Origin of the sequence: Streptomyces sp. NPDC051322 (assembly GCF_040689485.1) — a bacterium.
In the GTDB taxonomy this organism is placed as follows: Bacteria; Actinomycetota; Actinomycetes; order Streptomycetales; family Streptomycetaceae; genus Streptomyces.
The window spans coordinates 1-55957 of record NZ_JBFBAK010000015.1 but is presented as its reverse complement, the minus strand read 5'-3'; the positions used below and the strand labels follow the sequence as shown (position 1 = coordinate 55957).

Genomic DNA, 55957 nt, shown 5'->3' with positions numbered 1-55957 from the left:
TGGTCGGTATGGGATCGACTGTGCTCAGCCTGCGCATAGACGGTGAGCTACTGGACCGGCTTCGCGATCATGCCGCCAAACGCGGAATGAGCGTCCAGGACTACGTGGTCCGGACGCTCATTCGCGACGACTTCGACGAACGGTTTCAAGCAGCGGTCGAGGAGACCGAGAAGTTCTACGGTCGCACCTGAACCGAGTCGGTCAGGTCAGGCCCGGTCGGCAATGATCGGGTCAGGCCAGCCGGTCAGGTCAGACCCAGGGCCGGCATCGCGTAGTAGAAGACGAAGACCAGCGAGACGACGTACATCGCGACCGGGATGTCGCGCCACCGCCCGGCCGCCGCCCGCAGCACGACGAAGGAGATGAAGCCGATACCGATGCCGTTGGTGATGGAGTAGGTGAACGGCATCATCACCATGGCCAGGAAGGCCGGGACAGCGATGGTGAAGTCGGACCAGTCGATGTCCCTGACATTGCCCGCCAGGATCAGGAAGCCGACGGCCACCAGGGCCGGGGTGGCCGCCTGTGAGGGGACCATGGTCGCCACCGGGGTGAGGAACAGCGCCACCGTGAAGAGCAGACCGCTGACGACGCTCGCCAGACCGGTACGGGCGCCTTCGCCGACACCGGCGGTGGACTCCACGAAGCAGGTGTTGGCGGACGAGGAGGTCACACCGCCCGCCGCGACCGCGATGCCGTCGACGAACAGCACCTTGTTGATGCCCGGGAACTTGCCGTCCTCGTCCATCAGCTTGGCCTCGTCGCCGACACCGAGGATGGTGCCCATGGCGTCGAAGAAGGACGAGAGCAGCACGGTGAAGACGAAGAGCACGCCGGTCAGGACACCGACCTTGTGGAACCCGCCGAACAGGCTCAGGTGACCGACCAGACCGAAGTCGGGTGAGGCGACGGGGTTGCCGGGCCACTTCGGGGTGGTCAGACCCCAGCTGGGCACCTTGGTGACGGCTTCGATGATCATGGCGGCGATGGTCATCGCCACGATGGAGATCAGGATCGCGCCGGACACCTTGCGGATGATCAGCCCGAGGGTCAGCAGCACGCCGACCGCGAAGATCAGCACCGGCCAGCCGTGCAGGTGCCCGTCGGAGCCGAGCTGGAGCGGGACCGTGGTGTGGGCGTTGTCGGTGACGCGGGAGACGAAGCCCGAGTCGACGAGGCCGATCAGCAGGATGAAGAAGCCGATGCCGATCGCGATGCCCTTGCGCAGGCCGAGCGGCACGGCGCTCATGACCCGCTCCCGGAGCCCGGTGGCGACCAGGAGCATCACCACGATGCCCGCCAGTACCACCATGCCCATCGCGTCCGGCCAGCTCATCCGCGGCGCCAGCTGGAGGGCCACCACGGTGTTCACACCGAGGCCGGCCGCCAGCGCGATCGGCACATTGCCGATGACGCCCATCAGCAGCGTGGAGAAGGCAGCGGTCAGCACCGTGGCGGTGACCAGCTGGCCGCCGTTGAGGTGGTGCCCGTACATGTCGTGCCCGCTGCCCAGGATGATCGGGTTGAGCACGATGATGTAGGCCATCGCGAAGAAGGTGGCGAATCCGCCGCGGATCTCCCGGGCGACCGACGACCCCCGCTCGGAGATCTTGAAGAAGCGGTCAAGGGCATTCTGTCCGCCGGGGGGCGGCGGCTTCGTGGCGTCGACCGGAGCGGTGGCCGAGGAAGACATGCGCTGACCTCAGTTGTCATGGGGCGATGGAAAACGGCCAGAGTTGGACGTTCGCACGTATATAACCAGTCACGAATATAACCAGTCATTCAAAAGCCGTTTCAGTATGAATACATAGGTCGAAGATCGCTATCTCCGCGCGTAGACCCTTGTGCCGTCCGGCCGGGGCACTGGCCGGGGCCGGCCGAACGGGCCCCGCATAGACTGAGGCCATGGCGAAGTGGACACCAACGCATGAGGCACCCGAGCCCCTCGAGGGCCCGGTCGTCGCCACGGTCACCGGCGGCACGATCATCTGGTTCGTCCTCTTCCTCGTCCAGCTGCCCTTCTACGGCTGGTTCGACGACCACGGGCATCTGTGGTGGCTGTGGACCTGCGCGGCCGGCGCCGGGCTGGGGCTGATCGGCGTCTGGTACGTCCGGGGGCGCGACGCCGCGCTCAAGCGGGCCGCGACGGCCGAGCCGGGGGCCGGTCCTGAGCCCGGGGCCGCGCCGCAGTAGGGCGTCGCGGCGCCCGGCATCGCGCGGCCGGTCGAACCCCAGCGGGCCAGTCGGACCAGCGGGCCAGTCGAAGCGGCGGGTCAGTCGAACCAGCGGTCCCTCGCCAGCTCGTCCGTGCGGGACGGGTCCTCGATCAGCGCCGCCACCTCGAAGCGGCGCGGCCACTGCCCGGCCGACCAGGCCAGTCCGGCCGCGACGCCCTCCAGCGTGGCGGCGTGCAGGACGCCGTCGCGGGTGCGATGCCAGTCCAGCTCGATGCCGTCCGCCAACAGCTCCTCGTGCTCGATGTACGTGTCGGGGGTGCCGGGTCCGAGCAGTACCCGGACCGCCTCCGGCACGTCGTGTTCCTCGCCCGCCGTGGTCACCTCGGGCCGCACCGTCTCGCTGAGCCGTCGGACCTGGAGCAGCTCGGCCAGGTCGGCCGCGCGGTCCGGGGCCACCGGGAGCAGGGGGGTGCCCGAGGTCAGCGGCAAGAGGTCGGGGGCGTCTGCCACCAGCGCGTCGGACGCGTCCACCACCCGTACCTCGCCGTCCACCACGGCCCGCAACTCGTCGGGCAGCGTGACCTGTTCCGGGTCGAGCCGGGCCAGCTCGCCGTACAGCGCGTGCAACTGACGCGCGGACACCTCGCGGTCCGGATCGGCCAGCCGGCCGAGCAGCTCGGCCGCGCCGCCGGGCTCGTCGAGCAGGCCGGCCACCGAGGTCCGGACGCCCAGCGCCCGCAGCACCTGCTCGTCGTCGAAGCCGGTGGCGTCCACCTCGTCGTAGAGACCGGCCAGCAGCCGGTCGCCGCCCGCCGAGCGCAGACCGGCCGGGCGGCGGCCGTCCAGCACCGGGTGGTCCCGCAGCCACCAGGCGGTGTACGAGCGGACCGAGGCGGTCGTGCCGTCGGGCAGCAGGACCCGGACCTGCTGGGTCAGCGCGTCCCGGAGCGGGGGCTGCGCCAGCAGGGCGAGGGCCTGCGGCCACTTGTCGTCGTCGACCAGGTCCAGGTCCCGGACGGCGATGATCTCGGTCGCGACCGGCGGCACGTGGGCCCGCCCGTCGCCCGACCACCACCCCTCATCGGCACCGCTTCGCGTTGGCAGCGTCAATTGCAGCTGGTCGAGCACGTCCTCGCACCAGACGTCCACCGCGTCCAGCAGGCCCGGGTCGTCGGGCTCGGCGAAGTCGCTCTCGCGCGGCTCCAGCTCGTCCGGGTCCAGCACGACGTCCGTGGCGCGCACCAGGGCGAAACCGGCCAGCACCCCGCAGGCGGTCAGCGGCTGTTCGCCCCAGCGCTCGGCCAGCTCGCTGTCACACAGCGCGAGTTCGTCCTCGTGCATGATCTGCGCGAACGGGCTGCCGGGCAGTACGAGTTCGCCGGCCGGGGCGGGTTCACCGTCCTCGTCGGGGAGGGCCAGGGCGGCGAGCCAGGGCTCGTCGCCCGGCTCGAGATTCGCCTCCTGTACGAGAGCGAGCACGATCTCGGCGAGTTCGTCGGAGTCCGGCGCGTCCTCCTCCCAGATCTCGCCCTCGTCCAACGAAGCCGCGACGGCGGCCCGGACCTGCGGGGTCGTCAGTACGGCACGGGGCGTGGCGGGCGCCGCGCCGAGCTTCTCCAGGAGGGGGTGCGCGGCGTCCGGGTGGGCCACCTTCAGGCCGAGCCGGGTCAGGTTCGCCGGGGTTTCGGCGAGCGGCAGCAGCACCTGCCGGGGACCGACCGCCGTACGGCCCGACGCGAGCGGCACCGGCAGCCCGGCCAGCTGGTCGGGGTCGACGCCGGCCAGCGTCTCGTACAGCCGCCGCCACCAGGACGGGGCACGTTCGGCGCCGCCGATACGGTCGATGGCGTCGCCGAGCGTCAGCCGCCCGACGCCCAGGGTGCGCAGCTCGGGGCGGCGTTCCAGGCCTGCGGGCAGCAGCGTCGGCAGCACCTCGGCCAGCACCCGTACGGTGTCGGCGCCGGCGCCCTCGACGACCTCGGCCTCGAAGGGCCGCAGCGCGGCCGGCCGGTCGCCCGGCTCGTCGCCGGTCTCGTCGACCGGAGCGGCGGGCTCCTCCCCGAACTCGTCGGTGTCGGCGGAGCGGGGCGCGGCGGGGGCGAGGAAGGCGACCCGGGCCAGCCGCTGCAGGATCGCCGCCCGCAGCGCGCCGTCCAGTTCGCCCTTGCCGAGCGGCCCGGGCACCAGGTCGATGGTGCCGACCGATACCGGCTGCCAGCCGCCGAGCAGCTCGGCGTAGCAGTCGGCCGCGCGCTGCACCAGGAAGTCGGTGAGCGGTCCGGGCGCCGGGTGGCGGCGGGTGGTGTCCAGCGGCAGCGAGGCGATCAGCAGGGCGGGTACGCCCAGCGGCTCGTCGGTCGGGGTGGGCGCGTGCACCACGGGCGTGGTGCGCGGGCGCACCGGGGCACCATCGGCGTCCACCGGGACGGCCCAGGTCACCGACCAGTGCGGCCGCAGCCGTTCCTCGACGGGGCGGCCTTCGAGCAGCTCCCGGTCCAGCGGGCCCTGGCCGCTCACGGTCCGCCAGCGGGTGGTGCGGGTGGTGGGTGCGGCGGGCCCCGTTGTTGTGTCGGTGATGTGGACGTACCGGCCGTGCGCCGTACGGGTCAGGGTGCGGAGACCCTGCGGGGTCTCGACGGCGACCTCGGTGAGACCCGGCAGGGTCAGCAGCAGCGCGTCGTCGATCGCGGCGATCAGCCGCTGAACCAGATCCTCGGCGCCGCCGTCGCGCAACGGCAGGATGACCACGGTGTCGTAACCGTCCGGCGCGGAGCCCTCGGCGGGCAGCGGCAGCCGTAGCAGGGGTACGTGGCCGTCGCGGCGGCGCAGTTCGTCGTCCAGGCCCGGGCCCGGGGCGGCCGGGGCCCGGTGTGCGGCGTCGGTCGCCAGCTCGCGGGCCTCGGCGAGGGACCACCGGACGCCGCCGTGCCGGCCGATGACGGCCGGCTCGTCGCTCACCGCGAGGACGGCGGCGAAGCCGACGCCGAAGCGGCCGACGGCGGCTTCCGTGTCGGCCTCGGTGCGTTTGGCGGAGGCCCGGAGGGTGCTCAGCGACTCGACGCCCGTCGCGTCCAGGTGGGCGCCGGTGTTGGCCGCGACCAGTACGGCGGGGTCGCCGCCGGTGCCCGGTCGCAGCGTCAGCCGGAACCGGCCCGGCACGCCGGCCCGGGCTGCGGCGTCCGCCGCGTTCTGGGCCAGCTCGACGACGAGGCGGTCGCGGTAGCCGCCCAGGGCGAGGTCTTCCTCGGCGTTGGCGTCCTCGCGGAAGCGGGCGGGGGTGGTGGCCCAGGCGTCCAGGACGCCGTGTCGGATGCGGGCCGTGCCGAAGGGGTCGGCTCCGTTCGTGTCTTTCACGATCACGGCTCGTGGCTCCTTCTTGCGGGGCGGGGTCTGAGGGGGAACGTACCGCGTGGGGGTGGGCGGGTGTGCCTGCGGCGCTTGTCCCCTCCCCGCCCCTCCGCACCCACCCCAGCTCACACCGCACCCGTCGGGTCTCGGTCCACCCCGATGTCACAGCGGGACGCTGACGCCCAAGCAAAATCAAGCCCGTCCGGAGCTCGAGGACCGGGGTCTGGGGCAGAGCCCCAGAAGGGGACCGGGCGTCCGGCCCCTCAGGAGTGCCCCAGATCCTCCGCCCCGGCGGACTCCACCGGCACCGACCCCCCGGCCGGATCCGGCCGCAGGGCAAAGACATCTGCGGCCGTCGAGTCGAGCACCAGCGCGGCCGGCCGCGGCGGGGCCGGCATGACGGCTGCCTCGGAGTGGCCGCCGCAGCCGTAGGAGAGGGAGACCACGTGCCCGTCCCCGGGGCTGAACTCGTTGGAGCAGACGCCGAAGGCCTGCCGCAGCGAACCGGCCAGCGGCAGCAGGAAGGCGCAGGACGCGCAGGTGGCGGGGGCCGCTTGGGCCATGGGGGTGCGGGGGCCGTACTCCTCGTCCCAGCGGTCGGCCGCGAGGTGCAGGCCGTAGCGGGAGAGGACCCGCGCGCGGCGCATGCCGAGTTCCTCGGCGACCGCGGCGAGCGTGCCGCGGGCCGGGACCGCGGTGCGGTCGGTGACCTCGGCGTCCTCCGCGTCGACCCGCTCGGCGAGTTCCTCGGAGACGACGGAGTTCGGCGGCGGCGCGTCCTCGCCGGAGTATCCGGGCTCCAGGCGAAGGTCCTCCGCCTCGGTGGGCAGCAGGTCGCCGGGGCCCAGGTCGCCGGGGCGCAGCCGCTCGCTCCACGGCACCCACTCGGGGGCCAGCAGCGAATCGGGGCCGGGCAGCAGGACCGTCTCGTCCAGCGTGACGAACTTGGCCCGCGAGGCGCGGGCGACCGTCACCGCCCAGCGCCACCCCCGGTAGCCGGCTTCCTTGCATTCGAAGTAGTGGGTGACGACCCGGTCACCCTCCGCCACCATGGAGACGTGCTCACCGACCACCCCGGGGAAGGCGGCCTCCTCGGCAGCCTCACGGGCCAGGCCCACTGCCTCGGCGCACAGGCGGTCAGGGGTACGGCTTCTTGTCGTCGCAGCACTCACAGGTCTCGCTTCTCTCCTACGCCGTCTCACGGGTGCGCCGGACGAACATCGTGTACGGGAACGGGCGGAGCGGACCTGGGGACCGCGTCAACGTCCGCGCCCGACATGCCCGGGGCGGCACCTACTCCTACCCATTCTGCGGGATAACGGAGAGGCGCACAGCCAAGGGCAACCGCCGGTGGCGCGCTGGAGGCTGCCGATCGCTCCCGGGCGGATGAGCCCGCGGCGTCCGGCGCCGCATCGCAAGCCGGGGATCGCCCGAGTAGCGGACGCTACTCGCGGTCCCCGACAGCGCAGCGAAGTGCGGTGACAGGCGTCGCGGGCCCGCCCGGGAAAGGTCGGCAGCCTCTGTGCACGCTACCCTCTCTCCGGCTCGGGTCCCACCTGCCCGTCCGAATCCCGGTTCGGGTCGTACGGGGTTGGGGCACTATGACGGGGTGACCACCGCAAGGTCGTCCCACCGAACCGGCACGGCGCGCAGAGCGGGCCGCGCGGTCGGTCATGCCCTCTACCGGCCGTTCACCGGCACCGCGAAAGGGATCAGAAGGGCCACCCACGCCCATGGGGCAGGTGAGTCGGGGCTCGGCAAACTGATCGAGCTGCACGCGGTGAACAGCATGGGCGACGTCATGATCACCGTGGCCCTCGCCTCCACCGTGTTCTTCTCCGTGCCGACGGACCAGGCCCGCGGCCGGGTCGCGCTGTATCTGGCGGTCACCATGGCGCCGTTCGCGCTGCTCGCCCCGGTGATCGGACCGCTGCTCGACCGGCTTCCGCACGGCCGCCGGGCCGCGATGGCCGGCGCGATGCTGGCCAGGGCGCTGCTCGCCATCACCATGTCGGGCGCGGTGGCCACCGGTGGCCTGGAGCTCTACCCGGCCGCGCTCGGCGTGCTGGTCGCGTCGAAGGCGTACGGCGTGGTGCGCAGCGCCGTGGTGCCGCGGCTGCTGCCGCCGCGGTTCTCGCTGGTGAAGGCCAATTCCCGGGTGACGCTGGGCGGTCTGCTGGCGACCGGGATCGGGGCGCCGATCGGCGCGGGGCTCCAGCACATCGGCTCGCCGTGGCCGCTCTACGGCGCCTGCGTGGTCTTCGGCTTCGGCACGTTCCTGGCCTTCACGCTGCCGCCGAAGGTGGACTCGTCGAGGGGTGAGCACAAGGCCCGGCTGGTGGAGCAGGAGCGGAAGCCTTCGCTCCGTACGGTCGGCCCGTCGGTCTTCAAGGGGCTGCTGGCCAACGCCACCTTGCGCTGTCTCTCCGGCTTCCTGATCTTCTTCCTGGCGTTTCTGCTGCGGGTGCACCCCCTGGCGGGGCAGAGCGCGGCGGTGTCGTTGGGCATCGTCGGGGTCGCGGCGGGCGCCGGCAACGCGCTGGGCACCGCGGTCGGCGCGCTGCTGCGCTCCCGCCGCCCGGAGATCATGATCGCCGCGGTGCTGGCGCTGGCGCTGGGCACCGCCGTGATCACCGCGGTCTTCTTCACGCCGGTCCTGCTGGCGCTGCTCGCCGCGGTCGCCGGGATCTCGCAGGCGCTCGGCAAGCTGTCGCTGGACGCGATGATCCAGCGGGATGTGCCGGAAGAGGTGCGGACGTCGGCGTTCGCCAGGTCCGAGACGCTGCTCCAGATGGCCTGGGTGGTCGGCGGCGTCATCGGAATCGCGCTGCCGCTCAACGGCGTGCTGGGCATGTCGGTGGCTTCCGCACTGGTCACCGCGGGCGTCGTCGGGACCGTACGAGGGCTGCTGCAGGCGACCAAACGCGGCGCACCGCACCCCCGCGTGGCGTGACCTGCACCGGACGATAGCCTTCGGCCATGACCGTTGCGCTTCTTTCCGCCAGGGGCCGCCGCACAGCTGCCGCCCTCGGTGCCCTGTCCGCGGGACTCCTTGTGCTGTCCGCCTGCGACAAGCCGACCCCCAACGCCACCGTGACGGTCGGCACCGACTCCGTGCACGCCCAGGCCGCCTGCTACAACGACGGCAAGCCGCTGGACGCGTCCTCGACCAGGAACTGCGCCGCGGACAAGAAGGACGTCACGACCCTCAAGGTGGACCCGGACGCCACCGTGCGCATCGGCGTGGACCCGGCGATCGCCGACAAGGGCTGGACGCTGCTGATGAACGGTCAGCCGCTGACCGCCAAGTCCACCAAGACCTTCACCAACATCCCGGGCAGCGTGTTCTTCAACGCGCAGTACGGCGCCAAGGGCGACGCGACGACCGTCGCGGTGGCCATGGGCAACGGCACCGACAAGGTCTACGGTCTCTGGTCGTTCAAGTTCAAGAAGGACGCCTGACCGCCTTGCGCGTCCTGGTCGTGACCGCGGTTCCCGCCGAGCGGGACGCGGTCACGCGCGCGTTCGGCGGTCTCCCCGGCTATGACGTGATCGCGGCCGGGGTCGGCCCGGCCGCGGCCGCCGCGGCCACCGCGACGGCGCTGGCCACCGGTTCGTACCGCCTGGTCGTCTCGGCCGGGGTCGGCGGCGGGTTCCGCGCCGCGCCCGGCTCGCTGCTCGTCGCCGACGCGATCGTCGCCGCCGATCTGGGCGCCGACACCCCCGACGGCTTCGTGCCGGTGACCGCCCTCGGCTTCGGCACGGTGGAACACCGCCCTCCCGCCACGCTGGTACGGGCGGTGGCCGCCGCCACCGCCGCGACGACCGGCACCGTGCTCACCGTCTCGACCGTCACCGGCACCGCCGACCGGGCCGCCGCCCTGCTGGCCGCGCATCCCCGGGCGGTGGCCGAGGCGATGGAGGGCTTCGGCGTCGCCGAGGCGGCGGCGCAGGCCGGTGTCCCGGTGCTGGAGATCCGGACGGTCTCCAACGCCGTCGGGCCGCGCGACCGGGCGGCCTGGCGCATCGGCGAGGCGCTGACCGCGCTGACCGATGCGTTCGGGAAGCTTCCCCCCGTACTGGAAGGCTGGACCCATGACTGACCACTCCGCCGACGCCGACCACTCCGCCGAGCAGTCGATGCGTATCGCGTTTTCGCCCTGCCCGAACGACACCTTCGTCTTCGACGCCTGGGCGCACGGCCGGGTGCCTGGGGCGCCGCCGATCGATGTCACCTTCGCGGACATCGACCTCACCAACGGCATGGCCGAGCGCGGCGAGCTGGACATCCTGAAGGTGTCGTACGCGGTGCTGCCATGGGTGCTCGAGGAGTACACGCTGCTGCCCTGCGGCGGTGCGCTCGGCCGTGGTTGCGGCCCGCTGGTGCTCACGAAGGAAGGCGGTGTGGACCTCACCGGGAAGACCGTCGCCGTGCCGAGCGAGCGCTCGACGGCGTACCTGCTCTTCCGGCTGTGGGCGGCGGAGGTCGTCCCCGGCGGGGTCGGCGAGATCGTCGTGCTGCCCTTCCACGAGATCATGCCCGCGGTGCGCGACGGCAAGGTCGATGCCGGCCTGGTCATCCACGAGGCGCGCTTCACCTACCAGGAGTACGGCCTGCACTCGCTGGCCGACATGGGCGAGCACTGGGAGACGACCACCGGCCTGCCGATCCCGCTGGGCGCGATCATCGCGAAGCGGTCGCTGGGCGAGGAGCGGCTGCGGGAACTGGCTCAGGTGATCCGGTCGTCCGTACGGCAGGCCTGGGACGCTCCCGAAGTCTCCCGGCCGTATGTGCTGGCCCACTCCCAGGAGATGGACCCGGCCGTGGCCGACCAGCACATCGGGCTCTACGTGAACGAGTTCACGGCCGACCTGGGCGAGGACGGCTATGCGGCGGTACGGGGGCTGCTCACCCGGGCCGCGGCGGAGGGGCTGGTGCCGGCGGTGGGGGCGGGGGCGCTGTCGTTCCCCTGAGGTCTGTTCCCCCGCCCACGCCGGTCCGGGACTACACGTCCAGTTGGTCGGCGACCGCTCTGAGCAGGCCCGCGATCTTCGCGCCGGCCGCCTTGTCGGGGTAGCGGCCCCGCTCCAGGCTCGGCGTGATGTTCTCCAGGAGCGTCGTCAGGTCCTGGACGATCGACGCCAGCTCGTCCGGCTTCCGCCGCTGCGCCGCCGCCACCGAAGGCGTCGGGTCCAGGATGGTCACCGACAGTGCCTGGTCACCCCGCTGTCCCGCGACGACACCGAATTCGACGCGCTGGCCGGGCTTGAGCGCCTCGACCCCGGACGGAAGCACCGACGAGTGGACGAAGACATCGTTTCCGTCGTCGCGGGAAAGAAAGCCGAAGCCCTTTTCCGAGTTGAACCATTTCACTTTGCCGGTCGGCACCGTCTGTCCTTGTCCTCGAACTCGTAGAAAAATAATCCGCGAAAACGGCTCTGGATAGCACTGCAGCGGGTCCCGGGACCCGCCAGGACCCAGGCTAATGGTCCTGGGACTGGTGACAAGACGTCGCCGGATGGTTCCTCCGCGCAAGGAACTACCCTGACTGGGTGAGCAATGAAACCCAATCGACCGAGGTCCATGCCGGTGACCGGCTGGTTCAGGTCGGCGCGATCATCTTCTTCGTCGGGGCCGTGGCCACCCTGGTCACCGTGGCCCCGCTGTTTCTGGGGACGGATCCGTTCCCGTCGGTCGCCTACGCGGTGTGCATGCTGATGGGCGTCGGATTCCTGGTCGCGGCGGCCGGTGTGCTGCGCTCCGTCGCCGCGCAGCGGCGTCAGGGGCGCGCGGCGGGTTCCGCCACGTAGTCCGCCAGCCAGCCGGGGAACTCCGTCAGGTCGGTCAGGATGACGTCTGCCCCGGCCGCACGCAGCTCGTCCGCGCCGATCGGCCCGGTCGGTACGGCGACGGAGAACGCGCCCGCCGTCCGCGCACCGCGGACGTCCCCGGTGTGGTCGCCCACGTACACCGACGCGCCGTGCTCGCGCAGTGCCTCGGCCTTGGCCTCCGCCCAGAGCCAGCCGATCACGGCGTCCGGTTCGATGCCCAGGTGGGCGAGGTGCAGCTTGGCGTTCGGCTCGTGCTTGGCCGTCACCACGATCGCCCGCCCGCCCAGCCGCTGGACCGCCGCCACCGCGTCGGCGGCGCCGGCCATCGCGGTGGACGGCTCGATCGCGTGGGCCGGGTATATCGCACGGTAACGGTCGCCCATCGCCGGAATCCGCTCGGCGGGGAACCACTCCGCCAGCTCCAGTTCGAGCGGCGGGCCGAGCCGGGTCACCGCGAGATCGGCGTCGATGTACGTGCCGGTTTCGGCGGAAAGCGCCTGGTAGGTGGCCCGGATGCCGGGCCGGGAGTCGATGAGCGTCATGTCGAGGTCGAAGCCGACCGTCAGGGGCAGGGCGGAGGTGCGGGCCGATGGGTTCGAAAGCATGCCTCCCATCCTGCCTTCCCCGCCGCGCGCAGCCGACGGCGCTATCCGACGGGCCGCCGCGCCCGCCAGATCAGGTACAGAGCGGACGCACCGGCCGCCACCCGGAGAACGACCGGCCACTCACCACTGATCGCCTCGCCCATCCCGTGCGCCGGGATCGGGGAGCCCCAGCGGCCGTTGGCGCGCCCCCACAGCCAGACCAGGCCGCCGGCCACGGCCAGTGCGGGCAGCCCGAGCACCGCCCCCTTCGCCTCCAGCCGGCTCAGCCGGCGGGAGCTGTAGGCGAGGAGCCAGCCGACGGCGAGCACGAGGAGATTGCCGAGAACCGCGCCGACGATCAGAGCGATGGCGGCGAGCAGCAGGAACGGGCTGGAGAAGCCGCGCGCCGCGACGGCCGGCTCCACCACCACCGGGACCCTTCGGCGGAGCCGGAGTCGGCGGCGCGGGCCTGATTCCCGGACGGGTTCTTCGTCGACGGACGTGTCATACCCGGACTCGTCGTCCACTGATTCGCCGTCGAAGTCGTCGAAGTCGTCATCGTCGTCGTCGCGGGGCCGGGCCTGCTGCCGGGCCGGCGGGCGCAGTATCTCGGGGATCTCCACCCCGCCGGTGAAGCCGGGCACCGCGTCGCCGGGCCCGAAGGGGTCCGCGTCGACGCGCCACCAGTCGGGCTCGCTGCCGGACGGCCCGAGTTCGTCCTCCCCGGCCAGGTGCGGCGGCAGCGCGGCGGTCGACCGGGGCAGCGGTTCGGCCTTCTCGTTCCGGCGCGGGCGCGGGACGCGGCGCGTCCGGTCCCGTACGCCGCGCTCTCGTGCAGCCCGGTCCCGCACAGCCCGGCCCCGGACGCCGCGCTCCGGTGCATCGCCGGTGACGGCCCCGGTGTCCGGTCCGGCGCTCCGAGTACCGGGCGGCCCGCCGCCCACCGCTGCCGCGACCTGATCGGCGGGGGTGCCCAGCCGGCCGAGGATCCGCAGCACGGCGGCGGTGTCCTCGCCGTCGGGCCGGGCGCGCTGCCGGTCGATCTCGCTGCGGAGCGAGGAGACGAGCCGCATCCGGTCCCCGGAGGACAGCTGCCGCTGGGCCAGGTCGCCGACCCGGCTCAGATAGTCGTAGACGAGTTGATCGCTCTCGATCCCCACGGACTCGCTCCCCTTCCCGCCGCCTGTTCCGACGGTAGCGCCCCGACCCGGCCGCAGCGTTTCTCACCCGCCGCCGGGTGCCGAAGTCGGCGGACCGGCGTGGGGCGATGCGCCATCCCCCCGCAAATCTCAGTAACGTGGGCCGGATGGGGACCGGGGTCAGCTCTATGGGAGGCGCACGTGCCGGAACGAACACACAGCACGCCACCGCGCACCCTCGCCGAGGCCTTGCGCACCCGTGACGACGCGTCACTCGAGGCCCTGCTGAGAGCGCGGCCGGATCTGCTGACGCCGGTGCCCGGCGACATCGGCGCGCTCGCCACCCGGGCGGGCACCCGCGCTTCGGTGATCCGGGCGCTGGAACACCTCGACCGGTTCACCCTGCAGACCGCGGAGGCGCTGGCCGTCGCGCCCGACCCCGCGCCGTATCCGGCGCTGCTCGCCCTGATGGGTGGTGACGACTGCGACCCGGTGGTGGCGGCCGAACTGCCCGGCGCGGTCGGGGTGCTGCGGGAACAGGCGCTGATCTGGGGCGCGGACGACCGCCTGCGGTTGGTGCGCACCGCCCGTGAACTGCTCGCCCCCTCCCCCACGCACCCGTCGCCGACCGGTCTCGGACCGACCGTGGCCGAGGCCACCGTCGGGATGTCGCCGGGCCGCGTCCAGGAGATCGTCACCGCGGTGGGTCTCGCGGGCACCCACGACTCGGTGTCCGCGGTGGCCGCGCTGACCGAGCTCTTCACCGACCGGCAGCGGATGTCCGCGCTGCTCGACGAGGCTCCGGTGGAGTCGCTGCACGTGCTGAGCAGGCTGGTCTGGGGGCCGCCGTACGGAGAGGTGACCGCCGACCCGACCCGTCCGGTGCGCTGGCTCCGTGACCACGGTCTGCTGCTGCCCGCGAGCGCCCGCACGGTCGTGCTCCCCCGGGAGGCCGCCCTGCATCTGCGCGCCGGACGCGCGCACCGGTCCACCGAGCCACGGCCGCCCGCTGTCGCGCCCGCCCGGGAGTACGGTCCACAGGCTGTGGACGCCGCGGCGGCCGGACAGGCCTTCGTCGCGCTCGACACCGTCGAGGAACTGTTCAAGGACTGGAACGAGGGCGGCCCCGCCGTGCTCCGCTCCGGCGGCCTCAGCGTCCGTGACCTCAAGCGCACCGCGACCGCACTGGACTGCACCGAGCAACTGGCCGCGTTCTGGATCGAACTCGCTTACGCCGCCGGTCTGTTGGCCACCGATGGGGAGGCCGACGAGCGGTTCGCCGCCACCCCGTACTACGACGCCTGGCTGGATTCGCCCCCCCAGGACCGCTGGGCCGACCTGGTCACCGCCTGGCTCACCGCGACCCGGACCCCCGGTCTGATCGGCGGCCTCGACGCGAAGGGCCGCGCCCTGTCGACGCTGGGCCCGGACCTGGACCGCTCGGCCGCCCCCGAGGTGCGCCGCAGGGTGCTGTCCCTGATGGCCACCCTCCCCGCGGGCACCGCGCCGGAGCCGGAATCGCTGCTGGCCCGGCTCCGCTGGGAACGTCCGGTGCGCGGTACCAGCGCGGGTCGCGGCGCCGGGCAGAGCCCGGCGGCCGACATCGCCGCCGCCCGGTACGCGCACGGCGCCACCGCGGTCGGCGACCTGCGTTCCCGTATCGCCCAGTGGACGCTGAACGAGACGGAGCTGCTCGGTATCACCGGCCGCGGCGCCCTCGCCACGCACGGCAGGGCGCTCCTGGGCGGTGTGGAACCGGGCCGGGTCACCGGGCCCGCCGCCCTCACCTCGGCCGAGCTCGCCACCGCCCGCGCCCGCGCCGCCGAGGCTCTGGCCCCGCTCATCCCGGAACCGCTGGACCACGTCCTGCTCCAGGCCGACCTCACCGCCGTGGCACCCGGTCCGCTGGAACGCCCGCTCGCCGAGCTGCTCGGCGTCGCCGCCGACATCGAGTCCAAGGGCGGCGCCACCGTCTACCGCTTCACCGCGGGATCGGTGCGCCGCGCGCTGGACGCCGGGCAGACGGCGTCCGACCTGCACGCCTTCCTGGCCACGCACAGCCGCACGCCGGTACCGCAGCCGCTGACGTACCTCATCGACGACGTGGCGAGGCGCCACGGTCATCTGCGAGTCGGCGCCGCGTCCTCGTACGTACGCTGCGACGACGACGCGGTGCTCAGCGAGATCCTGGCCGACACCCGTTCCCAGCCGCTGCGGCTGCGGCGGCTCGCGCCCACCGTGCTGGCTGCCCAGGCCGATCCGGGCGAACTGCTCGAAGGGCTCCGCTCGATGGGCTTCGCGCCCGCCGCCGAGTCGGCCGAGGGCGACGTCGTGATCACCCGGGCCGACGCCTACCGCTCCCCGCCGCGCAGCGCCCCCGCTCCCGTCCCGGAGGGCCCGCCGGCCCCCGACGACACGCTGCTCGGCGCGGCGCTGCGGGCGATCAGGGCCGGTGACACGGCCGCCACCGTGGTCCACAAACCGGTGCCCGAGCAGGGCGACCTGCCCCGCACCCCGGCGGCCGAGACGCTCGCCACCGTCCAGGCCGCGGCGATGACCGGGGCGGCGCTCTGGATCGGCTACGTCAACGCCGACGGTGCGGCCAGCCGGCGGGTGATCGCCCCGGTCCGTGTCGAGGGTGGTTTCGTCACCGCCTACGACCACACCGCCGACGACGTCCGTACGTATCCGCTGCACCGCATCACGGGCGTGGCCGAGCTCACCGACGACCCGGCCTGAGCGAGCGCCACCAGGCGGCGGGCGCGGACTTCTTCGGTGCGGGCCCGCGCTTCTTCGGGGTGGACGGGCGTTTTTTCAGGGCGAGCCGGCGCTTTTCAGGTGCGGGTCGCTGCTTCTTCGGGGTGGGTCGTTGCTTCTTGGGGGCGGGCCGCTCCGAAGCCGCTACCGCCGGCCCGCCGGATCGCTGCCACCAGTGGTGTCGGCGTGGGTGCAGGGCCCGCCCGAGCCGCCGCCCCAGCAGCAGGTAGCCGACCAGGGCGCCGGTGGTATTGAGGATCACATCGTCGATGTCGAAGGCGCGTCCCTCGACCAGGGCGCCCTGCGCCGCCTCGACCAGCAGCATCACCACGGCGGTCACCAGCACCACCCGCAGCGAACCGCGCGCCTTGGGGATCAGGACCGGCAGCAGCACCCCGAAGGGCACGCCGAGCAGCAGATTGCCGCCGATCTGCTTGACCGTGTCGCGGAAGGCCGGCTGGTCCAGGTACATCCGGATCGAATCGCCGGGACGCAGATTCGTGTGGGTGAGGTCCACCGACGCGGCCGAGGGCTGCAGGGTGACCTTGGCCAGCGCCACCGCGAACCCCACCATGCACACGAATCCCACCAACAGCACGAGCATGCGCAGTACTGCCGATGGCCAGGTGCGGCGCTGCAGCCGCGGTTCGGATTCCATGCGACCGCGTCTACCCCCGCCCCGGCGCGGCAGTCGGCCGCACGCAGCGGCCGCGGACCTTCCGCACCGCGCCGTCCGCCGCCGTCATGCGGCACACTGGAGGTTTGGCTGTCACGGGAAGGACTCCACGCGTGAACGGACCACTCATCGTCCAGAGCGACAAAACGCTCCTCCTGGAGGTGGATCACGACCAGGCGGACGCCTGCCGTCGTGCCATCGCGCCGTTCGCCGAGCTGGAGCGTGCGCCCGAGCACATCCACACCTACCGGCTGACCCCGCTCGGCCTGTGGAACGCCCGTGCGGCGGGCCATGACGCCGAGCAGGTCGTCGACGCGCTGGTCGAGTTCTCCCGGTATCCGGTCCCGCACGCCCTTCTGGTGGACGTCGCCGAGACGATGGCCCGCTACGGGCGGCTCACGCTCTCCAAGCACCCGGTGCACGGTCTCGTCCTCACCTCGACCGACCGCCCGGTGCTGGAGGAGATCCTCCGCTCCAAGAAGATCGCCCCGCTGGTCGGCGCCCGTCTCGACCCGGACACCGTCTCGGTGCACCCCTCGGAGCGCGGCCAGATCAAGCAGACCCTGCTGAAGCTGGGCTGGCCCGCCGAGGACCTGGCCGGTTACGTCGACGGGGAGGCCCACCAGATCGACCTGGCGGAGGACGGCTGGACGCTGCGCCCGTACCAGAAGCAGGCCGTCGAGAACTTCTGGCACGGCGGATCGGGTGTCGTCGTCCTGCCCTGCGGTGCGGGAAAGACACTGGTCGGCGCCGCCGCGATGGCGGAGGCCAAGGCGACCACGCTGATCCTGGTCACCAACACGGTCTCCGCCCGGCAGTGGAAGCACGAGCTGGTGAACCGGACGTCCCTCACCGAGGACGAGATCGGTGAGTACAGCGGTACCAAGAAGGAGATCCGTCCGGTCACCATCGCCACCTACCAGGTGCTGACGACCCGCAGGAAGGGCATCTACCCGCATCTGGAGCTCTTCGACTCCCGCGACTGGGGCCTGGTCGTCTACGACGAGGTCCACCTGCTGCCCGCGCCGGTCTTCAAGTTCACCGCCGACCTGCAGGCCAGGCGCCGGCTCGGTCTGACCGCGACGCTGGTCCGGGAGGACGGCCGCGAGTCGGACGTCTTCTCGCTGATCGGGCCCAAGCGGTTCGACGCGCCGTGGAAGGAGATCGAGGCGCAGGGTTACATCGCGCCCGCCGACTGCGTCGAGGTCCGGGTCAACCTCACCGACACCGAGCGGCTGGCCTACGCGACGGCCGAGGCCGACGAGAAGTACCGCTTCTGCGCGACGACCGCGACGAAGCGGAAGGTCACCGAGGCACTGGTCCGCAAGCACCGGGGTGAGCAGACCCTCGTCATCGGCCAGTACATCGACCAGCTCGACGAGCTGGGCGAGCATCTGGACGCTCCGGTGATCAAGGGCGAGACGTCGAACGTGCAGCGCGAGAAGCTGTTCGGGGCGTTCCGGGAGGGCGAGATCAGTGTGCTCGTCGTCTCGAAGGTCGCGAACTTCTCGATCGACCTGCCGGAGGCGACGGTCGCCATCCAGGTCTCCGGCACGTTCGGATCGCGCCAGGAGGAGGCGCAGCGGCTGGGCCGGGTGCTGCGGCCCAAGGCGGACGGACACGAGGCCCGCTTCTACTCGGTGGTCGCCCGGGACACCATCGACCAGGACTTCGCGGCGCACCGCCAGCGGTTCCTGGCGGAGCAGGGTTACGCGTACCGGATCGTGGACGCGGACGATCTGCTGACGGGGTCGGGCGACGAGACGGCGGCGTAAGCGCGGAACTTCCGGCCTCGGTCGCCGTACTCGCCGTACTCGGCCGCGGGGCGACCGGGAGCGCCGCCCCGGGGTGATCAGTCATCCCGGGGCGGCGCCTCAGATCATGCGCTGGTCGTGGTCACCGGCCGGCGCTTACGGGAAGACCAGCTTCCAGTCGTTGATGTAGCCGGTGTCTCCGGTGTAGACGTCCTGCACGCGCAGTTTCCAGGTGCCGGCAGCGGCCACCGATGAGGCGTCGACCGTCCACGTCCCGGTGACGTTGTCCGCCGAGTCGGTGGGGCTCGAGTCCTTCAGCCTGGCGTACGCGCCGTTCGGTGCCACCAGGTCCACGACGAGGTCGCCGCGGTAGGTGTGCCGGATGTCGACCGACACCTGCAGGTTGCTCGGGGCCGCGCCGCTGATACCGGTCACGCTGATGTTCGATGCGGCTGAGCCGTACCCGTCCGGGATGTTCACGTTGTTGCTGTTCTCGAAGGTGCCGTTACCGGGGTCTCCGGGGTCGCCCGGGTCGCCGCCGCCGTCCCTCGAACCGACGTTGACGCCGGCCCAGGCGTTCTCGACGCCCTTGTACTCGGCCGAGCTGGAGCCGTAGAGCGCGGCCGCGGCGGCGAGGGTGCCGGTGCGGGCGGACGCGTAGTTCGTGGTCGACGTGAACTGCTCGGTCAGCGCCTTGTACCAGATCTGCAGCGCCTTGTCCCGGCCTATGCCGGTGACCGGGAGCCCGTCGGAGGTCGGCGAGTTGTAGGAGACGCCGTTGATGACCTTGGAGCCGCTGCCCTCGGAGAGCAGGTAGAAGAAGTGGTTGGCGACACCCGAGGAGTAGTGGACGTCCTCGTTGCCGACGCCGGAGGACCAGTAATCGGCCGAGCCGCCGTCCTTGCTGGGCTGGTCCATGTAGCGCAGCGGGGTGCCGTCGCCGTTGATGTCGATCTTCTCGCCGATGAGGTAGTCGCCCTTGTCGGACGAGTTGTTGGCGTACCACTCCACACCGGTGCCGAAGATGTCCGACGTGGCCTCGTTGAGGCCGCCGGACTCGCCGCTGTAGTTGAGCCCCGCGGTGGCGGCGGTGACGCCGTGCGACATCTCGTGGCCGGCCACGTCCAGGGCGGTCAGCGGGTCGTTGTTGCCGGAGCCGTCGCCGTAGGTCATGCAGAAGCAGCTGTCGTCCCAGAAGGCGTTGACGTAGCTGTTGCCGTAGTGCACCCGGGAGTAGGCGGCGACACCGTCACCGCGGATGCCGTTGCGGCCGAAGGTGTTCTTGTAGAAGTCCCACGTCTCGGCGGCGCCGTAGTGGGCGTCGGCGGCCGCGGTCTGGGTGTTGCTGTTGGTGCCGTCGCCCCAGACGTTGTCGGAGTCCGTGAAGAGGCTGCCGGTGCCGGACGTCCCGTGGTTGAGGTTGTACGTCTTGTGGCCGCCGCGGACCGTGTCGTTGAGCGAGTACGACGAGCCGGAACCGGAGGTGCTCAGCGAGACCGTGCCGCTGTACCGGGTGTTGCCGGTGCCGGTGGCGTTCTCGATGGCCTGCCACTGGTAGATCTTCTTGCCGGTGGCGGCGTCGGTGACGACGTGCAGCTGGTTCGGGGTGCCGTCGTCCTGGAGGCCGCCGACCACGGTCTCGTAGGCGAGGGTGGGCTTGCCCTGGGCCATCCAGACCACCTTGCGGGGGGCCCGGTCGGCGGTGGTCTTCTTCGAACCGGCGTCGGCGGCCAGGCTCAGCGCCTTCTTCTCGGCCGCCGCCGGCTTCACCGTGGCCGTGGTGTCGACGTTCCGCAGCTTGGTGCTGACCGCGCGGGTGACCCCGTTGGTCTTTCCGGACTTGGCGGTGTCCACCACCAGGTCGCCGCCGAGGACCGGAAGGCCGTCGTAGGTGCGCTCATACCGGGTGTGCGCGGTGCCGTCGCGGTCCTGGACGACATCCTTGACGACCAGCTTCTCCTTGGCGCCCAGGCCGAGGTCCTTGGCCGTGTCCGCCTTGGTGGCGTTGGCGTCACGTATCAGCTCGGCGCGCTGGGAGGGGGTGAGCTTCGCGGGCAGAGCACCCGTGTCGACCTTGCCGACCAGCGGTATGGGCCTCTGGTGTGCGGCGGCCGCGTTCGAGTCCGCGGAGGCCGCTCCCGTCTGCACCGCTACGGAGAGCATCGCGGCAACGGCCACGAGGGCTCCGGTAGCAGCAGCGCGCCTGCGGCCGCCGGTGGGGACGTGGAAGGGGTGTCTGTGAGACGTACTCAACACTTGGCTCCTTCTGCCTGACCATGGGTCACACGGTCATCGACAACCGGGCGGCGGGGTGGCCGTCCGGTCAGAACGGTGCGGGAGCCCGGACCGGCGGCCCGGCGTCCCGCTGCGTGCTGCGTCTGGCGGCCACGGACAGCAGACGAACAGTCGTTCGCGACGTGAAGCGACTGTGCGAGTTGTGTGACGGCCGGGGGAAGACTGACATTCCGAGACACGAATTGACAGGGTCACATCAGAGATTTGGCTGAAAATCCTCCCCCCGCCCGGATCCGGCCGCCCCTGTCCGGGGGGACAAGACCCCCGCGGCCGGAGGCTACGGGAGGAGCGGGGACAAAACCGTTCGCCCGAGCACACACCACCGCACTACAATCACCGCTCCCCACCGCGCCATGACCACCCGCACCCCCGCCGGAGGCAACACCGTGCCCACGCACGCGCAGAACCCGCAGGACATGGCCACCCAGGACAACCCGCTCACCCGGGAGCGCGCCCATCTCACCGCGTCCCGTGCCGCGCTGCGCGCCATGCGGGAGGACGCGGAAGGACTCGACATCCGCGACGTCACCGCGAACTGGGTCAACGCGGCCGTGCTGCAGGGCCAGATCAACGACCGGATCAAGGCCCTCGCCGACCTCTCGCACACCCCCCTCTTCTTCGGCCGGCTCGACTACCTGCACGCCCCGGGCGCCGACCTGGCGGAGGGCGCCGAGGGGGAGAGGTTCTACATCGGGCGGCGGCATGTGCACGACGGGGACGGCGACCCGATGGTCATCGACTGGCGGGCCCCCGTCTCCCAGCCCTTCTACCGGGCGTCCTCGAAGAACCCGCTGGACGTCGGGTTGCGGCGCCGGTTCGGTTACACCGGCGGCGAGCTCACCGCGTACGAGGACGAGCACCTCACCGACCCCGGCGAAACCGCCCGGACCAGCAAGCTGCTGCAGACGGAGATCGAGCGGCCGCGTGTCGGGCCGATGCGGGACATCGTGGCGACGATCCAGCCCGAGCAGGACGAGATCGTACGGTCGGAACTCGGCGGGACGGTCTGCGTGCAGGGCGGCCCCGGCACCGGGAAGACCGCCGTGGGGCTGCACCGGGTGGCGTACCTCCTCTACGCCCACCGCGACCGGCTGGCCCGTACCGGAACCCTGGTCATCGGGCCGAACAAATCCTTCCTGCACTACATCGAGCAGGTGCTGCCCGCGCTCGGCGAGCTGGAGGTCAAGCAGGCGACGGTCGACGACCTCGTGGCGGGTGTGGAGGTCCGGGGCACGGACGAGGCCGCCGCCGCGATCATCAAGGGCGACGCGCGGATGGCCGAAGTGCTGCGCCGGGCGCTGCGGTCGCATGTGAGCATGCCGACCGAACCGGCCGTGGTGGTCCGCGGTTCGCGCCGCTGGCGCGTCCCGGCGTACGAACTGCAGGAGATCGCCGAGGAGTTGCTGAACCGGGACATCCGCTACGGAGCCGCCCACGACGCCCTCCCCCAGCGCATCGCGCACGCCGTGCTGGTCCGGATGGAGCAGGCCGGCGAGGCGCCCGACGACCGGGTGCAGGACGCGGTGGCCCGTAATCCCGCGGTGAAGGCCGTGGTCAAGGCGGTCTGGCCAGTGGTCGATCCGGCGAAACTGGTGCTGCGGCTGCTGTCCGACGCGGAGTTCCTCGCCACCCACGCGGCGGGGATCCTCAGCGAGGACGAGCAGAAGACCATCCTGTGGGTGAAACCGGCCCGGTCCGTGAAGTCCGCCAAGTGGTCGGCGGCGGACGCGGTACTGATCGACGAGGCCGGTGACCTGGTGGCCCGCACCCACTCGCTCGGCCATGTGGTGCTCGACGAGGCGCAGGACCTGTCGCCGATGCAGTACCGCGCGGTGGGCCGCCGCTGCACCACCGGATCGGCCACCGTGCTCGGCGACCTGGCGCAGGGCACCACGCCCTGGGCCACCGCGAGTTGGGACGAGGCACTGCGGCACCTCGGCAAGGGCGACGCACTGGTGGAGGAGCTGACGGCCGGCTTCCGGGTGCCGCGCGAGGTCATCGCCTACGCCTCACGGCTGCTGCCGCACATGTCGCCCGGGCTCGCCCCGGTCTCGTCGGTGCGGGAGAACCCGGGCTCGCTGGACGTCCGGGCCACCGACGATCTGGACGCCGCGGCCGTCACCGCCTGCCGGGACTCGCTGCGCCACGAGGGCTCGACCGGGCTGATCGCGGCCGACGCGAGGATTCCCGCGCTGGCCGCCGCGCTCGAAGCGGCGGGGCTCGCGTACCTGGACCCGGGCCAGGAGACCAGCGCGGAGGCCCGGCTGACCCTGGTCCCGGCCTCGCTGGCCAAGGGCCTGGAGTACGACTACGTGGTACTGGACGAGCCGGCCGCGGTGGTCGACGGCGAGCCCGACGAGCGGACCGGGCTGCGCCGGCTGTACGTCGCGCTCACCCGGGCCGTTTCCGGGCTGATCGTCACGCACCGGGCGCCGTTGCCGGAGCAACTCGGCTGACGACCGGGACCGGCTGGAGCCGCACTCGAGTCCCGCTGGTGCGACGGTCGAGCGGCGGTCGGGTGCCGATCGGCAACTCCGCGCAGGCCAGGGCCGGTTTTGTACGCTCGGAACATGTGGACCTTGGGCACACTCGGCGGGGCCTTTGTCGTGATCGTGCTGCCCGCGCTGCTGGGGCGGCGGTTGCTCGGGATGGCCGCCGGGCCACTCCGGGTGGCGCTCGCGGGGATCATCGGGATCGCCGTCTCGGGGTCGCTGATCGGGCCGCGGCTGCAGAACCCGGACCGCGGTCCGCTGCTGCTCTCGCTGATGGTCGGCGTGGGCCTGCTGGCCGCCATGGTGGCTCTGGTTGGCGTCCGGATCGCCGGACGGCACGGCCTGACGCCGTATCTCCGCGGACGCGGCCGGGGCGGCGGTCCGCGGGAACTGCGGCAGGCGCTGCAGGCGGGCGCGTACATCGTGATACCGAGCTGATGAATCCCTCCTACGCCGCCGAGCGGGGTCTGGTCGACGACGTCATCGACCCGGCCGAGACGCGGATGGTGCTGATCCGGTCGTTGGCGATGCTGCGGGCGAAAGATGTGACGCTGCCGGAGCGCAAGCACGGCAACCCGCCGGTCTGACGCCGGGCGCCCCACCCTGCGCGCCCGGCGGGCGCTCGATGCGTCAGGTGTCGAGTGCCGTGCGCCACTCGCCCACCACGCGGGCGTCGACCGGCCCGGCCCATCCGCGGGGCCGGGCCGCCCCGCCGATGTGCACCGCGTCGATGCCGGCCGCGAGCAGCCGGGGCAGGTGTTCCAGCCGCAACGCACCGCCCACCATGATCTGCGCCTCGTAGCCCGGTTCTCCGGCTCGCGCGGCCTCCGCCTCCAGCGTGGGCAGCCCCTCCGAGACGCCGGACGCCGCGCCGGCGGTGAGGTAGGTGTCCAGGCCGGGCAGGCCGGCGAGTTCCTTCCGGAGCGCTTCGCGGTCGGCGGCCCGGTCGATGGCTCGGTGGAACGTCCACCGACAGCCCTTGATCTCCGTGATGATCCGCTCGATGGCGACCAGGTCGGGGCCGCCGCCGGCGTCCAGGAAACCGAGGACGAACTCCTCCGCACCCTCCGCGCGCAGCACCCGCGCCGACGCGAGCAGCTCGTCGATGTCCCCGGCGGCGAACCCGTCGGACAGACGCAGCATCACGCGCAGCGGGATGTCGACGGCCGCGCGGATCGCCCCGAACGTCTCAGGCGGCGGTGTCAGCCCGTCAGCCGCCATATCGGTGACCAGCTCAAGGCGGTCGGCCCCTCCGGCCTGGGCGGCGATCGCGTCCTGAGGGGAGAGCGCGATCACCTCCAGAACTGCGCGGTTGCTCATCAGATCCCTATCTTCGAGGGCTACAGGTCTAGTCCAATGCACACCCTAAGGCCCGGCCTCCCGTCACCGCAGCCTGCCCTGCCAATGAACGGGCTTCCCGGCCGAAGAACGGGCTTCCCGGCCAGGGAAAGGGCATCGCATCCGGTACCGGCCGCCGCGCACAATAGCCCCATGCCCGAAGACCTCACCTCCCGCTGGCGTCACACGCTCACCGCCGCCCGCGAGGGAGCCGGCGGCCCCGACCCGGTCCCGTACGCGGAACAACTGCTCGCCCGGTGGGCCGAGCCGCAGCGCCGCTACCACACCACAGCCCATCTGACCGCGGTCCTCGACCACGTCGACACCCTCGCCGGGCACGCGGCCGACCCCGAAGCGGTCCGGCTCGCGGCCTGGTTCCACGACGCGGTCTACCGGCCCGACCGTTCCGAGAACGAGGAGCGCAGCGCGCAGCTGGCGGAGCGCGCGCTCACCGAGGCAGCGGTGCCCGGCGCGCGTACGGCCGAGGTCGCCCGGCTGGTCAGGCTGACCGTGAGCCACGATCCGCAGCCCGGCGACACCAACGGTGAGGTGCTGTGCGACGCCGATCTGGCGATCCTGGCGAGCAGCCCCGCCGACTACGCCGCGTATGCCGCCTCGATCCGCGACGAGTACTCCTTCGTCCCCGACCAGGCGTTCCGTACGGGCCGCGCCACGGTGCTGCGTCAGCTGCTCGGGTTGCCGAGACTGTTCCGTACGCCCTACGGAGCGGACCGGTGGGAGACCGCCGCCCGGCAGAACCTGGCGACGGAACTGGAACTGCTCACCGTCTGACGCCCGACGCTCAGGCCGTTCCGCGCCGCTCAGCGGCAGACGTCCCCGCGGCTGCGGGCGTTGGCGAGCGCGGTGCGGGCGTCGAGCTGCTCGCGGGGGGTGGCCGTGCGTACCGCGTCGGCCGGGCAGTCCCACCCCCGGCCGCCCGCGGGCGGCCGCAGCCGCAGCATCGCGCCGCTGCGCCGCACGACCTCGCCGATCTCGCCGCACCGGGTGTCGATGACGTACGCGCCCTTCGTCGGCCCGCCGTCCGCCTCCTGGGCGTCAGTGCTCACCGTCATGCCCTGTTTTCTCCCCGTACTCCCCCGTCGCATGCACAGCGCCCGCATTCACCACCCGCCCGCGCGGGAATGTCGGCGGGAATGTCACCGTCCCGCACCGTGTTGCCGCTGGCATGCCCGACAACGCCACCCGTACCCGCATGCCACTCGCCGTCCACGTTCTCGGGCTCGCGGTGTTCGCACTGGGCACCAGTGAATTCATGCTCTCCGGATTGCTGCCCGACATCGCCGACGACATGCATGTGTCCATCCCGCGGGCCGGCCTGCTGATCTCGGCGTTCGCGATCGGCATGGTGGTCGGCGCCCCACTGCTGGCGGTGGCGACCCTGCGGCTCCCCCGGCGCACCACGCTGATCGGCCTGATCACGGTGTTCGGCCTCGGCCAGGTGGCCGGTGCGCTGGCACCCGACTACGCGCTGCTCTTCGCCTCCCGGGTGATCAGCGCCCTCGCCTGCGCCGGTTTCTGGGCGGTCGGCGCCGCGGTGGCCATCGCGATGGTGCCGGTGAACGCCCGCGCGCGGGCCATGGCCGTCATGATCGGCGGGCTTTCGATAGCCAACGTCCTCGGCGTCCCCGCCGGTGCCTTCCTCGGCGAGAACCTCGGCTGGCGCTCGGCTTTCTGGGCGGTCGGCGCCGCCTCCGCGATCGCCCTGGTGGGGGTGGCGACGCTGATCCCGCGCATCCCGCTCCCCGACGCGAAACCGCGCCTGCGCACCGAGCTGACCATCTACCGGGACCGCCAGGTCTGGCTCTCCATCGTCGTCACCGCGCTGGCCGGGGGCGCCGTCTTCTGCGCGTTCAGCTACCTGGCCCCCCTGCTGACGGACGTCGCCGGCCTGGCCGACGGCTGGGTCCCGACGGTCCTCGCGCTCTTCGGGGTCGGCGCCCTGATCGGTACGATCATCGGCGGCCGGGTCGCGGACGCGCATCTCTTCGGCGTGCTGCTCACCGGCATCGCCGCCTCGACGCTCTTCCTGGTCGCCCTGGCCCTGCTGGCGCACAGTCCGGTCGCGGCGGTGCTCCTCTCGTTCCTGCTGGGCACCTCGGCGTTCTACACCGCCCCGGCCCTCAACGCCCGGATATTCAACGTCGCGGGCGCCGCCCCGACACTGGCCGGCGCGACCACCACGGCCGCCTTCAACCTGGGCAACGCGGGCGGCCCCTGGCTGGGCGGCGCGGTGATCAGCGCGGGCTTCGGCTTCGCGTCCACGGCCTGGGCGGGCGCGGCGATGGCGGTGGTGGCGATCGGGGCGGTGACGGTGTCGCTGCGGCTGCACCGATCGCAGTCCCGGGTGGTCGCCCGGTCGACGGACCTCGCCCCCGAGCCGGTCGCGGCGGACAGCGTCTGACACCGCCGGGGCGGGCAACTCGTTTCCCGGCTGACGCCGCCGGGGCGATTACGCGGGACGGCCCTTCGGCCGGCGCAGACCGGCCGACGTGAGCCGGCTCACGATCTCCTTCGAGCCGACCTCGACCGCCCCCGCCGCCACCGCGTCCGCGTACCGGTGCGACGGCACGTCGTAATGGTCGCGTTCGAACGCCCGCGGCGGGCAGCCGATGGATTCGGCGAAGGCGTGCAGCTCCTCATAGGAAACGTCGCTGACCAGGTGCGACCACATGCGCCCGTGGCCCGGCCAGGTCGGCGGGTCGATGTAGAGCGTCATGACAGCTTCCCGACCGGAGCCACGATCACGGCCTCCTTCACACACACCCAGTGCGGGTCCGGGCCCAGCTCGGGCTCCACCTCCAGGGCGTGCGGATCGGTACAGACCGGGCACAGCGGCCAGCGGCCGTACTTTTCCAGGAGGGCGTCCTGGACATCCTGCGCGACCAGGCCCGCCACGAACTCCGCGCCGGGCGGCCACTGCTCGACCCACCACCGCCGATGCGTCACCGCGTCCTCGACCAGGGATACGACATCGGCCTGCGCGACGTCCCGCGCGGCGAGATCGGCGAGCACCAGCGCCCGCGCCATGTGCAGGGACTGTTCCAGGGGCGATACGGGTTCCATGGCTCCATTGTCGCCCGGCCGGATTGTCGCCCGGCCGGATGACCTCCGTCCGTCCGGGCCGGAAGGGGTTGACGACCCACGGGTCCGAAAATATCTTTCAGGTGTGACCAACAACGTGAAGGAAATTTTCACCGGCGTCCCGACCCCCACGGCGCCGCCCGCCCCCGCGGCCCTCTCCGCCAAGGTGCGCACTCTTGCGCCGTCCATGACCCGCTCGATGCAGCTGGTCGCGGAGGCGGTGGCGGGCGATCCGGCCGGCTGCGCCGCCCTCACGGTCACCGGTCTGGCCGAGCTCACCGGCACCAGCGAGGCCACCGTGGTCCGGACGGCCCGCATCCTCGGCTATCCGGGCTACCGCGACCTGCGGCTCGCGCTGGCCGGGCTCGCCGCCCAGCAGCAGTCCGGCCGGGCCCCTTCGGTCACCGCCGACATCGCGGTCGACGACCCCATCGCCGATGTGGTCAGCAAGCTGGCCTATGACGAACAGCAGACCCTCGCCGACACCGCGGCCGCCCTGGACACCGTCCAGCTCGGTGCAGCGGTGTCCGCGCTGTCCACCGCCCGCCGTATCGACATCTACGGCGTCGGCGCCTCATCCCTGGTCGGTCAGGACCTGGCCCAGAAGCTGCTGCGCATCGGGCTGATCGCGCACGCCCACGCCGACCCGCACCTCGCCGTCACCAACGCCGTGCAACTCCGCTCCGGCGACGTGGCGATAGCGATCACCCACTCGGGCGCCACCGGAGACGTCATCGAGCCGCTGCACACCGCCTTCGAGCACGGCGCGACCACCATCGCGATCACCGGCCGTCCCGACGGCCGGGTCTCGCAGTACGCCGACCACATACTCACCACGTCCACGGCCCGTGAGAGCGAGCTGCGGCCGGCCGCGATGTCATCCAGGACCAGCCAGCTGCTCGTCGTGGACTGCCTGTTCATCGGCGTGATGCAGCGGACGTACGACAAGGCGGCCCCGGCCCTCTCCGCGTCGTACGAGGCGCTGGCCCACCGCCACGCCCCCCGCACCAGCCGCTGACCCGGTCCCGCTGAACCAGAAAGAGCCGCACAGATCATGACCTCCACTGCCTCCGCCTCGGACAACTACGGAGCGCTGCGCGCCCAGCTGGACACCCTCACCACCGAGGCATTCCGGCCCGAGCTCGCCGAGATCGACCAGCTGCCCACCGAGGAGATCGCCCGGCTGATGAACGGCGAGGACGCCACCGTCCCCACCGCCGTCGCCGCCCGGCTCCCGCAGATCGCCGCCGCCATCGACGCCATAGCGGCCCGGATGTCCCGTGGCGGCCGGCTCGTCTATGCGGGCGCGGGGACCGCCGGCCGGATGGGCGTGCTGGACGCCAGCGAGTGCCCGCCCACGTTCAACACCGACCCGTCGGAGGTCCTCGGCCTGATCGCGGGCGGCCCGTCCGCCATGGTCACGGCGGTCGAAGGCGCCGAGGACTCCAAGAAGCTGGCCGCCGACGACCTGGACGCACTGCGCCTCACCGCGGACGACACCGTCGTCGGCATCTCCGCCTCCGGCCGCACCCCTTACGCGATCGGTGCGGTCGAACACGCCCGTGGCCTCGGCGCCCTCACCATCGGCCTGTCCTGCAACGCCGACAGCGCACTCGGATCGGCCGCAGAACACGGCATCGAGGTCGTCGTCGGCCCCGAGCTGCTCACCGGCTCGACCCGGCTGAAGGCGGGCACCGCCCAGAAGCTGGTGCTCAACATGCTCTCCACGATCACCATGATCCGGCTCGGCAAGACCTACGGGAACCTCATGGTCGACGTCCGGGCCTCGAACGAGAAGCTGCGCGCCCGGTCCCGCCGCATCGTGGAGCTGGCCACCGGAGCCGATGACGCGGAGATCGAGGCCGCGCTCACCGCCGCAGAGGGCGAGGTGAAGACCGCCATCCTCATCATCCTGGGCGGCGTCGACGCACGCACCGCCGTGCGCCTGCTCGACGAGACCGACGGCCACCTGCGCGCAGCGCTGCGCACCACCGCCCGCACCAGTTGAACCGGTACCTCCCGCCCCACCCGAACCAAAGGCACCACGCACCATGAGCACTTCCGAAGACAAGAACCGCGCCACCGCTGCCGCGATCCTGCCTCTCGTAGGCGGCGCGCAGAACGTCACCTCCGTCGCCCACTGCATGACCCGACTGCGACTCGGCCTGGCCGACCGCTCGCTGGTGCAGGACGAGACGCTGAAGGCACTGCCCGCCGTCATGGGTGTGGTCGACGACGAGACCTACCAGATCGTGCTGGGTCCGGGCACCGTCGCCCGGGTCACCCCGGAGTTCGAGGCCCTGGTGGCCGAGGACCGGGCCGCCGCCCCGGCGGGCCCCGCCGCCGCAAGCACCGCCGCCCCGCCCTCCGCCGCGGCCCCGGCGGCCGCCACCGCCGAGGGCCTCGCCGACCGGGGCGCGGCGATGCGCGCCGAACGCAAGGCGAAGAACGCCACGCCCGTCAAGCTCTTCCTCCGGAAGATCGCGAACATCTTCGTCCCGCTGATCCCCGCCCTGATCGGCTGCGGCATCATCGCCGGCGTCAACGGGCTGCTGGTCAACGCGGGATGGCTGACCGGCGTCACGCCCGCGCTCGCCGCGATCGCCTCCGCGTTCATGGCGCTGATCGCCGTCTTCGTCGGCTACAACACGGCGAAGGAGTTCGGCGGGACGCCCATCCTGGGCGGTGCGGTCGCCGCGATCATCGTCTATCCGGGCGTCGCGAACGTCTCCGCCTTCGGCGAGAAACTCTCCCCCGGCCAGGGCGGTGTACTGGGTGCGCTCGGTGCGGCGGTACTCGCGGTGTACGTCGAGAAGTGGTGCCGCAGGTTCATGCCGGAGTCCCTGGACGTCCTGCTCACCCCCGCCCTCACCGTCCTGGTCTCCGGCCTGATCACGCTCTTCGGGCTGATGTACGTGGCCGGCGAGATCTCCACCGCCATCGGCGACTTCGCCACGTGGCTGCTCGCCCACGGTGGCGCGGGGGCCGGTTTCATCCTCGGCGGCTTGTTCCTGCCGATGGTGATGCTGGGTCTGCACCAGGCGCTGATCCCCATCCACACCACCCTGATCGAGCAGCAGGGCTACACCGTGCTGCTCCCCATCCTGGCAATGGCGGGCGCCGGCCAGGTCGGCTCGGCGGTGGCGGTCTACCTGCGCCTTCCGCACAACAAGTCGATCCGCAAGACCATCAGGTCCGCACTCCCCGCCGGCTTCCTCGGCGTCGGCGAACCCCTGATCTACGGCGTCTCGCTGCCCATCGGCCGCCCGTTCGTCACCGCCTGCGTCGGCGGTGCCTTCGGCGGCGGCTTCATCGGTCTCTTCAACCAGCTCGGCGACTCGATGGGCTCCACCGCCATCGGCCCATCGGGCTGGGCCCTGTTCCCCCTGCTCAAGGGCGACCACGGCCTGGGCACCTCACTCGCGATCTACGCGGGCGGGCTGCTGGTCGGTTACCTCGCCGGCTTCGTCGCCACGTACTTCTTCGGCTTCAGCAAGACGCTCCTTGCGGAGTTCAACGTCGACCCTGCGGCGGCCGCCACCGGTACCGCCGGACCGGCCCCGGCACCGAACGACGACCGCGCTCCGGGTGGCCCGGCCCAGGAACCGGCGGGCGTCTGACACCGCACGGCCGCGCGGTCCGGGGAAGAGGGCGCACCCGCTGTGGAACGCGGGTGCGCCCCGCCATGTCCGGGAAGCTCAAGGACTACGCCCACTGACCCACTCCGTGGCCCGCTGAAACGGCGACACCTCCACCTGTACGTGCACACCACGGTACGACCCCTTGTCTTCTTACTGACCAGTCAGTAAGTTCCGGATACCCGCATCACAGGTCTCACCGTGGAGTCCCTCATGCATGCGAAAAAACGTCTGGTGGCCACTGCCATGGCCACCGCCGCCTGTCTCGGCGCTTACGCGGTACCGGCGGTCGCCGCCTCCGGACCGGACAACGAGGTGTCCCGAGGGGTCACCATCCCGTCGTTCTACAACCCGCCCGCCGAACTGCCCGCCGCCAACGGCACACTGATCCGCACCGAGCCGCTGCCGCTCGATCTGAGCCTGCCGGGGCTCGAGGGCCCGCTGCCGGGCAGGGCGACCCGGCTGATGTACAAGTCCACCGACTCCAACGGCAAGCCGGTGGCCGTGACCGGCGCGTACATCGAGCCGTCGACAGCCTGGTCCGGCGACGGACCGCGACCGTTGGTGGCCTTCGCGTCGGGCACGATGGGGCAGGGCGACCAGTGCGCGCCCTCGCTGGCGCTGCAGCACCCGCTGCAGATCAACACCGGGACGGTGTCCCTCGGTTACGAGGACCTGGCGATCTACCGGTTGCTCGCCAAGGGCGTGGCCGTGGCCCTCACCGACTACGCCGGTCTCGGCGCGACCGACCGGCTGCACACCTACGTCAACCGCGTCGACGAAGCGCATGCCGTCCTCGATGCCGCCCGCGCGGCACACACCGTGCCCGGCGCGTCGATCGGTCCGGACTCCCGCGTCGGCCTCTACGGCTACAGCGAGGGCGGCGGGGCGACCGCCGCGGCCGCCGAACTCCAGTCGTCCTACGCGCCCGACGTCCCCCTGTCCGGCACCTACGCCGGTGCGCCGCCCGCCGATCTGACCACCGTCATGAAGGGCATCGACGGCAGCGGCCTGGCCGGCGCACTCGGCTGGTCGATCAACGGTTTCCTCCAGTCCGACCCGGCCCTGGCCGACTTCGCCGATTCGCAGATCAACGCTGCGGGCAAGGCCGCACTCGCAGATCTGTCCACCATGTGCGTCGGCGACGCGGTCCTCGGCTACGGCTTCAAGAAGAGCTCGTCGTGGACGACCAGCGGCAAGCCCATCTCCGAGGTCATCGCGGCCGCCCCCGAGGTCCAAGCCGTCCTGGACGCACAGCGCATCGGCAAGCTGAAGCCGTCCGGCCCGGTGCGGGTGGCGACCGGCGTGGCGGACGACATCGTGGTGCACTCACAGGTACGGCAACTCGCCGTGGACTGGTGCGACAAGGGCGCGAACGTCACCTACAAGCCGCTACGGCTGCCCAACCTCGGCGACCGGACGCTGATCAACCACCTCACACCGGCCATCGCCGACCAGGGCTCCGCCATCTCCTGGCTGACCGACCGCCTGGCGGGCGAACCGACCGCCTCCAACTGCGCGACGATGCCCTTCCAGCCGTGAGTGACATCATGCGGGACGGTGTGTCCGCCGTCCCATCGCAGGAGGTCCTGTCCTGTACGCACGAGAGGTTCGACGACCTGCCCGTCGTACGGTTCTCGCCCTCGGCGCGGGAACAGCGCTCGCCGCCCTCCCCCTGGACGCGACGGCGTCCGCGGCCCCGGCCCGTTTCCGTGCCGTCGACCGGCGGTTGAGCGACCTCGAACAGGAGCACCACGCCCGCCTGGGGGTGTTCGGCCGCAACCTGCGCACGGGCGAGACCGTCGTGCGCCGTGCCGACGAACGCTTCCCGATGTGCTCGGTCTGGAAGACGCTCGCCGCTGCCGCCGTCCTGCGGGACCTCGACCGGCACGGCGAGTGCCTTGCCGAGCGCATCCATTACACCGAGGCCGACCTGGTCGCCCACTCCCCGGTGACCGGCACCCCCGAGCATCTGGCGGGCGGCATGACGGTGGCGGAACTCTGCGCGGCCGCCGTCTCCATCAGCGACAACACCGCGGCGAACCTGCTGCTCCGAGAGCTCGGCGGCCCCACAGCCGTCACCCGGTTCGCCCGGTCGGTGGGCGACCCGACCACCCGGCTGGACCGGTGGGAGACCGAGCTGAACTCGGCCGAGCCGTGGCGCGTGGAGGACACCACCAGTCCACGCGCCATCGCGACGACATGTGCCCGTCTCGTCGTCGGTCGCGTCCTGAACCGGCCGGACCGGGACCGGCTGACCACCTGGATGCGGAACAGCGCCACCAACGGGCAGAGTTGCCGCGCCGGACTCCCCGCCGACTGGACGATCGCGGACAAGACCGGCAGCGGCGACTACGGCACCAACAACGACGTGGGCGTCACCTGGACCCCGGACGGCACGCCGATCGTGCTTGCCGTCCTCACCACACACCAGGACGCCTCGTCCACAGCGGATTACCCGCTGGTGGCCGCGGCCGCCGGACTGCTGGCGGACGCACTCGGCTGAACGCGCCGCGCCGAAACGCCCGAGGGCGGCACCCCCTGGGAGAAGGGGCACCGCCCTCGGCCGTGAGCCGTAATGCTGTGCAGCCGTACAGCTGTGGAACTACCGAGCCGGGGCTCAGAAGTCCATGTCACCGCCCGGCATGCCGCCCGGGGCGCCGCCGGCGGCGGCCTTCTCCGGCTTGTCGGCGATGACGGCCTCGGTGGTGAGGAACAGCGCGGCGATCGACGCGGCGTTCTGCAGCGCGGAGCGCGTGACCTTGGCCGGGTCGATGATGCCCTCGGCGATCATGTCGACGTACTCGCCGGTCGCGGCGTTGAGGCCGTGACCGATGGGCAGGTTGCGGACCTTCTCGACGATGACTCCGCCTTCGAGACCACCGTTGACGGCGATCTGCTTCAGCGGGGCCTCCAGCGCGAGCTTCACGGCGTTGGCGCCGGTCGCCTCGTCACCCTCGAGCTCGAGCTTCTCGAAGACCGAGGAGGCCTGGATGAGCGCCACGCCACCACCGGCGACGATGCCCTCCTCGACGGCCGCCTTCGCGTTGCGAACGGCGTCCTCGATGCGGTGCTTGCGCTCCTTGAGCTCGACCTCGGTCGCCGCGCCGGCCTTGATGACGGCCACGCCGCCGGCCAGCTTCGCGAGGCGCTCCTGGAGCTTCTCGCGGTCGTAGTCCGAGTCGGAGTTCTCGATCTCGGCACGGATCTGGTTGACGCGACCCTGAACCTGGTCGCTCTCACCGGCGCCGTCGACGATCGTGGTCTCGTCCTTGGTGATGACGACCTTGCGGGCGCGGCCGAGCAGGTCCAGACCGGCGCTCTCGAGCTTGAGGCCGACCTCCTCGGAGATGACCGTGCCGCCCGTGAGGATGGCGATGTCACCGAGCATGGCCTTGCGGCGGTCACCGAAGCCCGGGGCCTTGACGGCGACGGACTTGAAGGTGCCCTTGATCTTGTTGACGACCAGGGTGGAGAGCGCCTCGCCCTCGACGTCCTCGGCGATGATCAGCAGCGGCTTGCCGGACTGCATGACCTTCTCGAGCAGCGGAATGAGGTCCTTGACGCTGCCGATCTTGGAGTTGACGATCAGGATGTACGGGTCGTCGAGCGACGCCTCCATACGCTCCATGTCGGTGGCGAAGTACGCCGAGATGTAGCCCTTGTCGAAGCGCATGCCCTCGGTGAGCTCCAGCTCCAGACCGAAGGTCTGGGCCTCCTCGACCGTGATGACGCCTTCCTTGCCGACCTTGTCCATCGCCTCGGCGATGAGCTCGCCGATCTGCGTGTCGGCGGCGGAGATGGAGGCGGTCGAAGCGATCTGCTCCTTGGTCTCCACGTCCTTGGCCTGCTCGAGCAGGGCAGCGGAGACGGCCTCGACGGCCTTCTCGATGCCGCGCTTCAGGGCCATCGGGTTGGCACCGGCTGCGACGTTGCGCAGGCCCTCGCGGACCAGCGCCTGGGCGAGGACGGTCGCGGTGGTCGTACCGTCACCGGCGACGTCGTCCGTCTTCTTGGCGACTTCCTTGACCAGCTCGGCGCCGATCTTCTCGTACGGGTCCTCGAGCTCGATCTCCTTGGCGATGGAAACACCATCGTTGGTGATCGTGGGGGCGCCCCACTTCTTCTCGAGGACGACGTTGCGGCCCTTCGGGCCGAGGGTGACCTTGACGGCGTCGGCGAGCTGGTTCATCCCGCGCTCGAGACCGCGCCGTGCCTCCTCGTCGAACGCGATGATCTTGGCCATGTGAAGTGGTCCTCCCGGACAGGGTGGGATGCGTCAGACCTGGCGGCGCCCGCGACGGACGGCCTGCCTGCCTGGTGGTTCCTTGCCCCACCCGGCCTGCGGGCCTCGCCAACCCGGTCTTTCTGTCACTCTCACTGGGAGAGTGCTAATGCCAATGATTAGCACTCGACCCCCACGAGTGCAAGCGCCTCCGGATGATCCGGGCGGCGCGAGGCGGACGCACGAGAGGCCCGTACCCCGGTGTGGGGTACGGGCCTCTCGGCGTGAGTGCGTCGGTGGCCGATCGCGCCGAGAATCAGACGGCGAGCTTGACCATGTCCGCCTGCGGACCCTTCTGGCCCTGCGAGATCTCGAACTCCACTCGCTGACCTTCTTCAAGGGTGCGGTAACCGTCCATCTGAATCGCGCTGTAGTGGACGAAAACATCCGCACCACCGTCGACCGCGATGAAGCCGTACCCCTTCTCCGCGTTGAACCACTTGACGGTGCCCTGAGCCATCCCTAACTCCCCTATTACTGGCCCTTGCACGGACCCGCACTTCGCGGGACCCGGGGTCAGACCTTGCGCCGGAACGCGTCGACCGCGGCTGAATGTATCTGCCCAACTGCCCTCTGCAACAGGGCAATCGGACGAGAAATCTGTGCGTGACCGAACGCCCGAATGGGCAGATTTTCGCAGGTTCCCGGGCAAGTCGGGCCGGGCAAAGGGCACTTACGCCACAAAAGGTTTCACTTTTTGTCCGCATCTTGTCGCGTCCTCATATGCACTTGGCATGAGCAGCGAAGGGGACTACCCCAACTGTACCGCGCTCAACCGCATGGAATTACCCCCTCCGCTTCTGGCCCGGAGGGGGTAATCAAGGGTGCGATCGTGGCGCAGGACGGGCGCCGTCGGAGGGCTGTCAGCCGCCGGCGACGGCCGGAATGATCGAGACGCCGGCGCCGTCCGGCGTGGCGGTCTCCAGGCCCTGCTCGAAGCGCACGTCGTCGTCGTTGACGTACACGTTCACGAAGCGGCGCAGCTTGCCCTGGTCGTCCAGGACGCGGGCCGCGATGCCGGTGTGGTTCTTCTCCAGGTCGGCGATGACCTCGGCGAGGGTGCCGCCCTCGGCGACGACCTCGGCCTGGCCGCCGGTGTACGTGCGGAGGATGGTGGGGATGCGGACCTTGACGCTCATGCGGATTGCCTTCCGGGAGACCGGCCGTCCAGGAGACCGGGGAGTGTGCGGGACGGGACGGGGTTCAGCTGGTGGCCAGGCCGGCCTCGCGGAACGCGTCCAGGGTCGGGCGGATCGTCGCGGTGGGGCGTGAGGTCTCGGCCACCGCGTCCAGGGTCTTGAGGCCGTCACCGGTGTTCAGAACGACGGTGGACAGCGCCGGGTCGAGCAGACCCGCCTCCAGCAGCTTCCTGGTCACGCCGACGGTCACCCCGCCCGCGGTCTCCGCGAAGATGCCCTCGGTGCGGGCCAGCAGCTTGATCGCGTCGACGATCTGCTCGTCGTTGACGTCCTCGACCGCGCCGCCGGTGCGCCGGGCGATGTCCAGGACGTACGGGCCGTCCGCCGGGTTGCCGATGGCGAGGGACTTGGCGATCGTGTTCGGCTTCTGCGGCCGCACCACGTCGTGGCCCGCCTTGAAGGCGGTGGAGACCGGCGAGCAGCCCTCGGCCTGCGCGCCGAAGATCCGGTACGGCTTGTCCTCGACCAGGCCGAGCTTGATCAGCTCCTGAAGACCCTTGTCGATCTTCGTGAGCTGGGAGCCGGACGCGATCGGGATGACGATCTGGTCGGGCAGCCGCCAGCCGAGCTGCTCGCAGATCTCGTACGCCAGCGTCTTCGAGCCCTCGCCGTAGTACGGGCGGAGGTTGACGTTGACGAAGCCCCAGCCCTCGCCGATCGGGTCGCCGATGAGCTCGGAGCAGAAGCGGTTGACGTCGTCGTAGTTGCCCTCGATACCGACCAGTTCACCGCCGTACACCGCGGCCATCACGACCTTGCCCTGCTCCAGGTCGTGCGGGATGAACACGCAGGAGCGGAAGCCGGAGCGGGCGGCGGCGGCGCCGACGGCGCCTGCCAGGTTCCCGGTCGAGGAGCAGGACAGGGTGGTGAAGCCGAAGGCGCGGGCGGCCTCGACGGCGATCGCGACGACCCGGTCCTTGAAGGAGTGCGTCGGGTTCCCGGAGTCGTCCTTGATGTGCAGGCCACCGGTGATGCCGAGCTCGCGGGCCAGGTTGTCGGCCTTGACCAGCTTGGTGAATCCCGGGTTCAGATTGGGCTGCGACGCGACATCCGCGGGGACCGGCAGCAGCGGCGCGTAACGCCAGATGTTGTTCGGTCCTGCCTCGATGCGCTTCTTCAGCTCGTCGGGGGAGCCGCTCGGCAGGTCGTACGCGACTTCGAGCGGCCCGAAACAGGAGGCACAGGCGAAGATCGGTCCGAGCGGGAAACGCTCTCCGCATTCGCGGCAGGAAAGCGCGGCGGCGGGTCCGAGATCGACGGATCCGGTGGAGTTCGTGGTGTCGGCGACAGTCTGCACAGCCATGGTGGCGAGGTCCCTTTCTCCTCATCTTCCTCGCGACGTACTTCGCCGCAAGACGGAATTGGCACCTTCCCCACCATGACCTCGCGGTCGGCGGAAGGTTGCCGGGACTTCAACGGGCCGTTCCCTCAGTCCCTCTGGATGAGCGCTATGACGCCGGGCCGCCGGGCCCGGGTATTTGTCCCACGTACCGACCCCCGGCATGCGGCGGTCTCTCGCGTTGTTCAAGACTGTAGCCGAAGGCGAGGACGATGAAGAGAGTCGTCCGTACCGCGAGATGACTGTCACATGAGCCGCTGCCGCGGCCGGCGCACCTAGGAGACACTCCGTGCTGGATGAGGTGGAACGCTGGCTGACCAGGCGTTCCTGGTCGGCCGCCGACCGTCCGCTGGACCGGCTGACCGCCGCCAAGCGCTGCACGAAGGTGAGCGTGGTACTGCCTGCGCTGAACGAGGAGGCCACGGTCGGCGACATCGTCGTGGCGATCCGGCGGGACCTGATGGAGGCGGTGCCGCTGGTGGACGAGCTGGTCGTGGTCGACTCGGGCTCCACCGACCGTACGGCCGAGGTCGCGGCGAAGGCCGGCGCACGGGTGGTGCACCGGGACACCATCCTGCGCCGGATACCCGCTCTGCCCGGCAAGGGCGAGGTGCTGTGGCGCTCGCTCCTGGCGACCAGCGGCGAGATCGTCTGCTTCGTCGACGCCGACCTGAAGGACTTCTCGACGGACTTCGTCTCCGGCATCGTCGGACCGCTGCTCACGGAGCCCGATGTGCATTTCGTCAAGGCCATGTACGACCGTCCGCTGGGCGCGGCCCCCGGACAGGGCGGCCGGGTGACGGAGCTGGTGGCCCGGCCGCTGCTCAATCTGCACTGGCCCCAGCTGGCCGGTTTCGTCCAGCCGCTGGGAGGCGAGTACGCGGCGCGCCGCTCGCTGCTCGAGCGGCTCCCCTTCCCGGTCGGTTACGGAGTGGAGCTCGGCCTGCTGGTCGACGCGCTCCAGACGGTGGGGCTCGACGCGCTGGCCCAGGTCGATGTCGGCTCCCGCAGGCACCGCCACCAGGACGGCCTGGCGCTCGGCCGGATGGCGGCCGCTATTTACCGGACCGCGCAGCTGCGGCTCTCCCGCGGGCATCTGGTGCGGCCCGAGCTCACCCAGTTCGAACGCGGTCCTGACGGGTTCGTGCCGCGGACGTTTCCGGTGGACACCGAGGAGCGGCCACCGATGCGCGAGGTGGCCGAGTACGAGGCGCGCCGCGCTGCGTGACCGGACGCGCACGCCGCCGGCCAAAAGAATCCGGCCGACTTCACGAGAGAATCCGCACCGCCCATCAGTCCACGAAATCCGCTTGGATACCGCGACCGGGGAGCGCATAAGCACCTACGAATACGTCGGACGCGACGGATTTCGTTGCGGTGCGCCCTTAATGAGGTCTTGACGGGATCCATCGGTAAGGGTTGTATTCGGACACCGGAGCGGCGCGGAGGTCCCCGCTCGGTCCAGCCCACGCACCGATGGGACACGGATAATCAACATGCCCGACATGGCCGTTGGCGCCACGCCCCAGAAGTCCGAAGTCGAGAAGCCCCCCGCCGGCACTCGCGACACAGCCGCCCCGAAGCTCACCCGGTCGATCGGGGTGGTGGGGGGCACGCTGCTCACACTGACCTGCCTGACCCCGGCTTCCTCACTCTTCGTGATCGTGCCGGACTCGTTCGCGACCCTCGGCACCGGCACGGCCCTCACCATCGCCATCGCCGGCCTGCTCTGCATCGGCGTCGCCTTCACCTACTCCGAACTCGGCACGCTGATACCGAGCTCCGGCGGCGAGTACGCCATGGTCGGCACCCTGATGGGCCGGCTCGCTGGGTGGCTGGTTTTCGTCCTGTCGCTGATCGTGGTCATGATCGTGCCGCCCATCATCGCGCTGGGCACCGCCGACTATCTGGCGCCGATCGCCCACCTCAGTCCGCAGCTCACCGCGGCCGGGGTCATGGTGCTCGCCACCCTGATGGGACTGCTGGATCTGCGCGCCAACGCCTGGATCACCGGCATCTTCCTGGTCCTGGAGGTGGTGGCCTGCGCGGTGGTCGCCTTCCTCGGCTTCAGCCACACCAGCAGGTCCGCCTCGGTCCTCGTCCACCCGGTGATGGCCACCGGACACGGTCAGAGCTCGGCCGTCACCGCCGGGCTGATCGTGACCGGTCTGGCTACCGCCCTCTTCATCCTGCAGGGCTTCTCCACGGCCGTGTATCTCGCCGAGGAGATGGACAACCCGCGCCGCAACGTCTCCAGGACCGTGCTGTGGACGCTCGGCATCGGGGCGGCCGTCGTGCTGATCCCGGTGGTGGCGATCACGCTCGGCGCCCCCGACCTGGCGACCCTCGCCACCGGCGACGTCGCGGGCATGGTGGCGAGCTGGAGCAACTCCGGCGTCGGCACCTTCGTCAGCCTCTGCATCGCGCTGGCGATCATCAACGCCGCGATCGTGATGGTGATCCAGAACTCCCGCGTCGTCTACTCGTCGGCGCGCGACGCGGCATGGCCGGATTCCGTCAACCGTGCCTTCTCGCACGTCAGCCGGCGGTACGGCTCCCCCTGGGTGGCCACGCTGGCCGTGGGCATCCCCGGAGCGGCCCTGTGCTTCGTCAACCTGGACACCCTGAGCGAGGTCACCGGGGTGGCGGTCGCCGCGATGTACGTGTTCGTCGCGCTGGGCGCACTGGTCTCCCGCCGGGGCGCACACAAGGACCGGCCGGCCTGGCGCATGCCGCTGTGGCCCGCGATCCCGGCGCTGCTGGTCGTCGTACTGGCCTGGGTGCTGTACCAGCAGAGCGTCAAGAGCCTCGTCATCACCGGCGTCATCGTCGCGGCGGCCACCGGCTACTGGGCGCTCTACCTCCGCCCCCGCAGCGAAACGCACTGGGTGATCTCGGTCCCCGAGGACGTGCTCGCCCCCGCCGGGGACGGCGCCAGCCAGGACCCGGTGGCGGGGCCCCAGCACGTTTGAGCGGTTCCGCCAGGGGCTAGGTAGGCGTCATGTCCTCTCCGCACGCCGCTCAGATCCTCGTCGCCTCCAACCGCGGCCCCGTCTCGTACACCCTGCGCGAAGACGGTGAGCTCGATCCCCGGCGCGGTGGCGGCGGCCTCGTCTCGGGGCTCTCGGCCATCGGGGGGGACGCCGACTCGCTGTGGGTGTGTGCCGCGCTCGGCGAGGGCGACCGCGAGGCGGTCCGCCGCGGGGTCGGCGAGGACGGGGTGCGGATGCTCGACATCGACGCCGATGTGCACCACGCCGCGTACAACGACATCGCCAACTCGGTGCTCTGGTTCGTGCACCACATGCTCTATCAGACACCGCTCGAGCCGGTGTTCGACGCCGCCTTCCGGCAACAGTGGGCGGCGTACCGCACCTACAACCGGGCCTTCGCCGATGCGCTGGCCGCCGAGGCCGCCAAGGACGCCGTCGTCCTGGTGCAGGACTACCACCTGGCGCTGGTGCCGGGGATGCTGCGCGAGCTCCGCCCCGATCTGCGGATCGGGCACTTCTCGCACACCCCGTGGGCGCCCGTCGACTACTTCCGGCTGCTGCCCGACGACATCGGTGAGGAACTGCTGCGCGGCATCCTGGGCGCCGACCGGGCCGGGTTCCTGACCCGGCGGTGGGCCGACGCCTTCGTCGGCTGCTGCACGGAGGTGCTGGGCGGCACCGGCCGTACCCGTATCGGGGTGCACGGGCTCGGCGCCGACGCCGGTTTCCTGCGGGCGCGGTCCCACGAGCCGGACGTGGAGGACCGGATGCGGGAGCTGCGCGGCCAGATCGGCGGCAGCGGCGACCGGAAGACGATCGTCCGGGTGGACCGCACCGAGCTGTCCAAGAACATCGTGCGCGGCCTGCACGCCTTCCGTGAGCTGCTCGACGCCCGCCCCGAGTGGCGCGGCCGGCTCGTGCACCTCGCCCTCGCCTACCCGTCACGGCAGGACCTCGCCGTCTACCGCGACTACATGGACGAGGTGCGGCGGGTCGCCGACGCCATCAACTTCCGTTACGGCACCGCCGAGTGGACTCCGGTCGTGCTGCACCTCAAGGACAACTTCGCGCGCTCGCTGGCCGCCTATCGGCTGGCCGACGTCGCCCTCGTCAACCCGATCCGGGACGGGATGAACCTGGTGGCCAAGGAGGTCCCGGTGGTGAGCGACCACGGGTGCGCCCTGGTGCTGTCCCGCGAGGCGGGGGCGTACGAGGAGCTCGGGCCGGACGCGGTCACGGTGAACCCGTACGACGTGTCGGGCACGGCAGCAGCGCTCCAGGAGGCGCTCACCATGCCGGGCCCGGAGCGCGCCGAACGCACCGAACGGCTGGCCGCGGCGGCGACCGCGCTGCCGCCGCAGCGGTGGTTCCTGGACCAGCTGGAAGCGCTGACCGCTAGCCCGTGATCGAGCGGGCCAGCTCGGCCAGGAAGGCGGCGACCGCGCCGGGACCCGGCAGCAACAGGTCGGCCCGGGCGGCCAGCTCGGGGACCTCGTTGCCGCTGCAGACCAGCAGGCCGGGGACGCCTTCCGCACGCAGCTGCTCGACCGCGCCGAAGGCGGTCAGGTCGCCCAGGTCGTCTCCGGCGTAGAGGACGGCGGCGGCCCCCAGTTCGCGTACGTAGCCGGTGAGCGCCACACCCTTGTCGACGCCGGGCGGGCGCAGCTCCAGGACCATCCGGCCCGGCTCCACGATGAGCCCGTGGCGGGCGGCCAGCTCCGCCAGCGGTTCGCGAAGCGCCTCGAAGGCGGCCTGCGGGTCGGTGGCCCGGCGGGTGTGGACCGCGACGGCCTGCCCCTTCTCCTCGACCCAGGTCCCCTGCCGTGCGCCGATCGCGTCCAGCAAGCCGGGCAGCTCGGCGCGGGCGGCGGCGACGCCGGGGTGCGGGGCGGGGGTTTGCACGGCGCCGCCGGCGGCGTCCCAGCGCTCGGCGCCGTAATGGCCGAGCACGACCAGGTGCTCGAGGCCCGGCACACCGGCGAAGCCGCCGTACCGTACGGCGACGCCGGCCGGGCGGCCCGTCACCACGGCCACCGAGGCGATCCGCGGGGCGAGTGCGGCCAGCGCGGGGACGGTGTCCGGGTGGGCGCGAGCCTGTTCCGGGTCCGGCACGATGTCGGCCAGCGTCCCGTCGAAGTCGAGGGCCACTACGGCTTTTTCCGGCCCGGCCAACAGGGCGGCGAGGCCTTGGCGGCCGGCTGCGGTGGCGGGGGTCGGCAGGGTATTCGATGGGCTGCCCATAGGATGACCCTATCCGCGACCCGGCCGCCGTGCCGCGGATGTCGTGGCCCGGATGTCGCGGCCTGCGCCTCGCCGGAGTTACCGGCGCTCGCGCCGGGCCTGGCGAACGCGGCGGAGGCGATTGACCGTCACCGGGTCGTGGGCGAGTGCCGCTTCGTCGTCGAGGAGAGCGTTCAGGAGCTGGTAGTAGCGCACCGGGGAGATCCCCAGGCGCTCGCGTATCGCGCGTTCCTTCGCGCCGGGGCCCGGCCAGGCGTGGCGTTCGACGGCGAGCACCGCACGGTCGCGCTCCGAGAGGGGCGCGGGGCCGTGGGGGTCGTTGCCGGTCATATGAGCCAACGTACTGGGCAGCCACCGGGCGGGGCCACTCCGGACGGGGCTGCCCCGAACGGCTACTCCGCCGCCTGCGCGGCAGCCGCGACGTTCTGGATCTGGTTGAGGACGCTCTCCGGGTTGCCGTTGGGCTCGACGGCCTTGCCGATCTGCTTCTTGATGGACCCGCTGACCTTCGCCCAGGACGTCTTGCCGACCGGCGGCAGCTGCGAGGTGGGCAGCTCGTCGAGGAACTTCTTCAGTTCCTTGTGCTCCGGGTCATCGGCGAGCGTGTCCGACGCGGACACGGTCGGCGGCAGCAGGTCGTACCGGGTCGCGAAGTCCAGCACGTTGCGGTCGTTGAAGGCGTAGTCGAGGAACGCGCCGATCTGCTTGCGGTGGCCGTTCTGCTTGAACCCCATGATCCAGTCGGAGACGCCCATGGTGGTCCTGGAGGTGCCGTTGAGGCCGGGCATCGGGACCATGCCGACCTTGACGCCCTTGTCCTCGGCCTGCTGCAACAGCTGCGGGTGGCCGTTGAGCATGCCGACGTCGCCGTGGGTGAAGGCGGCAAAGGCGTCCTTGCGGTTGAGTTTGCCCGGCGCCACCGGCCCGGTCAGGCCCTTGCCGACCAGGTCGTTCTTCAGCCACTCGAAGGTCTTGACGTTCTGCGGCGAGTTGATGGTGTACGTACCGACGCCGTCGGTGTATCCGTCGCCGCCACTCAGCAGCCACATCTGTGTCTCGGCCTGGGCCTCCTCGGGGCCGAGCGGCAGCGCGTACGGGTACTTCACGCCACGCGCCTTGAGGGCCTCGGCGTCCGACGCCAGCTGCTTCCAGGTCTTCGGCGGGGTGAGACCGGCCTGGGTGAAGAGCTTCTCGTTGTAGAAGAGCAGCCGGGTGGACGCCACGAAAGGCATGCCGTACTGCTTGCGATCCTGCTGACCGGCGTCGGCGAGCGGGCCGAGGAAGTTGGCCTGCACGGGTATGGAGAGCAGGTCGTCCGCGCTGTAGAGCTTGCCCTGGGCCGCGTAGTCGGCGTAGGCGCCGATCTGCGCGATGTCGGGGGCGTGGCCGGCCTTCACCATCTTGGCGACCTCCGCGTCCACGACGGTCCAGGACAGCACCTTGAGGTTGATCTTGATGCCCGGGTTGTTCTTCTCGAAGGTGCCGATCAGGCCGTCCCAGTACTTCTGGGTGGAACTGCCCTCGTCAGGGTCGTAGTTCGCCACCACCATGCTGAGGGTGGCGTCACCCGACGACCCGTCGTCGCTGCCGCAGCCGGAGAGACCTGCTGTCATTCCGAGCGCCGCGATCGCCGCGGTCAATCCCATGAAGCGCCGCTGCACAGCCCTTTACCCACCCTTGTGTTCCAGTCGGTCCCCCGTGACGTCCTGTCGCAATGAGCTGCGATTTTCCCTCACGTCCCGACACAAGGTCTACACCACACGGGTCTCGCTTCTGCAACGCACCCCCACATTGCACAACGATCCGGTCAACAACCGCCGAATGTCGGCGAGTTCGACGCCTTCGAGCTGGGCTTCGCCCCGGCCTGCGGTCCGGACTTTGTATGGGTGCGCAACAATCCCGGCGAGTGGACTAGACCTTTTCCGGTTCTCCGCGCCACACTGTCCCCGTGACTGCATTCTCCCGTGGGACATCCCCCGGACACCCGGCCGGAAGCCACGTCATCGCCCTGGACGTGGGCGGCACCGGTATGAAGGCCGCCCTGGTCGGGGCCGACGGCGCCCTGCTGCACGAGGCGCGGCGGGCCACCGACCGGAAGCGGGGCCCCGAGGCCGTCGTCCGGTCGATCCTGGACTTCGCCGCCGAGCTGCACGCGTACGGCGAGGAGCACCTCGGCCGGCCGGCGTCGGCGGCCGGCGTCGCCGTCCCCGGCATCGTCGACGACGAGAACGGCATCGCGGTCTACGCGGCCAACCTCGGGTGGCGGGACGTACCCCTGCGCAAGCTGCTCAGTGCCGAGCTGCGCGGCGTCCCGGTCGCCCTCGGCCACGACGTGCGCACCGGCGGGCTCGCCGAGGGCCGGATCGGCGCGGGCCGGGACGCCGACCGCTTCCTGTTCCTGCCGCTGGGCACCGGCATCGCGGGCGCCATCGGCATCAACGGCGTCATCGAAGCGGGCGCCCACGGCTATGCCGGTGAGATCGGCCATGTCGTGGTGCGTCCCGGCGGCGTCGACTGCGGCTGCGGGCAGCGCGGCTGCCTGGAGCGGTACGCCTCCGCGTCGGCGGTGTCACTGGCCTGGGCCGCGGCCTCCGGCGATCCGGAGGCGGACGCGGCGGACTGCGCCAAGGCCGTCGAATCGGGCGACCCGCGGGCCGTCACCGTCTGGCAGGACGCGGTGGACGCGCTGGCCGACGGTCTGATCACCGCCATCACGCTGCTCGACCCCCGCACCCTGATCATCGGTGGCGGACTCGCCGAAGCCGGGGAAACCTTGTTCCTACCACTGCGGGCAGCAGTCACGGAACGCGTGACGTTCCAGAAACTGCCTCTCATCGTCCCGGCGGCCCTCGGGGACACCGCCGGCTGCCTGGGCGCAGGACTGCTCGCCTGGGATCTTCTCTCCACGGAGGTAACCGCCTGATGGCCGGAAGCGAAACAAGCACCGTTCTCTCCGGAGCCCGGGTGGTGCTGCCCACCGGGACCGTCGAGGGCGGCCAGGTGGTCGTGGCGGGATCGCGCATCGCGGCGAGCGCGCCGGAGCACGCGCCGGTGATCGATCTGGCGGGCCACTGGGTGGTCCCCGGCTTCGTCGACATGCACGTACACGGCGGCGGCGGCAGTTCCTTCACCTCGGGGACCCCCGACGAGGTGTTGCAGGGCATCCACACGCACCGGCTGCACGGCACCACGACGATCGTCGCCTCCACCGTCACCGGCGAGATGGAATTCCTCGCCGCCCGGGCCTCGCTTCTCTCCGAGCTGGTCGAGCAGGGCGATCTGGCGGGCATCCACTTCGAGGGCCCGTTCATCTCACCGTGCCGCAAGGGCGCGCACAGCGAGGCGCTGCTGCGCGACCCGGACCCGGCCGACGTCCGCAAGCTGCTGGACGCGGCGCGCGGCACCGCGAAGATGTTCACCCTCGCCACCGAGATGAAGGGCGGCATCGACTCGGTGCGGCTGCTCGCCGAGCACGGCGTGATCGCGGCGATCGGCCACACCGACGCGACGTACGAGCAGACCGTGCAGGCCATCGAGGCCGGCGCCACCGTCGCCACCCACCTCTTCAACGCGATGCCGCCGCTGGGTCACCGCGACCCCGGTCCGATCGCCGCGCTGCTCGAGGACGAGCGGATCACCGTCGAGCTGATCAACGACGGCACGCATCTGCACCCGGCCGCTCTGGAGCTGGCGTTCCGCTGCGCGGGCTCCGCGCGGGTCGCGTTCATCACCGACGCGATGGACGCGGCGGGCTTCGGTGACGGGATCTACCACCTCGGTCCGCTGGAGGTCGAGGTCAAGCAGGGCGTGGCGCGGCTGGTCGAGGGCAACTCGATCGCGGGCTCCACCCTCACGCTGGACACCGCCTTCCGGCGGGCGGTGACCGTCGACCGGCTCCCGGTGGAGGACGTCGTACGGTCCATCTCCGCCAACCCGGCCCGGCTGCTCGGCGTCTACGACCGGGTCGGCTCGCTGGAACCCGGCAAGGACGCGGACCTGGTGGTGCTCGACGCGGACTTCACACTGACCGGTGTGATGCGCAAGGGCGCATGGGTGGTCGCGCCCAAGTAGCTCAGTCCAGCGCTGCATACGGAAAGCGGCAGGTTCCCAGGTCTGGGCCTGCCGCTTCTGTTTTGGCATGATCGTTTCTGTGCTGCTGACCGTGACCTTGAACACCGCGCTGGACATCACCTACCGCGTCCCCGCCCTCACCCCGCACGCCAGCCACCGCGTGGAAGCGGTCACCGAACGGGCCGGCGGCAAAGGGCTCAACGTGGCCCGGGTGCTCGCCGCCCTCGGCCACGAGACGGTGGTGACCGGTTTCGCCGGCGGTACCACCGGCGCGGTCCTGCGTGAGCTGCTGGCGGAGCTACCGCCCACCGACGCGTTGATACCGGTGGCCGGCGCCACCCGCCGGACGATCGCGGTCGTCGACGCCACTTCCGGCGACACGACCCAGCTGAACGAACCGGGCCCGGTCATCTCCCCCGCCGAGTGGGAGGCCTTCCTCGCCTCGTACGCGGAGCTGCTGACCGGCGCCGAAGCGGTGGCGCTCTGCGGCAGCCTGCCGCCGGGGGTCCCGGTCGGCGCGTACGGCCGGCTGGTCCGCCAGGCCCGCACGGCCGGGGTCCCCGTCCTGCTCGACACCAGCGGCGAGCCGCTGCGGCGCGGTATCGCGGCCCGGCCCGACCTGGTCAAGCCGAACGCCGACGAGCTGGCCCAGCTGACCGGCTCCCGGGAACCGCTGCGCGCCACCCGGGACGCCCGCCGCCGGGGCGCCCGCACGGTGGTCGCCTCGCTGGGCGCGGACGGCATGCTGGCCGCCACCCCGGACGGCAACTGGCAGGCCACGCCACCGGCCCGATTCCCCGGCAATCCGACGGGCGCGGGCGACTCGGCGGTCGCCGGGCTGCTGTCCGGGCTGGTGGAGCAGTTGCCCTGGCCGCAGCGGCTGGCCCGCGCGGTGGCGCTCTCGGCGGCCACCGTGCAGGCGCCCACGGCGGGTGAGTTCCACCGCAAAACGTACGAGGACCTGCTTCCGCAGGTCCTCGTCGACGCTCTCGCCCAGGCCGGGTAACCCTCCCGGGCACCGGCCACCGGGTCAGGGGCGGTCAGCCCTGGTGCCCGGCCTTCAGCTCGAGCTGGTCCAGATTGACCCCACATGTGTCTCCCTGCTCGCAGGAGATCTTGATGGTGTTGGAGCCCTTCTTGAGGTTGATGTAGTTGAAGGTGTTGGTCCACCCCTTCGACGCGTCCCCGGCGGGTGCCTGCGCGAAGTTCTTCATGTTGACCGACGCGGGCTTCGCGGCGTCGTTGACCGTCAGCGAGGTCTTCGCGTCGGTGCCCGGCACGCCGTAGTTGATCGACAGGGTGTAATCGCCGGCCTTGGGCACATCCACCGTCCAGGTCGCCGAGTCACCGGGCTGGGCGATCACCACATAGGCACCGCCCGCCGCTTTGGCACCCGGAACGTCCTTGCTGGTGGTCGCCGCACCGCCCAGGGTCAGCGTCGCCGCGTCCTGCTTCGGCAGGTCCGCAGGCGCGGACTCCGAGGGGGCGTCGCTGGGCTTCACCGACTGGGCGGCCGACCGGCCACCGCCGGACCCGCCGCTCGCGCCCGGCTTGGCGTCGTTGTTCTTGTCGCCGCCGCTGGTCATCAGCGCTGCGGCGATCCCGATCACCACGACCGCGACCACCGCGACCGCCCCGATCAGCAGCCCCTTGTGCTGGGGGCCGCTCCGGCCGCCGCCGCTGCCCGAGCTGTACTGCCCCGGCGGCTGCTGGGGCGGCCCGCCGGGGTAGGTCTCCGGCGCGGCGTACTGCGGGGACGGCTGGCCGTACTGCTGCTGGGGCTGCCCGTACTCCTGCTGGCCGTACTGCTGGGTCTGCCCGTACTGCTGGGTCTGCCCGTACTGCTGGGTCTGGCCGTACGCCTGCTGCGGCTGGTCGTACGGCTGCTGCTGCGGTGCCTGCTGCTGCCCGTACTGGCGCTCGCCGACCGTCCGCACCTGGTTGTACGACGTGCGTGGCACCCCGGGGCGGCCGCCTGCCGACGGGCCCGGGTAGCCGTATCCGCCGCCGCCTGGCGGGGGGACGGCACCTGCTGCCTGACCGTCCTCGTACAGATAGCCGAACGGGTCGTCGTCCTCGGGCGTGCTCGCGCCGTTGTTGCCGGCCGTCATTCCCTGGTACTCCTCACACATCGCTGACGCGGGCGAGCCTACCCCGGATGGACCAACCGATCCGGCCAGTCGACCGGACCCCGCCCGCAACGCGTGTGCAGCGTCACAGCACCTATCCGGCCCGCCGGTGCACCTTCGCCCGCGACCGCTTTTCGACGTACATCCGCTGGTCGGCGGAGCGCAGCACCTCTTCGACGGTCATCCCGCAGCTCGCCCAGCCGATGCCGAAACTGGCTCCGACGCGCACCGCCCTGCCGTCCACCCTTATGGGCGGAATGATGGCATTCCGCAGACGAACGGCCAGGTCAGCGGCGTCCGCGGCGGCGAGGCCGTCAGCCAGGACGACGAATTCGTCACCTCCGAGTCGTGCGACGGTGTCGCCGTCCCGTACGCCGGTGGTGAGCCGGCGTGCGACCTCGATGAGAACGGCGTCGCCCGTGTGGTGCCCGAAGCGGTCGTTGATCGACTTGAAGCCGTCCAGGTCGCAGAAGAGCACTGCGAGCCCCTTCGTCCCGTCGTCGGCGTCGTCCGACGGAGGGACCAGATGGTTCGGGTGGTCGTAACCGCCCGGGACGGCCGACGCGGCCGCGAAGTCGAACCGGTGGCCGCCGGAGTCCGTGGTCGACAGGCCGCCCTGCTCGTATGCCGCGTCCAGCGCCTCGATCGCCGTCTCGCGCACCGCGTCGGGGCGCGCACACAACCGGGCGCTGAGCCGGGAGCGCAGCTCGGCGCTGTTGGGCAGCCCGGTCAGCGAGTCGTGCGACGCACGGTGGGCCAGTTGCAGCTCATGGCGCTTGCGCTCCTCGACGTCCTCGACGTGGGTGAGCAGGAAGCGCGGGCCGTCCGTGGTGTCGGCGACCACCGAATTGCGGAGCGAGACCCAGATGTACGACTCGTCGCGCCGCCGCAGCCGCAGCTCCGCCCTGCCGCCCTCGGCGGACGTACGGAGCAGCGTGCCGACGTCCTCGGGGTGCACCAGGTCGGCGAACGAGTACCGGCGCATCGCGGAGGCGGGCCGACCGAGCAGCCGGCAGAGCGCGTCGTTCGTCCGGAGCAGCCGCCCGTGCTGATCGCCGCCCATCTCGGCGATGGCCATACCGCTCGGGGCGTACTCGAAGGCCTGCCGGAAGGATTCCTCACTGGCCCGCAGCGCCTGCTGCTCGCGCTCCAGCCTGACCAGGGCGCGCTGCATATTGGCGCGCAGCCGGGCGTTGGTGATCGCTATCGCGGCCTGGAACGCGTACATCTGCAGCGCCTCCTGCCCCCAGGCGCCGGGGCGCCGGCCGTTGCGCGGCCGGTCGACGGAGAGGACGCCGACGAGCTCCCCGCCGGCCGCGTCGGTCGCGTACATCGGGGCGAAGAGCCGGTCGTCCGGATGCCACTCGTCCTCGAAGCGCGGCTCGGGTCCGTTGTTGTGCCAGTGCGGTACGTCGTCCTGGGCCAGCACCCAGCCCTCGGTGTACGGGATGAACCGCAGCGCCCCCAAGGCCTGGCCCATGGCGAGCCTGCGCTCCCAGGACGCGCGGGATCCGACGCGTCCGGTCATCAGCGCGGCGGCGGAATCGTCACCGGCGAGCGCCGCGACGATCAGGTCGCCGTCCGGCCGCACGAGGTTGACGCACGCCAGTTCATAACCGAGCCCGGCCACGATGCCGTCGGCCACGGTCTGCAGGGTGTCCGCCAGACTGCGTGCCTGATTCAGGTTCGCGACCGCTTGATGCAGCTGCCGCAGGGTCGCAAGACGGACGTACGGCTCCGACTCGGTCTCCATTGCTCGCTCTCCCCGAGAAAGACCTCGACAGCAACTCCAGGGTTCTCCATCGGCGCTCTTGGTGCAGTGTCTCCGCCACTGAATCACAGTGAGCTGTGCGCCAGGTACACAGGGTCAACAATTTATCGCCGTCGTGACCCAAGTCACATCAGAGCATGAAGGGGCATATGAGAAACAGCGGAAACGGCCTGTCGTTTCTTGAACGAAGGTCAGGCCGGTTGGGAAGTCCTAGGACCAGCCTGGTCCTCCGGCCCGATGCGGGCCGGGCGCGCCCCGGGCTAGCGTTCCTGACGTGTTCCAGACGATCCCCACCCCGCGCACCGAGCCCGTCCCCCATCCTGAGGGGGTGAGCAACGACGATTTCCGCGCCGCGATGTCCCGCCTGAGCGCAGGCGTGGTGCTGGTGACGGCGCACGACGCGGACGCCGGACCGCGCGGCGAGGACGCCGGGATGACCGCGACGGCGTTCATGTCGGTGTCGCTGGACCCGCCCCTGGTGATGGTGAGCGTACGGAACGGCTCCCGGATGGACGATCTCCTCGCCGAGCAGCCGCTCTGGGCCGCGTCCCTGCTGGCCGAGAGCCAGCACCAGATCGCCGGCCGCTTCGCGATGAAGGGCCGCATCAGCGACCGCCTCCTCTTCGCGGACCTCCCCCTCACCCGCGGCGAGAAGTCCGGCGCCCCGCTGGTGGACGGCGCCCTGGCAACCCTCGAATGCGCGACCGAACAACGCGTGGTGGCCGGCGACCACACCCTGGTCATCGGCCGCGTACTGACCGCGAACGTCCCCGCCACGGAGGGCGGCCCCCTGACCTACTTCCGCGGCCGCTACCGCCACTTGAGCTGACCCACCCCGGCGACCCGGGGTCGCCCCCCAGCCACCTCAAGCCCGGGACCATCGACCCCAGCCACCACCAGCCCGGCCGGCGCTTGAGGCCACCCCAACACCGGCCCCCACCAAGCCCCTCCGGCGCTTGAGGACAAAAGCCCACGCCCGGAGGCGGGCCCGGCTCAGTCCCAACCGCGCCCCGCGCGGCCCCTCTTCGTATCGCTCCGGGCCTTCTTGTTCCGCAACCGCCGCTCATTGATCCCGCGAGGGATCTTCGTCGCACGCCGCGGCTTCGGCGGCGGCGCAGTCGCCTCCGCGAGCAACGAGGCCAGCCGGACCGCGGCCATCTCCCGGTTCCGCCACTGCGACCGGTGCTCGGACGCCCGGACCGAGACGACACCCCCCACCAGCCGGGAGGCGAGCCGCTCCAGGGCACGCTCCTTCCAGACCGGCGGCAGCGCATCCGTGTTCGCGAGGTCGAAGCGGAGCTCGACCTGGGAGTCGGTGGTGTTGACGTGCTGGCCACCAGGCCCCGACGAGCGCGAGAAACGCCACATCAGCTCGGCCTCCGGCAGGGAGACCGAACCGCGGACGACATAGGGACCGGACATGTGATCCATGGTCGCTGGTACGGACCCGTCCCGTCACCCACTTTTCGGCGCCGGGTAAAGAAAGCAAAGAGACCTGGAACCACCCGGTCCCCTGCCGACGTTATGCCGGATGACGGTAGCTTCGTGACCGCACGAAGCCCGCACATCGCAACGGAAAGGGACATCCCCATGGCTGTAAGCCTGTCCAAGGGCGGCAACGTCTCCCTCACCAAGGAGGCCCCGGGCCTGACCGCCGTCACGGTCGGCCTCGGCTGGGACGTCCGCACGACCACCGGCACCGACTTCGACCTCGACGCCTCGGCCATCGCGGTGAACCCGGAGGGCAAGGTCTACTCCGACAAGCACTTCGTCTTCTTCAACAACAAGGTCACCCCCGACCAGAGCATCGAGCACACCGGTGACAACGTCACCGGCCAGGGCGAGGGCGACGACGAGCAGATCAAGGTCAACCTGGCCGCGCTGCCCGCCGAGATCGAGAAGATCGTCTTCCCGGTGTCGATCTACGACGCGGAGAACCGCTCACAGAACTTCGGCCAGGTGCGCAACGCCTTCATCCGCATCGTCAACCAGGCCGGCGGCACCGAGATCGCCCGCTACGACCTGAGCGAGGACGCCGCCACCGAGACCGCCATGGTCTTCGGCGAGCTCTACCGCAACGGCGCCGAGTGGAAGTTCCGCGCCGTCGGCCAGGGCTACGCCTCGGGCCTCGTCGGCATCGCCCAGGACTTCGGCGTCAGCGTCTGACGTACGAGCATCACGAGTGGGCCCCCGGCGATCGCCGGGGGCCCAGCTCGTTCCGCGTCCAGTCACGGGCGGCCCGAGGCTCCTCACCCGATTCCGATTCGCTGTCAGTGAGCCGCACCGGGGATAGCCTCAAGCCTAGGCTCGGCCCTGCTGCGCGGCGCGATGACGTTCGTGTAGTGGTGGTCGAACGTAAGGATCGCCGGACGCTGCAAGCGCCAAGCCAGCGCTGCGTTGACGGTGTCGGCGAGGCCGAGAGCGTGACCGAAGTACTTTTCCAGCAAACCCTAGGCCTCGGCGAGCAACGCTCCGGTGACCGCCGCGATGTGAACATGGCCCAGGCGGGTGAGCGCACCCAACCGCTTGGTCGCGTCAACGGCTACTCGTTCACCGGATGGCCCGCGACCTGCTCGGCCACGTGACCGACATGCTCGCCGACCGTACGGCCACCCCGCACCAACTCCGGTTCGCGCTCGCGCGAATGGCCGAGTCCCTCACCGACGTACACCGCATCGCGCAAAGCCGGGGGGAAGTACGCCTGCCTGTACCTGCGTACGAAGACCTGGACGGCACTGACGGAGGCGGACATGCTGGGATGCCTGATATGAGCGAAAGGAAACCCCGCGGTGACCAGTGACGACGCGGTGAAGAGCGCCCCGGAACCTCACCTGAGTCCGGGTGAAGTGGAACGGCTGGCACGCCGTGCGCACGCGCTGCAGACCGACAAGGCGGGCAAGCCGTATGTGGAACACCTCGCGTCGGTGGCGCATGGTGTTGCCACACGCGGCGGGTCCGACGAGCAGATCGCCGCCGCCTGGCTGCATGACGCCGTCGAGGACGGGGTGTTGTCCCGTGAGTGGCTGGCGGGGGCCGCCCTACCGGACAGCGTCAAGGTCATGGTTCTGGCGATGACCAAAGAGCCGGACGAGAGCCTGGACGACTACGCCGGGCGGTTGCTCGGCGTGCCTGGCGCACTGCTGATCAAAGAGGCTGACATCGCACACAACTCCGACCCGGACCGCCTGTCCGTGCTGGACTCCGTGACGAGGGACCGCCTCACCGAGAAGTACGCCCGGATGCGGCGGCTGTTGGGACTCGACGAGGGCTGAGGAATGTGCGTCATCGCCTGAGCGCCGTCACGGCCGCACCGGCCGGTCCTTGCCGTAGAGCCAGGCGTCCCAGAGGGCGGTCAGGTTCGCGCCGGTCTTCTTCTCGGCGTAGCGGGTGAAGTCCTGGGTGGACACGGTGCCGTACTGGTGGTCGTGCACCCAGCCGCGGATCAGTGCGAAGAAGGCGCGGTCCCCGACCGTGTCGCGGATCCGCTGGAGGACCATCGCGCCGCGGCCGTACACCGGGGAGGCCGAGATCTCCTTGGGAGACGGCGGCTTCGCGGGCGGGAAAGCCCAGTTGGCCTGCCGGTCGTAGGCGTCGTCGAAGTGGTCCCGGACGCTTTCGCCTCCGTGGGCCGCGTCCCAGAGCCACTCCGCGTACGTCGCGAACCCTTCGTTGAGCCACATGTCCTGCCAGGACTTGGGCGTCACCGAGTCCCCGAACCACTGGTGGGACAGCTCGTGCACGAGGGTCGGCAGGTCGAACTGGTTGGCCGGGAGCACCGGTTTGGTCTGGGTTTCCAACGAGTAGCCCGCCGAATCGGCGGGGCCGACGACCGCGCCGGTGGAGGCGAAGGGGTAGGCGCCGAACTCCTTGCTCTCCCAGGCGATGATCTCCGGGATGCGGGCCAGTACCGCGGCGCTCTCCTTCTCGTCGGCCGGTTCGACCGCGGTGAAGACCGGCAGCCCGGAGGGCGCCTTGTAGGAGCGCGTGCGGTACGGGCCGATCGCCACCATCGCCAGATAGCTGGCCATCGGCTCGGCGCTGTGCCAGTGGAAGGCCGTACGGCCGCCGCTGGTCCGGTGTGAGGTCAACTGGCCGTTGGACACCGCCTGGAGACCGCTGGGGACGGTGATCGTGATGTCGTAGGCCGCTTTGTCGGACGGGTGGTTGTTGCCGGGGAACCAGGCCATCGAGCCGGTCGGCTCGCCCAGCGCGAGCGCGCCGTGGGTGTTCGGCAGCCAGCCCTCCTCGGAGGTGTCCGGGTCGGTGATCGTCCTCGGTACGCCGGAGTACCGCACCACGGTACGGAAGGTGTGGCCCCGGCTGATGTCGTGGTGCGGGCGGAGGGTGAGCTCGGTGCCCGCCCGGTTGGCCGGCGCGTAATCGCCGTCCACGGTGGCGCCCGCCACGGTCATCCCGGCGAAGTCCAGGTTGAACGCCGAGAGATTCTGGGTGGCCCGGGCGGTGATCGTCGCGGTGCCCTTGATGCGGCCGGTGTCCCGGTCGTAGTCGAGTTCCAGGCCGTAGTGGCTGACGTCGTAGCCGCCGTTGCCGAGGCGCGGGAAGTAGGGGTCGTGCAGGCTCGACGCGCCGGGCCTGCCGTGGACGCCGGAGCCGCAGCCGGCCAGGACCAGCGGCAGGGCGGCGGCGATCGCGGTGGGGACGGCCGTGCGGCGTATGCGCTGGTCCATAGCCGTGATCCTAATACTCCAGCCGTAGATCGTGATCTTGCGGCTATTGGGCGGCCCGCGCCTGGTAGTGGCAGGTTCGAGCTCGGGCTTGATGGCGTCGGCGCCACTG

The 55957-nt window shown here is 71.2% G+C and carries 51 protein-coding genes, 2 pseudogenes and 1 riboswitch; of the genes and pseudogenes, 30 read left to right on the top strand and 23 right to left on the bottom strand.

Features of this window, described 5'->3' with window-relative positions; genetic code table 11:
- Positions 1–8: 8 nt before the first annotated feature.
- Entirely contained in the window at positions 9–191 is a 183-nt protein-coding gene (locus AB0436_RS27725; protein ID WP_366470671.1) for a ribbon-helix-helix protein, CopG family, read from the top strand.
- A gap of 53 nt (positions 192–244) precedes the next feature.
- On the opposite strand, the gene AB0436_RS27720 is transcribed toward AB0436_RS27725, so the two are convergent.
- A complete protein-coding gene (locus AB0436_RS27720; RefSeq protein ID WP_366470670.1) occupies positions 245–1693 on the bottom strand; it encodes an NCS2 family permease in 1449 nt (482 codons plus the stop codon).
- Between the two features lie 212 nt (positions 1694–1905).
- Here AB0436_RS27720 and AB0436_RS27715 point away from each other — a divergent pair, with 212 nt between their 5' ends.
- Positions 1906–2193: a DUF2530 domain-containing protein gene (locus AB0436_RS27715; RefSeq protein ID WP_366470669.1), complete on the top strand. Its 288-nt coding sequence runs from the start codon at positions 1906–1908 to the stop codon at positions 2191–2193.
- An 80-nt stretch (positions 2194–2273) separates the two neighbouring features.
- Here the strand turns inward: AB0436_RS27715 and AB0436_RS27710 are convergent, their stop codons facing one another.
- Together AB0436_RS27710 and AB0436_RS27705 are read right to left on the bottom strand one after the other, a co-directional pair.
- Positions 2274–5531, bottom strand: coding sequence for a molecular chaperone Hsp90 (locus AB0436_RS27710; protein WP_366470739.1), 3258 nt, complete (start codon positions 5529–5531; stop codon positions 2274–2276).
- A gap of 257 nt (positions 5532–5788) precedes the next feature.
- Positions 5789–6697: a DUF3027 domain-containing protein gene (locus AB0436_RS27705; RefSeq protein ID WP_366470668.1), complete on the bottom strand. Its 909-nt coding sequence runs from the start codon at positions 6695–6697 to the stop codon at positions 5789–5791.
- A 437-nt stretch (positions 6698–7134) separates the two neighbouring features.
- On the opposite strand from AB0436_RS27705, the gene AB0436_RS27700 reads away from it, so the two are divergent.
- The 4 genes from AB0436_RS27700 to AB0436_RS27685 are packed head-to-tail and all read left to right on the top strand — an operon-like array spanning position 7135 to position 10499.
- The gene (locus tag AB0436_RS27700; protein ID WP_366470667.1) at positions 7135–8478 is read left to right on the top strand and encodes an MFS transporter; all 1344 of its coding nucleotides are present in this window, start codon (positions 7135–7137) and stop codon (positions 8476–8478) included.
- Between the two features lie 26 nt (positions 8479–8504).
- Positions 8505–8987, top strand: a complete 483-nt coding sequence (locus AB0436_RS27695; RefSeq protein ID WP_366470666.1) for a DUF2771 domain-containing protein — start codon at positions 8505–8507, stop codon at positions 8985–8987.
- A 5-nt stretch (positions 8988–8992) separates the two neighbouring features.
- The gene (locus AB0436_RS27690) at positions 8993–9628 is read left to right on the top strand and encodes a futalosine hydrolase (RefSeq protein ID WP_366470665.1); all 636 of its coding nucleotides are present in this window, start codon (positions 8993–8995) and stop codon (positions 9626–9628) included.
- Entirely contained in the window at positions 9621–10499 is an 879-nt protein-coding gene (locus AB0436_RS27685) for a 1,4-dihydroxy-6-naphthoate synthase (RefSeq protein ID WP_366470664.1), read from the top strand. Before AB0436_RS27690 ends, AB0436_RS27685 begins: the two co-directional genes overlap by 8 nt.
- Positions 10500–10530: 31 nt before the next feature.
- On the opposite strand, the gene AB0436_RS27680 is transcribed toward AB0436_RS27685, so the two are convergent.
- Entirely contained in the window at positions 10531–10914 is a 384-nt protein-coding gene (locus tag AB0436_RS27680; protein WP_365857037.1) for a cold-shock protein, read from the bottom strand.
- Between the two features lie 164 nt (positions 10915–11078).
- On the opposite strand from AB0436_RS27680, the gene AB0436_RS27675 reads away from it, so the two are divergent.
- Positions 11079–11336, top strand: a complete 258-nt coding sequence (locus tag AB0436_RS27675; protein WP_366470663.1) for a hypothetical protein — start codon at positions 11079–11081, stop codon at positions 11334–11336.
- Here the strand turns inward: AB0436_RS27675 and AB0436_RS27670 are convergent.
- Positions 11306–11962, bottom strand: coding sequence for a haloacid dehalogenase-like hydrolase (locus tag AB0436_RS27670; protein WP_366470662.1), 657 nt, complete (start codon positions 11960–11962; stop codon positions 11306–11308). The two genes, AB0436_RS27675 and AB0436_RS27670, sit on opposite strands and share 31 nt — an antisense overlap.
- Positions 11963–12003: 41 nt before the next feature.
- Complete coding sequence (locus tag AB0436_RS27665; protein ID WP_366470661.1) at positions 12004–13101, bottom strand: hypothetical protein; 1098 nt, start codon at positions 13099–13101, stop codon at positions 12004–12006.
- Between the two features lie 180 nt (positions 13102–13281).
- Between AB0436_RS27665 and AB0436_RS27660 the strand changes: the two genes are divergently transcribed.
- A complete protein-coding gene (locus AB0436_RS27660) occupies positions 13282–15819 on the top strand; it encodes a helicase C-terminal domain-containing protein (protein WP_366470660.1) in 2538 nt (845 codons plus the stop codon).
- On the opposite strand, the gene AB0436_RS27655 is transcribed toward AB0436_RS27660, so the two are convergent.
- A complete protein-coding gene (locus AB0436_RS27655) occupies positions 15800–16495 on the bottom strand; it encodes a VanZ family protein (protein WP_366470659.1) in 696 nt (231 codons plus the stop codon). The two genes, AB0436_RS27660 and AB0436_RS27655, sit on opposite strands and share 20 nt — an antisense overlap.
- Positions 16496–16626: 131 nt before the next feature.
- On the opposite strand from AB0436_RS27655, the gene AB0436_RS27650 reads away from it, so the two are divergent.
- On the top strand, positions 16627–18288 hold the full coding sequence (locus tag AB0436_RS27650) for a DNA repair helicase XPB (protein ID WP_366470658.1): 1662 nt from the start codon (positions 16627–16629) through the stop codon (positions 18286–18288).
- Between the two features lie 135 nt (positions 18289–18423).
- Here AB0436_RS27650 and AB0436_RS27645 read toward each other — a convergent pair whose 3' ends face one another.
- Complete coding sequence (locus tag AB0436_RS27645; protein WP_366470738.1) at positions 18424–20430, bottom strand: M4 family metallopeptidase; 2007 nt, start codon at positions 20428–20430, stop codon at positions 18424–18426.
- Between the two features lie 548 nt (positions 20431–20978).
- Between AB0436_RS27645 and AB0436_RS27640 the strand changes: the two genes are divergently transcribed.
- The 3 genes and pseudogenes from AB0436_RS27640 to AB0436_RS27630 form a co-directional block, all read left to right on the top strand.
- Positions 20979–23018: a UvrD-helicase domain-containing protein gene (locus tag AB0436_RS27640; RefSeq protein WP_366470737.1), complete on the top strand. Its 2040-nt coding sequence runs from the start codon at positions 20979–20981 to the stop codon at positions 23016–23018.
- A gap of 114 nt (positions 23019–23132) precedes the next feature.
- Positions 23133–23492 (top strand): hypothetical protein, encoded by a 360-nt coding sequence (locus AB0436_RS27635; RefSeq protein ID WP_366470744.1) that lies wholly within the window; start codon positions 23133–23135, stop codon positions 23490–23492.
- Positions 23483–23641: pseudogene (locus AB0436_RS27630) on the top strand (carboxyl transferase domain-containing protein); the annotation flags it as partial. The gene AB0436_RS27635 and the pseudogene AB0436_RS27630, both read left to right, overlap by 10 nt.
- A 43-nt stretch (positions 23642–23684) precedes the next feature.
- Here AB0436_RS27630 and AB0436_RS27625 read toward each other — a convergent pair.
- The gene (locus AB0436_RS27625; protein ID WP_366470657.1) at positions 23685–24374 is read right to left on the bottom strand and encodes a copper homeostasis protein CutC; all 690 of its coding nucleotides are present in this window, start codon (positions 24372–24374) and stop codon (positions 23685–23687) included.
- Positions 24375–24545: 171 nt separating this feature from the next.
- On the opposite strand from AB0436_RS27625, the gene AB0436_RS27620 reads away from it, so the two are divergent.
- Entirely contained in the window at positions 24546–25184 is a 639-nt protein-coding gene (locus tag AB0436_RS27620; RefSeq protein WP_366470656.1) for a hypothetical protein, read from the top strand.
- Positions 25185–25213: 29 nt separating this feature from the next.
- On the opposite strand, the gene AB0436_RS27615 is transcribed toward AB0436_RS27620, so the two are convergent.
- Positions 25214–25465 (bottom strand): hypothetical protein, encoded by a 252-nt coding sequence (locus AB0436_RS27615; RefSeq protein WP_366470655.1) that lies wholly within the window; start codon positions 25463–25465, stop codon positions 25214–25216.
- Positions 25466–25605: 140 nt separating this feature from the next.
- On the opposite strand from AB0436_RS27615, the gene AB0436_RS27610 reads away from it, so the two are divergent.
- On the top strand, positions 25606–26814 hold the full coding sequence (locus AB0436_RS27610; protein ID WP_366470736.1) for a Cmx/CmrA family chloramphenicol efflux MFS transporter: 1209 nt from the start codon (positions 25606–25608) through the stop codon (positions 26812–26814).
- Between the two features lie 48 nt (positions 26815–26862).
- Here the strand turns inward: AB0436_RS27610 and AB0436_RS27605 are convergent, their stop codons facing one another.
- Positions 26863–27129: a DUF4031 domain-containing protein gene (locus tag AB0436_RS27605; RefSeq protein ID WP_366470654.1), complete on the bottom strand. Its 267-nt coding sequence runs from the start codon at positions 27127–27129 to the stop codon at positions 26863–26865.
- On the bottom strand, positions 27126–27476 hold the full coding sequence (locus AB0436_RS27600; protein ID WP_366470653.1) for a hypothetical protein: 351 nt from the start codon (positions 27474–27476) through the stop codon (positions 27126–27128). Before AB0436_RS27600 ends, AB0436_RS27605 begins: the two co-directional genes overlap by 4 nt.
- A 103-nt stretch (positions 27477–27579) precedes the next feature.
- Here AB0436_RS27600 and AB0436_RS27595 point away from each other — a divergent pair, with 103 nt between their 5' ends.
- From AB0436_RS27595 to bla, 5 genes are all read left to right on the top strand, one after another.
- Positions 27580–28512, top strand: a complete 933-nt coding sequence (locus AB0436_RS27595; RefSeq protein ID WP_366470652.1) for a MurR/RpiR family transcriptional regulator — start codon at positions 27580–27582, stop codon at positions 28510–28512.
- A gap of 36 nt (positions 28513–28548) precedes the next feature.
- Positions 28549–29502 (top strand): N-acetylmuramic acid 6-phosphate etherase, encoded by a 954-nt coding sequence (gene murQ, locus AB0436_RS27590; RefSeq protein ID WP_366470651.1) that lies wholly within the window; start codon positions 28549–28551, stop codon positions 29500–29502.
- Between the two features lie 43 nt (positions 29503–29545).
- A complete protein-coding gene (locus AB0436_RS27585; protein WP_366470650.1) occupies positions 29546–31114 on the top strand; it encodes a PTS transporter subunit EIIC in 1569 nt (522 codons plus the stop codon).
- Positions 31115–31345: 231 nt separating this feature from the next.
- Entirely contained in the window at positions 31346–32674 is a 1329-nt protein-coding gene (locus AB0436_RS27580) for a lipase family protein (RefSeq protein ID WP_366470649.1), read from the top strand.
- A gap of 52 nt (positions 32675–32726) precedes the next feature.
- Entirely contained in the window at positions 32727–33638 is a 912-nt protein-coding gene (gene bla / locus AB0436_RS27575; RefSeq protein WP_366470735.1) for a class A beta-lactamase, read from the top strand.
- Positions 33639–33752: 114 nt separating this feature from the next.
- Here bla and groL read toward each other — a convergent pair whose 3' ends face one another.
- The 4 genes from groL to thrC all read right to left on the bottom strand — a co-directional run bounded on the left by groL (position 33753) and on the right by thrC (position 37919).
- On the bottom strand, positions 33753–35378 hold the full coding sequence (groL, locus tag AB0436_RS27570; protein ID WP_366470648.1) for a chaperonin GroEL: 1626 nt from the start codon (positions 35376–35378) through the stop codon (positions 33753–33755).
- Between the two features lie 295 nt (positions 35379–35673).
- The gene (locus tag AB0436_RS27565; protein ID WP_005315736.1) at positions 35674–35877 is read right to left on the bottom strand and encodes a cold-shock protein; all 204 of its coding nucleotides are present in this window, start codon (positions 35875–35877) and stop codon (positions 35674–35676) included.
- Between the two features lie 403 nt (positions 35878–36280).
- Positions 36281–36556 (bottom strand): MoaD/ThiS family protein, encoded by a 276-nt coding sequence (locus AB0436_RS27560; protein WP_365856975.1) that lies wholly within the window; start codon positions 36554–36556, stop codon positions 36281–36283.
- A gap of 64 nt (positions 36557–36620) precedes the next feature.
- Positions 36621–37919 carry a threonine synthase gene (gene thrC, locus AB0436_RS27555; RefSeq protein ID WP_366470647.1) on the bottom strand — a complete coding sequence of 433 codons (1299 nt, stop codon included), beginning with the start codon at positions 37917–37919 and terminating at the stop codon, positions 36621–36623.
- 18 nt (positions 37920–37937) lie between these two features.
- A riboswitch (SAM riboswitch) is annotated at positions 37938–38064 on the bottom strand.
- 180 nt (positions 38065–38244) lie between these two features.
- Between thrC and AB0436_RS27550 the strand changes: the two genes are divergently transcribed.
- From AB0436_RS27550 to AB0436_RS27540, 3 genes are all read left to right on the top strand, one after another.
- Positions 38245–39183: a glucosyl-3-phosphoglycerate synthase gene (locus AB0436_RS27550; RefSeq protein WP_366470646.1), complete on the top strand. Its 939-nt coding sequence runs from the start codon at positions 38245–38247 to the stop codon at positions 39181–39183.
- A 277-nt stretch (positions 39184–39460) separates the two neighbouring features.
- Entirely contained in the window at positions 39461–40927 is a 1467-nt protein-coding gene (locus tag AB0436_RS27545) for an APC family permease (RefSeq protein ID WP_366470645.1), read from the top strand.
- Between the two features lie 29 nt (positions 40928–40956).
- A complete protein-coding gene (locus tag AB0436_RS27540; protein ID WP_366470644.1) occupies positions 40957–42354 on the top strand; it encodes a trehalose-6-phosphate synthase in 1398 nt (465 codons plus the stop codon).
- Here AB0436_RS27540 and otsB read toward each other — a convergent pair.
- From otsB to AB0436_RS27525, 3 genes are all read right to left on the bottom strand, one after another.
- Entirely contained in the window at positions 42344–43189 is an 846-nt protein-coding gene (gene otsB, locus AB0436_RS27535) for a trehalose-phosphatase (RefSeq protein ID WP_366470643.1), read from the bottom strand. The genes AB0436_RS27540 and otsB overlap by 11 nt on opposite strands.
- Positions 43190–43267: 78 nt before the next feature.
- On the bottom strand, positions 43268–43519 hold the full coding sequence (locus tag AB0436_RS27530) for a DUF3263 domain-containing protein (protein ID WP_366470642.1): 252 nt from the start codon (positions 43517–43519) through the stop codon (positions 43268–43270).
- Between the two features lie 62 nt (positions 43520–43581).
- Entirely contained in the window at positions 43582–44835 is a 1254-nt protein-coding gene (locus tag AB0436_RS27525; RefSeq protein WP_366470641.1) for an extracellular solute-binding protein, read from the bottom strand.
- 368 nt (positions 44836–45203) lie between these two features.
- Between AB0436_RS27525 and AB0436_RS27520 the strand changes: the two genes are divergently transcribed.
- The 3 genes from AB0436_RS27520 to AB0436_RS27510 all read left to right on the top strand — a co-directional run bounded on the left by AB0436_RS27520 (position 45204) and on the right by AB0436_RS27510 (position 48266).
- Positions 45204–46112 carry an ROK family protein gene (locus AB0436_RS27520; protein WP_366470734.1) on the top strand — a complete coding sequence of 303 codons (909 nt, stop codon included), beginning with the start codon at positions 45204–45206 and terminating at the stop codon, positions 46110–46112.
- Positions 46112–47260, top strand: a complete 1149-nt coding sequence (nagA, locus tag AB0436_RS27515; protein ID WP_366470640.1) for an N-acetylglucosamine-6-phosphate deacetylase — start codon at positions 46112–46114, stop codon at positions 47258–47260. The genes AB0436_RS27520 and nagA overlap by 1 nt, the downstream gene beginning before the upstream one ends.
- Positions 47261–47339: 79 nt before the next feature.
- A complete protein-coding gene (locus AB0436_RS27510; protein ID WP_366470733.1) occupies positions 47340–48266 on the top strand; it encodes a 1-phosphofructokinase family hexose kinase in 927 nt (308 codons plus the stop codon).
- Between the two features lie 34 nt (positions 48267–48300).
- Here the strand turns inward: AB0436_RS27510 and AB0436_RS27505 are convergent, their stop codons facing one another.
- Entirely contained in the window at positions 48301–49371 is a 1071-nt protein-coding gene (locus tag AB0436_RS27505; RefSeq protein WP_366470639.1) for a CBM35 domain-containing protein, read from the bottom strand.
- A gap of 112 nt (positions 49372–49483) precedes the next feature.
- Complete coding sequence (gene cdgB / locus AB0436_RS27500; RefSeq protein ID WP_366470638.1) at positions 49484–51142, bottom strand: diguanylate cyclase CdgB; 1659 nt, start codon at positions 51140–51142, stop codon at positions 49484–49486.
- Between the two features lie 292 nt (positions 51143–51434).
- Here cdgB and AB0436_RS27495 point away from each other — a divergent pair, with 292 nt between their 5' ends.
- A complete protein-coding gene (locus AB0436_RS27495) occupies positions 51435–51989 on the top strand; it encodes a flavin reductase family protein (RefSeq protein ID WP_366470637.1) in 555 nt (184 codons plus the stop codon).
- Positions 51990–52153: 164 nt separating this feature from the next.
- Here AB0436_RS27495 and arfB read toward each other — a convergent pair whose 3' ends face one another.
- Positions 52154–52591 (bottom strand): alternative ribosome rescue aminoacyl-tRNA hydrolase ArfB, encoded by a 438-nt coding sequence (gene arfB, locus AB0436_RS27490; protein WP_366470636.1) that lies wholly within the window; start codon positions 52589–52591, stop codon positions 52154–52156.
- 159 nt (positions 52592–52750) lie between these two features.
- On the opposite strand from arfB, the gene AB0436_RS27485 reads away from it, so the two are divergent.
- The 4 genes and pseudogenes from AB0436_RS27485 to AB0436_RS27470 all read left to right on the top strand — a co-directional run bounded on the left by AB0436_RS27485 (position 52751) and on the right by AB0436_RS27470 (position 54432).
- Complete coding sequence (locus AB0436_RS27485) at positions 52751–53326, top strand: TerD family protein (protein WP_366470635.1); 576 nt, start codon at positions 52751–52753, stop codon at positions 53324–53326.
- Between the two features lie 176 nt (positions 53327–53502).
- Positions 53503–53745, top strand: a complete 243-nt coding sequence (locus AB0436_RS27480; RefSeq protein ID WP_366470634.1) for a hypothetical protein — start codon at positions 53503–53505, stop codon at positions 53743–53745.
- Positions 53718–53960: pseudogene (locus tag AB0436_RS27475) on the top strand (hypothetical protein); the annotation flags it as partial. The gene AB0436_RS27480 and the pseudogene AB0436_RS27475, both read left to right, overlap by 28 nt.
- Positions 53950–54432 (top strand): HD domain-containing protein, encoded by a 483-nt coding sequence (locus tag AB0436_RS27470; protein WP_366470633.1) that lies wholly within the window; start codon positions 53950–53952, stop codon positions 54430–54432. The pseudogene AB0436_RS27475 and the gene AB0436_RS27470, both read left to right, overlap by 11 nt.
- A 27-nt stretch (positions 54433–54459) precedes the next feature.
- On the opposite strand, the gene AB0436_RS27465 is transcribed toward AB0436_RS27470, so the two are convergent.
- The gene (locus AB0436_RS27465; RefSeq protein ID WP_366470632.1) at positions 54460–55848 is read right to left on the bottom strand and encodes a M1 family metallopeptidase; all 1389 of its coding nucleotides are present in this window, start codon (positions 55846–55848) and stop codon (positions 54460–54462) included.
- Positions 55849–55957 lie beyond the last annotated feature (109 nt).

What these genes read in the sequence shown, in the direction of transcription:
- AB0436_RS27725 (WP_366470671.1), top strand. Translation starts at nt 9, where the DNA reads ATGGGATCGACTGTGCTCAGCCTGCGCATAGACGGTGAGCTACTGGAC.
- AB0436_RS27720 (WP_366470670.1), bottom strand. Translation starts at nt 1,693, where the DNA reads ATGTCTTCCTCGGCCACCGCTCCGGTCGACGCCACGAAGCCGCCGCCC.
- AB0436_RS27715 (WP_366470669.1), top strand. Translation starts at nt 1,906, where the DNA reads ATGGCGAAGTGGACACCAACGCATGAGGCACCCGAGCCCCTCGAGGGC.
- AB0436_RS27695 (WP_366470666.1), top strand. Translation starts at nt 8,505, where the DNA reads ATGACCGTTGCGCTTCTTTCCGCCAGGGGCCGCCGCACAGCTGCCGCC.
- AB0436_RS27685 (WP_366470664.1), top strand. Translation starts at nt 9,621, where the DNA reads ATGACTGACCACTCCGCCGACGCCGACCACTCCGCCGAGCAGTCGATG.
- AB0436_RS27670 (WP_366470662.1), bottom strand. Translation starts at nt 11,962, where the DNA reads ATGCTTTCGAACCCATCGGCCCGCACCTCCGCCCTGCCCCTGACGGTC.
- AB0436_RS27655 (WP_366470659.1), bottom strand. Translation starts at nt 16,495, where the DNA reads ATGGAATCCGAACCGCGGCTGCAGCGCCGCACCTGGCCATCGGCAGTA.
- AB0436_RS27645 (WP_366470738.1), bottom strand. Translation starts at nt 20,430, where the DNA reads ATGCTCTCCGTAGCGGTGCAGACGGGAGCGGCCTCCGCGGACTCGAAC.
- AB0436_RS27640 (WP_366470737.1), top strand. Translation starts at nt 20,979, where the DNA reads ATGGCCACCCAGGACAACCCGCTCACCCGGGAGCGCGCCCATCTCACC.
- AB0436_RS27635 (WP_366470744.1), top strand. Translation starts at nt 23,133, where the DNA reads ATGTGGACCTTGGGCACACTCGGCGGGGCCTTTGTCGTGATCGTGCTG.
- AB0436_RS27625 (WP_366470657.1), bottom strand. Translation starts at nt 24,374, where the DNA reads ATGAGCAACCGCGCAGTTCTGGAGGTGATCGCGCTCTCCCCTCAGGAC.
- AB0436_RS27620 (WP_366470656.1), top strand. Translation starts at nt 24,546, where the DNA reads ATGCCCGAAGACCTCACCTCCCGCTGGCGTCACACGCTCACCGCCGCC.
- AB0436_RS27615 (WP_366470655.1), bottom strand. Translation starts at nt 25,465, where the DNA reads ATGACGGTGAGCACTGACGCCCAGGAGGCGGACGGCGGGCCGACGAAG.
- AB0436_RS27610 (WP_366470736.1), top strand. Translation starts at nt 25,606, where the DNA reads ATGCCACTCGCCGTCCACGTTCTCGGGCTCGCGGTGTTCGCACTGGGC.
- AB0436_RS27605 (WP_366470654.1), bottom strand. Translation starts at nt 27,129, where the DNA reads ATGACGCTCTACATCGACCCGCCGACCTGGCCGGGCCACGGGCGCATG.
- AB0436_RS27600 (WP_366470653.1), bottom strand. Translation starts at nt 27,476, where the DNA reads ATGGAACCCGTATCGCCCCTGGAACAGTCCCTGCACATGGCGCGGGCG.
- murQ (WP_366470651.1), top strand. Translation starts at nt 28,549, where the DNA reads ATGACCTCCACTGCCTCCGCCTCGGACAACTACGGAGCGCTGCGCGCC.
- AB0436_RS27585 (WP_366470650.1), top strand. Translation starts at nt 29,546, where the DNA reads ATGAGCACTTCCGAAGACAAGAACCGCGCCACCGCTGCCGCGATCCTG.
- AB0436_RS27580 (WP_366470649.1), top strand. Translation starts at nt 31,346, where the DNA reads ATGCATGCGAAAAAACGTCTGGTGGCCACTGCCATGGCCACCGCCGCC.
- groL (WP_366470648.1), bottom strand. Translation starts at nt 35,378, where the DNA reads ATGGCCAAGATCATCGCGTTCGACGAGGAGGCACGGCGCGGTCTCGAG.
- AB0436_RS27565 (WP_005315736.1), bottom strand. Translation starts at nt 35,877, where the DNA reads ATGGCTCAGGGCACCGTCAAGTGGTTCAACGCGGAGAAGGGGTACGGC.
- AB0436_RS27560 (WP_365856975.1), bottom strand. Translation starts at nt 36,556, where the DNA reads ATGAGCGTCAAGGTCCGCATCCCCACCATCCTCCGCACGTACACCGGC.
- thrC (WP_366470647.1), bottom strand. Translation starts at nt 37,919, where the DNA reads ATGGCTGTGCAGACTGTCGCCGACACCACGAACTCCACCGGATCCGTC.
- AB0436_RS27545 (WP_366470645.1), top strand. Translation starts at nt 39,461, where the DNA reads ATGGCCGTTGGCGCCACGCCCCAGAAGTCCGAAGTCGAGAAGCCCCCC.
- AB0436_RS27540 (WP_366470644.1), top strand. Translation starts at nt 40,957, where the DNA reads ATGTCCTCTCCGCACGCCGCTCAGATCCTCGTCGCCTCCAACCGCGGC.
- otsB (WP_366470643.1), bottom strand. Translation starts at nt 43,189, where the DNA reads ATGGGCAGCCCATCGAATACCCTGCCGACCCCCGCCACCGCAGCCGGC.
- AB0436_RS27530 (WP_366470642.1), bottom strand. Translation starts at nt 43,519, where the DNA reads ATGACCGGCAACGACCCCCACGGCCCCGCGCCCCTCTCGGAGCGCGAC.
- AB0436_RS27525 (WP_366470641.1), bottom strand. Translation starts at nt 44,835, where the DNA reads ATGGGATTGACCGCGGCGATCGCGGCGCTCGGAATGACAGCAGGTCTC.
- nagA (WP_366470640.1), top strand. Translation starts at nt 46,112, where the DNA reads ATGGCCGGAAGCGAAACAAGCACCGTTCTCTCCGGAGCCCGGGTGGTG.
- AB0436_RS27505 (WP_366470639.1), bottom strand. Translation starts at nt 49,371, where the DNA reads ATGACGGCCGGCAACAACGGCGCGAGCACGCCCGAGGACGACGACCCG.
- cdgB (WP_366470638.1), bottom strand. Translation starts at nt 51,142, where the DNA reads ATGGAGACCGAGTCGGAGCCGTACGTCCGTCTTGCGACCCTGCGGCAG.
- arfB (WP_366470636.1), bottom strand. Translation starts at nt 52,591, where the DNA reads ATGGATCACATGTCCGGTCCCTATGTCGTCCGCGGTTCGGTCTCCCTG.
- AB0436_RS27485 (WP_366470635.1), top strand. Translation starts at nt 52,751, where the DNA reads ATGGCTGTAAGCCTGTCCAAGGGCGGCAACGTCTCCCTCACCAAGGAG.
- AB0436_RS27465 (WP_366470632.1), bottom strand. Translation starts at nt 55,848, where the DNA reads ATGGACCAGCGCATACGCCGCACGGCCGTCCCCACCGCGATCGCCGCC.